Below are 46,168 nucleotides of genomic sequence, written 5' to 3' on the forward strand. Positions count from 1 at the left end.
GTAAGCGGTAAGCGGTAAGCGGTAAGCGGTAAGCGGTAAGCGGTAAATAATCTCAATCATTTGCTTAGGTAGCAAATGATTGAGATAAAACATTAACCTTTAGTATTTGGTACAATTTGAACTTCCACGCGGCGGTTTTGCGCGCGGCCGTTGGCGCTGTCATTGCTGGCAATTGGGCGAGTTTCGCCGTAACCACGTGTACTAATACGCCCAGCTAGAATTTGCTGATTCACTAAGTAACCTTTCACACTCTGCGCACGCTGTTGCGATAACGTCATGTTGTAGCTATCTTTACCTGTGCTATCGGTATGGCCTTCAATACTTAAATAAGTTTTTTCGTACTTATTCATCACTTTAGCAATAGCATCAAGGGTGTTATGAAAGCCTGATGAAATATACGATTGATCGGTGGCAAAAGTTATATTAGCTGGCATCACTAAACGTAAGTTATCGCCTTCACGCACAACTTCAACACCGGAGCCGGCTAACTCATCACGAAAAGCCGCTTCTTGTTTATCCATATAGTCACCAACCGCAGCGCCGGCTAGCGCGCCAATAGCGGCACCAATGAAGATACGTTTATCATCATGATCTCCGGTTGCCTTACCAAGTACTGCGCCTGTAGCTGCACCAATACCAGCTCCCATTCCTGTGTTGGTGGTCTCACAACCCGTTAATAATAATCCAACAATAGTCGCTGTTAGTAATGGTTTGGTTAAAGTCATGGTATTTCCTTGGTTATTAATTCTTTCATTAACAGCTAGTATGCAAACATTGTAATGAACGAAATATGAAGAAGATGTTAAAAGCTCAGCGCTTGCTCGTTAAGAGGAGGAAGTTCATAGGGAGCAATTAATGTATTTAGCTGACCAGTGGCAGCCATTGTTTTCATTAGCGCATCAACCCGCTGCGCTAATGGGGTTACTGAAAACTGTTTACTTAAAGCGAGATAACCATAGATTATGTCATTAAAACGATACCGCATTTTAACTAGTTTATTGGCTGGCTGATTCAGCACACTCATAGCATGATCCGCGGTATCTTCAACGGCAATAACTAAATCTGCACGCCCTTTCAATAATAGGTTAATAGCTGTGCTTTCTGTTAAAACAGCTATTTTAGTCAGTTCATCGTCTTCATCAAAACGTTTAAAATGTACGGCACCTCGCATAATCGCAATTTTTTTACCATATAAATCGTCATAGTTGTTGATTTGTAATTGGCTATCTTCGCGTGCATAAAATACAAATGACGAGGTTAAAACCATATAAGGTGGGGTTACAAATTGCATTACTTGCTGACGCATAGGTGTGAGGATCAAACCTCCCATCGCATTAACTTCGCCTTGCTCTAACATTCTTACACAGCGTGAAAATGGGCAACCAACCAGCTCTAACTTAAAAGGAAGTTGCTTTTTCATCTCCCGAAAAATATCAACAATCGCGCCTGATACTTCACCATTTTGATTAATTTGGCTATACGGTGGTGCATGATCCACGGCTAACGATATTTTTTGCACAGCCGCATTAGGTTCATTTGCAGCATAGGCATAGTTTATAAAGGCAAAAATTATAAAAATATAAACAATAAATCGCATAACTACTTAACTTTAACAAAGCCTTTTTTACATTGTAGACAGGTACAAAGATTAAAAACCATAAAATTGTCACGAAATTTTGTCATACTAAGCTGTTACGGCAATAAGAAACGAGAGAATTCATGTTACTAGCTATTTTTAAGCAGTTTTTTTTACTTGGTTGCATGAGCTTTGGCGGGCCAGCTGCACATTTAGGTTATTTTAAACGTCATTTTGTTGATAACTTGCAATGGCTCAATGCTCAACGTTATGCACAACTAATCAGTCTTAGTCAGGCTCTGCCTGGACCTGGGTCTAGCCAAGTGGGTTTTGCCATTGGTGTGGAGCGAGCAGGCGTATTAGGCGGTATTGCTGCTTTTGTTGGCTTTACCTTACCTTCCTTTTTGATCATGGCTTTATTAGCGATTAGCGCCCACCAATTTGATGCTATTTACTTTGCAATAGTTGCCGGTTTAAAACTATTTGCCGTAGTAATTGTGGCCGATGCTACGCTGAGTATGGCAAAAAGCTTTTGTACTAGCTGGGTACTCAAAGCGCTTGCTATGTTAAGTACCTTAGTGCTGATCTTATTACCGAGCCTGAGCAGTCAAATATTGGTTCTATTAGCAGCCGCTGCTATTGGCGCAATATGGCCATTGCTTAATCTATCTCAAAGTAATCAAACAGCAACTAAGCAGCGCACAGTTAACTGGCCTGCATTCATTCTATTTGCACTATTATTGCTAGTGAGCTTTGTCCCACTAGGTTCTCAATTTGCAGATTTTGCACCCTTTTATCAAGCTGGGGCTATGGTTTTTGGCGGCGGTCATGTGGTATTGCCGATACTTCAAGCTGGCTTACCAAGTTTAAACACTGAGCAATTTTTATCAGCTTACGCCAGCGCACAAGCGGTGCCTGGGCCAATGTTCACCATTGCTAGTTATTTAGGCGCAGAGCTTAATAGCGAGCAGCCGCTTGTTGGTGCGGTGATTGCAACCTTACTGATTTTTACTCCTGGTTTTTTATTAATGTTAGCATTTCAAAAAAGCTGGCTGCAATTATCCGAACGCCCCCGCTTTGCCAGCTGTATTGCCGCGCTTAATGCCGCTGTGGTGGGTTTTTTAGCGGCTGCATTGTATTCACCAATTTGGACATCCGCAGTTCACAACATTTGGCATATTGTGATTGTTGTTGCAGCTTTTGCATGGCTAAGGTTAGCAAAGCCACCTATTTGGTGGCTATTAATCGTATTTGTTAGCCTTGGCCTACTTCAGTATTATTTGCCACTTTAATGGTAGGTTTAATAGCGGTTGGGGTGATTGCTGCAGGACTAAATTGCCCCGAGACACTTTGATAAGCGCGTAGGTCAAAAATAGGTAATACCGCAAGTAGATGATCCATGATCTCTGCTTGCAGATGCTCGTACGATATCCAGCGCTTATCTTCACTGAAACAATAAAACTCTATCGGTAAGCCATGATTTAACGGTTGTAACTCCCGCACCATTAATGTCAATGACGTGTTTATTTTACTGTGCTGCTTTAAATATCCTTCAGCATAACGACGAAATAACCCTAAATTTGATACCGGATCAGGTAAGGTATTCATCTTAATATATTCTTTTAACGCGATAGTTTGAGAAATCGTTTTAGTCAGCTCGTCATCAGCTAAACGAATGCTATTCATATCTATATTGAGTGAGCGCTTGATCCGACGACCTCCAGATTCTTGCATACCACGCCAGTTTTTAAATGAGCCGGCCACCAGCATATAAGTGGGGATAGTGGTGATAGTGTTATCCCAGTTTCGTACTTTTACGGTATTTAACCCAAGGTCAATTACTTCGCCGTCAGCACCATAGTTATCTACTTGGATCCAATCACCATAGGTTACTAAACGATTTGCTGCAATTTGAATGCTGGCTACAAAACCTAATATAGTGTCTTTGAATACTAACAAGGTCACCGCAGCAATTGCCCCGAAGCCTGACAGAATATAGGTTGGCGATTTTTCCAGTACGATACTGACAATCAAAATCACACAAATCATAAAGGTAATAAGTTTTACTACTTGGATCAGCCCTTGAATCGGCACTTCGCGAGCAAACTCTAGTTGGTTATAAATGCCACCCGCAATACTTACTATGCTGCTGATGATAAAGCCAACATGAATAATTAATAAAGTTTGGCCAATCGTCTTCAGCACTTCAGCAGCAAATTCAGTAACTGGATAAACACTATCAAATGTTGCTAAGAATAATACACAGCACAACATTCCGGCAAAACGACGGTTAAGTTTTGTCAGCATAGGCGCCAACAGCCCAATTCGCTCAGGAGAAAGTTTAGTCACCACCTTTTGAATACCTGGTAGCATTAAACGGCGGGTAAATAAATACACCACTAACAGCGAGAACACACCAATTGCAGTGGCTGTAAGAGAACTGAATAATACTGTGTCAGGCATACCCTGAAACCAAGGCTGCACAAATTGCTGTAAATGAGTTGGAGTCGTCATGATAATTCTAATTCCTTGCTGCGGGAGGCTCAATAACAGTCATTTTAGCTATATTGATTGTTGCTTAACACTGTAACAAACCCAAAACCAATACAAGCTTAACAGTACTGATTTGGGCCGTTACCTATTAGCATTTGCGACTATGACTTAAGTTTTTGCTCAAACTCGCTAAGCTGTTGTTCTTTCTCTTGCCATAAGCGATTTAATTCTGATTGAAAACGTACTCTAAATTCAGAATCTCCCGTGTAATCACCTATCAACTCTTGGCTTACCGGCATCACTTCTACATAAATATTAATTTGTTTTACTCGTCCACTGGCAAAATCCATAAAGGTAGGAATGCCCTCAGGATACTGAATAGTGACATTTACCACTTTAGAGATTTGCTCACCCATAGCTTGCATCACAAACGCCACCCCACCCGCTTTAGGTTTGAGTAAATGAGGAAACGGGCTATTTTGACGCGAATGTTTTTGCGCTGTAAAGCGAGTACCTTCAACGAAGTTAACCACACTCACCGGCATTTCTTTGAACTTTTCACAGGCTTTACGGGTTGTTTCTAAATCTTTACCACGTAATTTAGGATTCTTTTTTAATTGGCTTTTGCTGGTACGAGTCATAAAAGGGAAGTCGAGCGCCCACCAACATAGCCCCAGAACAGGAACGTATATCAATTCTTTTTTCAAAAAGAAGTTTAAAAATGGAATTTTACGATTAAACACACGCTGTAAAACTAAAATGTCCACCCAGCTCTGATGATTGGCAATCACTAAGTACCAGTCTTTTAGTTTGAGCTCTTCAAGGCCGGTTACACTTAGTTTGGTTGGTGTTAATAACTTTTGATTTAACGTATTAAACGTAACCCAAATAGAGGCGCACTGCTTAGCTGTCCAACTCATTAACTTTTGTAACGGTTTGATAGGGATAAGTTTAATTAGGCCACAAATAAAAATGGGAACAAACCAAATTAGTGTATTTATGGTGTAAAAGAAAATACTAAAAACACAACGGATCCAAGACATTACTACTTAATTCCTTTCATTAAAACTGTTCGGCAATTTAGAATGCAATACAAGAGTATCGCAATTAATCTTCAAAATATGTATACCCTTCAAGGCCCGCATTTAGCTCAGCTAAATACTGCTGCTTAATAGAGTCACTAATGTCGAGTTGCTGTACTGTGGTAGCAAAGTTATCCGAGAAAATATCGCTATCATAATCAACAAACTTTAATACATCCTTAACGCTATCACCCTTGATCGCATTGGTTAGTTGATAACCTTGTTCGGTGAGCTCTACATGGACTGAATCAGTATCACCAAATAAGTTATGTAGATCACCTAAAATCTCCTGGTAAGCTCCCACCATAAACATGGCAATGTGGTATTGTTGCCCAGGTACATATTGTGGAATAGGTAAGCTTGTTTCGATCCCTGCTCCCTCAACATATTCACGAATTTGCCCATCTGAGTCACAGGTAATATCTTGAATGATAGCGCGTTGCGTTAACGGCTTATCAAGGTTTTCAATCGGCATTACCGGGAATAATTGCTGGATCCCCCAGACATCTGGCAATGACTGAAACAATGAAAAATTCACAAATAATTTGTCGGCTAATTTTTCGTTTAAATCATCCAGTACTTCACGGTGAGCACGCGCATTGCTTAATGACGCTCGCACGCGATGCAAAATAGTAAAATACAGCTGCTCTATTTTCGCCCACTCCAACATGCTTACTAAACCATGTACGTATTGGTCATGCGCTTCGCTAAATAAGTGCATTGCATCATGGTAAATTTCTAGCGCCATACGTGGGTTTAAGCGTTGTAAACACTGCCACATTTCATCTAACACTAACGCACTATTTGGCTCAGGTGCACTAGGGTTGCTGTGATTTGGTGCTTGCTCAACATCAATCACATCAGTGATCAGCACTGCGTGGTGAGCAGTTAACGCACGGCCTGATTCAGTAATAATAGCCGGATGCGCTAAGTCATGCTGTTCGCACACTTCAGCAAACGCATTCACCACATTACGAGCATATTCTTCGACTGTGTAGTTCATGGAACAGGCACTGCGCGAGCCAGAACCTTCGTAATCAACGCCTAAACCACCACCTACATCAACGGTATTTAATGGCACACCTAGCTGGCTTAATTCTGCAAAGTGGCGTGAACATTCACGTAAAGCACGATGAATATCGCGAATATTGGCAATTTGTGAGCCTATATGAAAATGTACCATTTGCATTAAATGCAACTTATTGTGTTTTTTGAGTACTTCGACGGCCGTTAATACTTGCCCAGCTGTTAAGCCAAATTTACCTTTTTCGCCACCGGTATTTTGCCACTTCCCTTTACCCACTGAGTTTAAACGGATGCGAATACCAATGGCAGGCTCGATGCCTAGATCTTCAATCTCGGCTAATAACGTTGTTAACTCAGATAGCTTTTCAACGACGATTTTAACTTTATGGCCCATAGCTTGGCCAATACATGCTAAACGTAAAAACTCACTGTCTTTGTATCCATTACAAACAATAGTGATCGGTTGTTTTGCCACACCTAAAATCGCCATTAACTCAGGTTTTGAACCGGCTTCTAAACCGACTAAGCCGCTCGGGTGCGCCAATAACTTACTTACTACTGAACGCTGCTGATTTACTTTGATCGGATATACGCAAGTATATTGACCTTGGTAGGCACGGGCATTGCGCGCGCTACTAAATGCGCTGGTCATAGTATCTACACGATTTTGCAAGATATCGGTAAAGCGTACTAATACTGGTAACGTTAAACCCTGCTTTTTAAATTGTTCCGTTAACTCGGTTAATGAAATAGCGGCTTTCGTTTGATCGCCATCTGGGAAAGCAACCAGCTCACCTTGGCTATTAATATCAAAGTAACCATCGCTCCAATGAGCAACGTTATATGTAGAGCGTGCTGTATCTAAACCCCAAGTCATGGCAAATTCTTCTATAGTTAACAAGTTTCGCGGAATCACGCATTTTAGTACGTCATAACTCTCTACGCTAACAAAAAATGACCTTTAAGCCAAAGCTAAGATAAAATATATTCGCTATACTGATAAAATTTCATTGAGCAAAACGCCAAGCACTGGCAGAATTGCCCCTTTTTCATACTCAACTCAAAAGTGTAACTAGCGACATGGCAAATTTAGATCAAAGTAAATGGTTTACAGAAATCAGTGAACGTGACGGCAGTGCGTTTTCTATGCGCATCAACAAAAAGCTAGAAGAACAGCAATCGCCTTTTCAAAAAGTCGAAATGTACGAGACAACAGACTTCGGTAATCTAATGATTATTGACGGTTGTACTATGGTAACTAGCCGTGAAAACTTTTTTTACCATGAAATGATCAGCCACCCTGCACTACTTGCACACCCAAACCCAAAAAATGTAGTTATTATTGGTGGTGGTGACTGCGGCACTTTACGTGAGGTACTCAAGCACCCGGGCGTTGAGTCTGTTACACAAATCGATATCGATGAAGTAGTGACGCAAATGTCACTTAAATACTTCCCTGAGTTATGTGAAGCAAACCAAGATCCTCGCGCTACAGTAATGTTTGACGACGGTATTAAATACATGCGTGAAGCTGCAGCAGAATCAATCGATATCGTGATTGTTGATGGCACTGATCCAGTCGGTCCAGGTGAAGGTTTGTTTAACCATGCCTTTTACACGAGCTGTTTAAATGCACTACGCCCTGGCGGCATTATGGTACAACAAAGTGAATCACCGCTTATGCATATGCCATTACTGGTTGAAATGCGCGATGCGATGACTGATGTAGGCTTTAACGACTTACAAACACTGCCATTCCCACAACCTATTTACCCAAGTGGCTTATGGTCAGTAACACTTGCTCGTAAAGATGAAGCATTCGCTGGTTTTAGAGAAGACGCAGCAGCAGAGCTTGCGCAAACTACAGAGTATTACAATAATGGTATTCACCATGGCGCATTAGCAACACCAAACTTTATGAAGCGCGCTTTCGAAAAAAAGTAAACGTTATACCAATCGTTTTAAGTTACTGACCATTTATAGCGACAGAAAAATACAGTGGTAACAAGGCAGAGATTTTGACATGTAGTTGTTCTCGGCAATTGCTCCTGCATTGCTCTACCTCTTGCATCCATGCAGTCGTACATGAAAAATTACTAACGCAGTTAGCGCTTTATTTAGCGCGCTAGAATGGTTAAATATTTAAGTCGATTGGTATTAGATACTAATAACGCAAAAAAGGGTTCTCTCGAACCCTTTTTTATTGCCTACAGCAAACAATTAAACTTTAAAGCGCTGCACTAGGCGGTTTAATTCATCGGTTAATTGATTCATTCTTACCGCGACTTCTTCGGTTGAACGTGCCAGCTCGCCACCTTGCATGGTTTGCTCGTTCAATGACGATAAATTATGACTTATTTCTTCCGCTACTGCGGTTTGCTCATCGGTAGCTTGGGCTGTTTGCATAGCCATATCATTCACTTTTACTGATGACTCTTGCATCGCATTAAGCACATCATTGGTTTGCGTAAACGAGGCTACGGCTTCATCTGCAAAGCGTTTGCCACCATTAATTGCCGTTAAAGACTGCTCGACACTATTGGCAAACTGCTCAACCATTTTTTGAATATCGTTGGTACTTTCTTGAGTGCGCGTTGCCAAGGTGCGTACTTCATCGGCAACCACCGCAAACCCCCGCCCTTGTTCGCCAGCTCGCGCCGCTTCGATAGCAGCATTAAGCGCAAGTAAATTAGTTTGCTCCGCAATCGCGCGGATCACCTCTAGCACTTTAGCTATATTATCAGAGCTTTGTTGCAGTTCGGTTGATTTGTTACTGGCATGTTCCATATTTTCAGATAGCGCGACTATTTTATCACTCGAATTAGCCACAGCCGTTAAACCTTGCTTAGCCAGGTGCTGTGAGTTATCGGCTTCTTTTGATGACTGCTGCGCCACATTAGCGACTTCGCGACTAGCAACACTCATTTGATGAACCGCACTGACAATTGATTCAGATGCTTGGCTGAGTTTTTGAGTGATCTGATTATTTTGATTTGCGAACTGACTTAAATCAGTACCTAAATGGTTAAGCTCATTAGCTTGGCCTAAAATATCACGGATCAATTGCTGCAAATTATCTAAAAAGCGATTAAATGCCGTTGCCAGCTCGGCAAATTCATCTTGGCTTTTTACCACAATACGCTCTGTTAAATTACCATCACCAGAGGCAATATCATTAATTCTCGCTGTCACGTAATGCATTTGCTTCGTTAACTGACGTGGGATCATATAACTGAACCAAGCTGAAATGGCTAACAGCACCACCACCATAGTCAGTAAAAACAGTTTCGTTGTGGTTATCTTCTCTAGCAGCTTTTGTTTTTCTTGTTTAGATGTCAATTCAGCTTGTTCACCTGCTTTATCTAAAATATCGCGCAGCGCTGCAAACTCAGTATTAGCCTGCTGATTTTTTTGCTTGTTTTGTGGGTCATTGATATACGCGTTTGATGCTGATAACCATTTTTCAAAGGCACTATCAAAGCCAGTAAACTGCGCCGTTACTTGCGGGTAGGCTGATAAAAAATGTAAATATTGATTAAAACGATCGGTCACTTGCTGTGCGTTTTCTTGATGATCTTGCAACTCTTCGGCATTACCTATCTTATTGGTTACTAGGTGTAGTTCAGCTACTTTGGCTTGGTAAAGATCACGGTCACCATTAACCACTACTGAAATAGCATTTAAAAATCGCTCAGATTGTGCTTCTAACGCATCTTTTTGTAAGTTAATTAAGTGGGTATAGCCTGCTATCAGTACTATTATCGCAATCCCAAGTAACATAATTGGCAGCGAGCTCTTGATTCGAATACTCTGTAAGTTCATTTTTCACCTTTGCATAAAATACAACATCAGCCACAACTTAATATAGTTCAAACTATCTGAATTACCATTAAAAGCGCCACTGAACATTTAAGCTAATTTGTTGCTGTGATAGGTTTTTGGGATTATTCATCGCCATGCGATTCTCTGCTTGGCTATGTAATGCTGAGCCCTCAATCCCTAGTTGCCACTGCGGCGTTAATTGATAACGCCAGGTCGCGGTTATACTCTCCCCTTCACTGGCATTAGGATCAAATTGCCAGTCGTCATGATCGGTTACCTCAAAATAATCATAACGCATTGAAATACGATGCTTGGCCATTTTATGACTTACTAATATAAAGTGACTATAGAAGCTATTATTTACACCGCGTTTAGCACCCATTGCAGTAGTGCCCGACATCATTTGCGCAATTAAGCGCGTATTCGCAGTAAATTTATATAGCCACGCGACGCTGCTAAAACGAGTATCCCATGCATATTGCCCTGTACTTCTATTTAGTGCTGCAGGGTCGCCATTATTATCGTAATAATAAAAACGAAATTGTGATTTTTTTAAATAATCCCAGTGAATTCCTGCATAATAACCAAAGCGCCCATCAACCTCCTCAAAGGGCAAGACCTGATTTGCCTGATACTGAAGTTCGGTGCTATTAAATGAAGCGATTGGCGCAAACGCAATACTTTCATTAAAGGTCGTTTGGCGGTCATGCACTGCAAAGCCACGCCAAGCTAATAATGTGCCTGCAGGATCATTACCTTTAAATGTAGCGCCAACCAATGCAAAGCTATTGGTACTGTTAAAGCTGCGCCCTGGCCGCTTGATAGTGGCCTCAACCCCAACGGTACGTACCTCTTCACCTATCCATGAGTTTATTGCTGAGTTAGTATAATTATATGGTGAAAGCCAGCCCATATCTGGATTTTCTAATGATAATAACGGGTAAAAACCACCTACCCGCAGATGCCATTTATAGTTACTCGCTGTTAGCGGCTTATATTGCAAATATGCTTGGCTAAAACCTAAAGTCGGCTGCGGATCTTGATAAGCATTAATAACCCCATGTGCTGACCAAGCGGTGGTTAAATCAGTTCTAAAATCAACGACTCCCTGAGAAAGCACAATGCCATCATTGTCACTATCGTATCGGTATAGCCCTACGCCACCTTGTTGCCAACTTACGTATTGATCACCCTGAACTGCACTTAGTTGCACTAAGCCCTTTACTTGTGCAAAAGCATTGCACGTTAATGTTAGCCCCACTACACCTAGGTAAAAGCAAGCTTTATTCATAGTCGTCAAATTCATCAACACCCACCGTAACACGAGAAATAATCGCCTGTTTTATTTGATAAACAACCGGCGCACTAGTTAGTGAAATGGCTTTGCTTTCAGTTTTGCTGATGTCACTAAATTCGGAGTGCCAAATATTGAGTGTAAAATCTCCGGCCTCAAGCGCCAGCTCAATTTGTCCTTTGTCATTGGTCATTGCGTAATACGGACTATCAACCACCACAATATACCCCAACATCCAATCATGAATATTACAGCCTAATTCAACTACGCCCGTTTGCTCAAAACTGATCGGATCCTGTGGTTGCTCTCGGTATAGCTTTAGCTCAAACGATTTAGCTTTGGAAAACGAATACACGTGGTGCATGATTGAATCTGCATTTGGAAACTCAACTTGAGCATTTTGCGGTACCACCAACACATGGGGAATAAACTGCCGGTCTTTTTGAGTCATTATAAAGGGTGTAGTTGGCGCGGGGAATTCAACACTTTTATCCGCAGGCGTTAACCAGACGACGGCATTAGCGAGCGGTTTTTGCTGTTGATCATTAATAGTGATAGTACCAGCGTAACTATTAAAAACCATTAAACACAATGAAAGAATGAAGGTCTGCTTTAACATTTTAATATCTTCTTATTTAACTTCATTCATTATAAACCAATTAGATTAATCTTTTGTTAATTATATTCTGTTAAAAATATCTCGTTAATTATTTTTCAATATTTAACCTAAGCTAACTAATGAGCTGAATACGTATGCAGTCATCTCGTAATCTAGGCCCTTGCGCTTTATGCTAAATGCTTCAATTAGGTTACACCTCAAGGAACAGCTATGCGATTACCTTTGCTACTTCTGCTTGGACTTTCAAGTGCTTGTTTTGCTAAAGACGCGACGATTCAATCCCCGAACGGAAATATAACAATAACCATTTCGGATCAGCAAGCTACACCAAGTTATAAAATCAGCTTTAACGGCAAAGATGTTATTGAAAATTCAGCTCTTGGCTTCGAATTTAAACAACAAGCCGCCTTTGCTGAAGGTTTTACAATCACCGACGTTAACAACTCCCAACATAACAGCCAATGGCAGCAACCTTGGGGTGAACGCCAAACTATTATAGATAAACATAATGAGCTCGCGGTTACGTTTAAAAAGCCAGCGCCACAAGGCGGCACTTACACGGTTCGTTTTCGAGCTTTTAATGATGGCGTCGGTTTTCGTTACGAAGTACCTAAACAAGCTGGATTTGAAAATATTGAAATCACTAAGGAGCTAACCGAATTTGCAATTAGTGGTGCGGATAAAGCCACCGCATGGTGGATCCCAGCTCGTGGTTGGAACCGTTATGAATATGTTTATAACACCACTCCACTGCAACAAGCTGCTCTTGCGCATACTCCATTTACCTTTAAAAACGCTGATGGCGTCCATGTGAGCATTCACGAAGCTGCATTAGTTGATTATGCAGGGATGGTGCTCAATCAACGTCGCCCAGGGACTTTACAAGCCGACTTAACGCCTTGGTCTGATGGTGTTGCGGTTAAAAAACATGGCGCATTTAATACTCCGTGGCGCACAATTCAAATTGGTGACAAAGCCGTTGATTTGATCAACTCAGATATTATTTTAAACCTCAACGAACCAAATAAACTCGGTGATGTATCGTGGGTTAAACCAGGTAAATATGTCGGTATTTGGTGGGGCATGCATATCAATGAGAACACTTGGGGCAGCGGTGAAAAGCACGGTGCGACCACCAAAGAAACCAAGCGCTACATGGATTTTGCAGCTAAATACGGTTTTGATGGGGTACTCGTCGAAGGCTGGAATATTGGCTGGGATGGCGACTGGTTCTTCAATGGTGATGTTTTTAGTTTTACCAAACCTTACCCTGACTTTGATATTGCAGAGCTAACTCGCTATGGCAAAGAAAAAGGCGTACAGCTGATTGGCCACCACGAAACGTCTGGCAACGTAACCAACTACCGCAACCAGATGGAAGACGCCTACGCACTGTACGAAAAATCTAACGTTAGCCAAGTAAAAACAGGTTACGTAGCAGATGGCGGCAACATCAAACGCATTGATGAAAACGGCATTGCTCGCCATGAGTGGCACGATGGCCAATTTATGGTTAATGAATACCTACACAGCGTGCAACTGGCTGCAAAACATAAAATCAGTATTAACACCCATGAACCGATAAAAGACACAGGTCTGCGCCGTACTTATCCGAACTGGATAGCCCGCGAAGGTGCTCGCGGCCAAGAGTTTAATGCATGGGGCACACCGCCAAATCCACCAGAGCATATTCCAATGCTCGCCTTTACCCGTATGTTAGCTGGGCCAATGGACTTTACACCCGGCATTTTTGATATGAGTTTTAATGGATTAGGTGGTGATACAAATCGTCCACAAACCACACTTGCGAAACAACTCGCGTTATATGTCGTAATGTATAGTCCAATCCAAATGGCCGCTGATCTTCCGCGTAACTATTTAGCCAAACCGGACGCATTTAAGTTTATTCAAGACGTACCAACAGATTGGCAACAAAGTATCGCACTAGCGGGTGAGGTTGGCGATTACGTGGTATTTGCTCGCAAAGAGCGTAAGCGTGATAACTACTCTGGTAACGACTGGTTTTTAGGAGCGGTAACCGATGAGCAAGCTCGCAGCATAGAGATTAAACTCGACTTCTTAGAGCAAGGTAAAAAGTTTGAGGCACAAATTTATCGTGATGGTAATAATGCGCAGTGGAAAAACAACCCATACGATTTAAAAATCGAAAAGCGCATAGTCACAGCTGGTGGCAAGTTAACACTTAAACTTGCCACCAGCGGCGGCACAGCAATTAGATTTAAAGCTTTATAATAGCGCGAAGTCGATAGTGAAAATAGGAGGCGCGAGTTTCTCTCGCGTCTTATTTTTAATAAACAACCGACAAATAAAGAGCTTCCAATTTATACTGTTAACGTATGAGTTAACCCTTAAAATAATTGTTCAATGCTACAGTTCATGACCTCATTAAACTGTTGGCATCATCATTACTGCAACCAAAAGCAACTATGCTTACTATTATTAATGGCTCTGTTGTATCACCCCCCTGCAAATACCTAAAACATCCTATAAATAGCACGTGAAATACCGTGTAATAGTTTTATTTCCCTCACTACTCTACTTTTATTGATAAGTACTATTTAGCTCAATTCGTAACAGTAGGAACATTATCATGGAACGTTTTAAGTCTGTCACAGCCGTTGTTTTAACATTAATCGGTTTAAGCTCAAGCACGACTCACGCTGCAGAAAAATCAACCACTCAATATACATCACAAACTAATTGTCGTGCTCAAAGCGATTGGTTTAACTCTCCAGTTAAACCACCTAAAGAAGGTAAAGATAGCCCGTTTGCATTTAAAAAAGGTAAAGACCAATCAACTAACTGTGACTTTCATCAATGGTCTTGGCAAAAGTTTCTGTATTTAACTCAAATAGATAAAAAGACCAATCAACTAGTTATGTTTGGCTATGACTACTTGCAAGTAAACAATGAAATGATGCCTTATCTTGAGCCTTGGAATGATTTACTTAACCCCACAGGCTTTAAATTAAGTTCTCAATTAATTTTAGAAGATACCACTCAGGCGGGTAGTAGCCATGGCGAATTATTTACAAAATATGGTAATCAGCCTGCTTACTATTCAATTCATATCAACCGTGAATTTATCAAGTCGGCAGCTAAAACCCCCATTACCAGCAGTGATCAGTTTGCTGTGGGCTCGGTTGAAATAAAAGCAGCTTGGTTGGCAATAGATCAACTACGCGCGCTATATTCTGAACAAGAGATAGACGCGCAGTTTTATACTCGTCAAGCACTGATCAAAGCGGATAATAAAACCATGCGTAGCAGTAAGGTCGCATTGATAGGTATGCATGTTGTTGGGGTAGTAGAAAATCACCCTGAATTTATTTGGGCCACCTTTGAACATCAAGCATCAACGCCTGATTATTACGGTTCAACGAGTGCGTTTAAAAAAGTCACTACAGCATACGATGTAAATAAAGTGGTAAGCGATAGCGATAACTTTATTTTTTATAGAAAAAACACCACCGCTGGCGACGCCAACCTAAGCTATCCGCAAGGTGAAACAACCACTAATACGTTTCGACTTTATCAATTTGGCGTACCCAATGGCGCCCCTTATACAACAGTCGCCACAGCCACACAGCAAAACCAAGATGCAGAAAATTTTAATAACATTCAACAACTCAATCACAGCGTACAACAAGCTTTAGCTGCACAAACATCCCCATGGCAACACTATTTCTACGCAGGTAGCGTTTGGTTAAGCACTCTAGATTATCAATTTAGTAGTGGTATTAGCGGCAATATTGTCCCGCCTAATGCTAACGATAAACTTCGTGGTTCGCTGGCTCTTGCCAATATAACGATGGAAACCTACACCCAAACCTATGGCGATCCTAATCAAACTGCTAATTATTCAATTAACAATTGCTTTGCGTGTCACGGCATAACTGCGGGTAAATCAACCATGGCTGTGAGCCATATATTTAATAATTTTGAAAAATTACGCAGCACTAATAAACAACTAAATGTGCAGTCAGCTCAATAATAGTGAACTTGCTTAAAAGGACTTTTAGAGCTAATACCTCTAGAGCCGCTTCAATACTATAAGGAATATAATAATGGCTAAGAAACCCAAAAATCGCAGTATTAAAACGCTAGCAACTGCTAACAATGTGCCATGTTGGTCAAATGACAAAGATGTTGAACTAGCCTGCCAGCGGTTAACTGAAATGTTTGTTGGCCTTGGTCAAGTGCCGCGTATAGACAAAGGTCAACAGCCAGCACAACGAGCTGTATTTAGAAAGCAACATGGCATCGCTTACGGCCACTTTATTATCAATCCAGATATAGACCCACAATTTAAAATTGGCATTTTTGCAGGCAAAGAATACGAATGTGCAGTGCGCTTTTCAAGTGATACGTTACCATCATCACCAGATTTACACAGCACATTAGGATTGGCAGTGAAGCTCTTTGGAGTAGATGGGCCAAAGCTGATTGGCGAAGGTGATACCGCAGATTTTATTTTTCAAAACATGGATCGATTTTTCACCAAAAATGCGCAACAGATGTGCCAATTCACCACTGCAGGCGTGATCGATAAAAACTATGATGCCTATATAAATAATCCAAAACACATACAAACAGCCAATATTTTACAGGCTATGCAAAAAGTTGAAGCAAGCTGTTTAAGCGCTAATTATTGGGCAATATTACCGTTCAAATTAGGCGAACAACAGATTGTAAAATATCGCTTAGTGCCTGAAGGCAGTGAACTTGGCGCACCAAGTGTCGATAATAATTACCTCGCTTTAGATTTGCAGCGACGTTTACGTCAAGGCAGTGCAACATTTCGCTTTGAAGTACAATTAAGAACAAACCCAAAAACAATGCCACTTGATGATGCACAAGCCGTGTGGAGCTGTGAAGAAAGCCCATACGTATGTATTGCGCGGCTGCATTTAGCACAACAAAATATTACCGCGATTGGTCAAGCTGAGCTTGGTAATAACTTAGCGTTTAATATTTGGCGTACTTTAGCCGCCCATGAGCCTCTAGGTAGCATTGCATTGGCTCGAAAGTCAGCCTATGCGGCCAGTGCTCATGCCCGACATACAGCCAACGGTCAGCAGCTACAAGAGCCTAAACAGTTAAGTGAATTTAAGCCACAGCAAGATCAAGATACTGACTCTGAGTGTATTGTTTATGCCGGTATTTATCCGCCTATTGGTGTAATGCGCGTGGGTAATAGTAAAAAAGGCTACTTTATTGGCCCGCAACAACCAGAGCCCATAGCTCATACTGATGAATACAGTTACCGAGATAAAACAGGTGCATTAAAGCGCCAAGCAGCTGAGTTTAGAATTTACGGTTTTAATGCCGCTGGTAAAGCGATAAAAGAACTAACCCTCGATAATGCAGACATTACTTGGCATGCTGAATTAGCAAATCAAAAAGCCTGCTGGTACGAATTTCAAATTGCTTTAGATATTCCAGAAGCCGCAGATGCGCCGCCATCGTTACTGCGTAATAACAATGTAGCCGATCGTAGCAAGCTGTTAATCAAAGGGGGTAAACACAGTATAAGCGGCAAAAACGTAAAATCTAAGCATGAGTTTATTGGCCAATTTATGGATCAGGATGTGTACTTAGGCGAAATGCGCAGTGATCAATACGGTCGCTTACTCATGCTCGGTGGTCATGGCGTGTCACGCAACGTAAACGGCGATATAGCCATTACCTTTGCAAATAATGAAGGCTGGTATGATGACACCTCAGATGGCCCAATTACAGCAGAGGTTGTATATCAGGGGGTATCGCTAAGAGTAGAACCCGCTTGGGTTATTTGCGCGCCACCGGATTATGCACCGATGCAAAAATCAGTACGCACCATGTGGGATTTAATGCGCGACGTTGCTGTAGATGCTGGTATGCTGGCAAGACCACAGCGACCTTCCTTTAGTAACGACATTCAACCCATATTTGCCCGAATGACGGATTTACAATGGGTTAATGACGGATTTGCTGGCGCATTTGGCTGGGGGGGTCAGTTTAATTACACCACCAATGAATGGCTAGAAAAGCTTAGCGATCCCTCTCCTGCCTATCAGGAATTACGCCGTACACTGTCTAATAACTTTCGTCGTTTTGATGTTCCCGGTGCGCAAGCTCCACAACTATGGCCTTGGCTGTATGGCGACGCGATTAGCATTCCTCCCACGGGCTCAGTGCGCCAGCATGCAACGCTATCAAATTTGCAGTTGAGCTTTTTAGACCAATGGGTGAAAGGTGATTTTATTAATGATTACACCCCTCAATCAGCTTGTCCGGCACATGCAAATGTAACCGCGTTAGATGATTATCCAATTGCTGAGCAGCCAGAACTACTTACTCGCGGCGCGATGGAGTTTTGCCTTGCTGATGCGTTTCACCCGGGCTGTGAAATGACTTGGCCAATGCGAACTGCAGGCATGTATATGTCGGCATTTCGACTCAAACACGCCCAAGCGGACTTACAAAGCGACCGTTACTATTATGGTCCTGTGATGAATAGCGACGTTTATACTCTCGCGCAAGGACCTTTATTTGGTGGTCAAGTAGCAGGCGGGATAACACGCTGGATGGCTATTCCTTGGCAAACTGATACCGCAAGTTGTAGAGATGGCTACAGCTCTGAGTACGATCCATTTTTACCGACATTTTGGCCTGCTCGAGTGCCAAATCAAATAATGAATCAGTTCCGCTATCAACAAGTGCTTGATACCTCATTACCTGACAGTACTCGTCAACAGGCTTTTGCTTATCGTACTGATTGGCTTGATGATTTACCTCTGCACGGTAATCCTGCCACATATACAAACCAAATCAATAGTATGATAGACAACTTTGCTGAACTTGCGATTGTACAACCGCATATCGGCGTAATAGGCGATGCACAATTTCCTAGCGCAATGCAGGTTGGTATATTGCCCAACAATCCACAAGATGAGGCACAAGTTAACTTAGCGAGTAAAGCGATACAGCATACAAAAGCGACTCTCTCGGCTGAACATGCTTCACATCGTAGTCAAACCAACTTAGGTGTTACCGAAAAAGCGAGCCGTTTTCATCGCAACAAAGGACGCTAAAGCAATGCTGCAAGAGACCGAATTACAAACGGATGTTGTGATCATTGGTGCAGGTGTGTCTGGTTGTATCGCCGCACTTGCTTTATGTGATTCATATCAAGTTACTTTGATTGATAAGTCTGAGATGCCCGAAGAGCGAATTGGTGAATGCTTAGCACCTGCCGCACGGCGTATTTTACAACAGTTAGATTTGTTAACTGAATTTGAAAACCAACTGATGGCCAACGTACTTACCCCACAGCATTTACACAATGCAGGATTGCAAATAAGTTGGGGCCAATCAACACCCTATGTTACTGATAATCTCAGTAACCCGGATGGTTTGGGTTGGCGCTTGGATCGTCAAGTATTTGAGAGCTTTTTACGCGAAAAAGCGCTGCAACGGGGTGTCCGCTGTATTTGGCCTGCCAAATTAGCACACAGCGAATACCAAGGGCAACGCTGGCAAATAACACTAACACAGTTACAACAAGAGCAAACAATCAACATTGCGAGTCAATTCGTAATTGATGCCACTGGCCGAGAGGCTCATTTTGCAAAAAAATACACCGCTCGCAAACAACATGACCGTCTAATATCTTGCTGGGCAACCGTGGCTAATACTATTGAAAATCAACTAGGCAGCATTTGTGCCACGCAAAACGGCTGGTGGTACAGTGCACCATTACCAAACCAACGTCGTGTTTTAGCATTTCAAACGGATCCGGATTTACTGACCAAAGGCTTACAACGTGATACAAAGTTATTTACTCAACATGCGCAATGTTATGCCAATCAAGCGAAGATTCTCGATGTATGCCAACAGCCAATAACACTGCACGGTATCGTCAGCGCGAACTCCACTCGCTTAGAGTGTTTTGCAGGCCAACAATGGGCCGCTTTAGGTGATGCAGCACTGAGCTTTGACCCAATCTCATCACAAGGAATTTTTAATGCGATGGCAAGTGCCATGCAACTTGCCGATCTGATGAAAAAACTCGAGATAGTCAATAAAATAGAACACGATAGCCAGCTACAATTTAAAAAACTATACCAGCAACAAATAGAACAGATTTGGCATCGTTATTTAGATCACAAACGCTATTTTTACGCTCAAGAGCAACGCTGGTCAAACAGTCCTTTTTGGCAGCGCAGACAGCAGCCGAGTAGTATAAAAGTATATACGGCTAACTCACTTTGACTGGTAAATAAACCTCAGCATTTAAACCGCCTTCAGGGCGATTAACCAGTTTTACTTTACCACCATGCATATCAACTATGCGCTTAATGATCGCAAGCCCTAACCCACTACCTTCACTGCCTCGCGCAGCATCGCCTTGTTTAAAAGGTTCAAATACCGTTTCAAGTTCACTTTCAGGAATACCTGGGCCATGATCTTTTACAATCACCATAGCGTATTTTTTATCACGACTTAGCGCAGTTTCAACATCAATATCACCATCCGAATAACGAATCGCATTTTCAATCATGTTGGTAATAACTCGCTTGATTGCCACCATACTTAAAGGAATGCTACTAATACTAGGATTTTCGCTAAAAGTGATAGTGCGTTGATGTTTTTGTTCTGAATGCACCACTTCTGACACTATCGCGTTGAGATCTTCAAGCGCTAACTCCTCACGTTTGTGATGACGCAAATACTCAATAAACTGATCAATAATGGCATTCATGTCTTCAATATCGTAGATGATCCCTTCACGCAGATAATCTTCTTCATCCGACATCATTTCGGTAGCAAGGCGAATGCGCGTCAGCGGCGTACGTAAATCATGAGACACCCCAGCCATAAGTAGACGGCGGTCGTTCTCAAGCGCTGCTATACCACGTGACATTTGATTAAATGCGCGGGTTACTTCGATGACTTCAGTTGAGCCGTGTTCCTCTAATTTTGTAGAAAAATCTCCAACCCCTACTTTTACCGCCGCTTGTTGTAGCGCTTTTAAAGGTCGATTCAAATGACGTGCGAACAGCCAACCACCGAGTACACTTAAAAAGCCGATACTAGATAAATAAAAGGTTAGAAATTCGAGATTATTTTCTTTAAAACCAGTTAGCGGTACTTTAACCCAGTAACCCGGTGCTTGCGGCGCTTCTACCCAATAAACAAGCGGATCTGTTTGGCTAATACGCACTCGGGCTGAACCATGCAGTTGCTCAGACATACTACGCGACAACATCGAATATTCACGAGTTTGCGCCAAACCTTCGCTCATCGCTTGGCGCTGGGTCATAACTTCGATACCGGTTATTTCAAAAAACTTTTCAGACACCTCATCACTTATTTCAACGCCATCTTCCCAGTCTATAAACACAGTTTTGATTTGTTTTGCGAGAATAAGGTTAACTTGCTCAATAGTAGGCTTAACTACGTAAAGGCTAACCGTGATGTAAGACACTACTTGGTTGATCAACAATAGTGCCGCCACTAAAAACACCGTTTGTCCAAATGCACTTTTGGGAAACATACTCATTATGGCTATTTTTCACCATCTGGAACAAATACGTAACCTAAGCCCCATACAGTTTGAATATAACGTGGATTAGCGGCATCGACTTCGATCATGCGACGCAAACGTGAGACTTGTACATCGATACTACGCTCTAATGCACTGTAATCTCGACCACGCGCTAAGTTCATTAACTTATCACGACTAAGCGGCTCTCGTGGATGTGTAACAAGCGCTTTCAATACCGCAAACTCACCACTGGTCAACGACATGGTTTTGTCGCCTTGGCTCATTTCACGGGTGGCTAAATTAAGCGAAAACTCACCAAACGAAATATGATTTTCTTCTGCCGAGGGTGCACCTGGCACTTCTTTTGAACGACGACGCAAAATAGCTTTAATACGCGCTAATAATTCACGCGGGTTAAATGGTTTCGGGATGTAATCATCAGCACCAAGCTCTAAACCGATAATACGATCAACCTCATCACCTTTGGCAGTTAACATGACAATTGGAATTTCATTTTCTTTTTGGCGTAACCGCTGACAGATAGATAAGCCATCTTCACCGGGTAACATTAAATCAAGTACCATCAAGTGAAAGTTTTCACGCTCTAACAGCCGATCCATTTGTTCTGAATTAGCAGCTGTACGCACAATAAATCCTTGTTCTACCAAGTAGCGCTCTAACAAGCTGCGTAAGCGCATATCATCATCAACGACTAATACTTTTGTGGTTTCATGTCCCATCACTTTCATTCTTATTTTTCTGTACTGTTATGATTAATATAAATGAAAAACATGATAATAAAAAACTAATTAGGTCACTAGATTGTTACTGAACATTTCAAGCCCACAAAAATGCTAGCGAGAACAAAAATCAGCTCGACAAGCCAACAAGATTTTTATACCTTGCCTAGGTGTTTCTCAAGGTAATAATCTAAACGTGAAAACTAATTTAATCACCCGCGAAGGGTATTTACAGCTGCAACAAGAACACGACCACTTATGGAATGTTAAACGCCCTGAAGTCACAAAAATAGTGAGCTGGGCTGCTAGCCTTGGTGACCGTTCAGAAAATGCTGATTACCAGTACAATAAACGTTTGTTAAGACAAATAGATCGTCGCGTGCGGTATTTACGCAAACGCATGCCAGATCTAAAAATAATTGATTACTCGCCGCAGCAAGCTGGTAAAGTGTTTTTTGGTGCATGGGTCGAAATAGAAAATGAACAAGGTGAAGTGCTGAAGTTTCGCATTGTTGGCCCTGATGAGATTTATGACCGCAAAGATTATATCTCGATTGATTCGCCGATGGCGCGCGCATTATTGAAAAAACAAGTGGATGATGAGTTTTATGTTACAACTCCGCAGGGCAAAAAAGAGTGGTACGTTAACAGTATCAGTTACCCAGGAGCTTCATAAATCCTCAGTAAAACGATAGATCCTCGCTTCTCATTATTCAGATAAGGTTAATTATTGATTGTCTAAAGTGAATTTGTAGACTATAAATAAAAGTACTCAAGTAAAGCATTTCGCGCTTGAGTTGAATATTAGAAGGTAGTAGTTATGTCAAACGTAATACATCGCATAGTAAGTAATGCCGTGTTATTTACACTCTTAATGAGTGTGAGTTTGACTGTAATTGCTCAAGGTCTTGACGACCACGACCATTTATCCCCAACCGCAAACTATGTTGCTTGTGACATTCCTGACCAAGCTAATCTTGACGTTGACTTAGACACACACGTTGACGGGATCTCTATCAGGGTGCTTCAACCACTCCCTGAAAACATTTTATCACTTTATGTGAGTACCACTTTCGTACAACCTTTTAGCTATGCGTATCAGCGTGGACCACCGGCTTATTTTATTTAATTTATCGCTTAAAAACTTGATTAAATTTAATAACATAATTGGTGATTACTATGGCTAACTTTAAAGAACTTCGTACTCAAGACATTTCTAAAGGCGTTTTATCTCACACTTACCGTGACACTCAGCCGTTAATTGATTTAACGTCTCCGGCTTTGAAAATGGTCAATAATTTTACTCAAAAAGACCCGCTACGTGCTCATTTTGAAACCAGCATTGTTGATGCATTAAAACAGATCACTAGCCAACATACAGACTTTATTTTAGTAGTAGATGACAAAGAAAAATTACTTGGTATAGCATCTAGTGCGGATCTACAAAGCTCAAAAATTATGATTTTAGCACAGCGCTTAAATGTACCTCGCGACGAAGTTAACTTACTTCATGTAATGACACCACTTAGCCACTTAACTGGCGTAAGTATGCAAAGCTTAAGCTATGCTTGTATTGGTGATGCACTACAAACAATGGAACAAAACGGTATTATGTTTTTACTGGTTACTACCGCGCATAATGAAATTTGTGGTTTAATTTCAGCTCGAGAAATTGCTAAAACATTACAAATTCCGTTACATATCACCCCTATCGCGCACAGTTTTAGTGAAGTAATGCAACATATTGAACACCCTCATTAAGCACTGATACATGTTTAATTGAACCACCTCTTTAAAAGGCCTTAAAGTATATAAATAGCATACTTTAAGGCCTTTTTATTAAGCCCTGCTGTGATATTATTCAAGCAATTAATTACGCCAAAACTATCGTTCTGGTCTTCAAATTGTTTAATAAGGTTTTTGCATGAGCAATATCTCTGCACGTTTAGCCACTGAGCTGAATGCTCAAGAGCAACAAGTTATAGCTGCTACAAAATTACTCGATGAAGGTTCAACAGTGCCTTTTATTGCCCGCTATCGTAAAGAAGTAACGGGTGGTTTAGACGATACCCAATTACGATTGTTAGAGCAGCGTTTATCGTATTTAAGAGAGCTGGAAGAACGTAGAGCCTTCATTCTTTCGACGATTAAAGCGCAAGATAAACTCACCACCAGCTTAGCTGCCGATATTAATAATGCGGACAGCAAGACTGAACTTGAAGATTTATATTTACCTTACAAAGCTAAGCGCCGCACTAAGGGACAAATTGCTATTGAAGCTGGTCTTGAGCCGTTAGCGAATGCTTTATTTAATGATGCTTCTTTAGATCCTGAGCAACAAGCCGCTGGCTACCTAAATGCAGAAGCCGGCTTTGCTGATGAAAAAGCAGTTCTGGATGGCGCTAAATTTATTTTAATGGAACGCTTTGCTGAAGATGCCAAGCTGCTCGCCAAATTTCGTAGTCACATCAGTCAGCACGGTCAAATCGAAGCAAGCTTAATCAAAGGCCAAGAACAAGCTGGCGCTAAATACCGCGATTATTTTGAGCATCAAGAAGCGCTTAAAAAAGTGCCTTCGCACCGCGCTTTAGCTATGTTGCGCGCGCGCAACGAGGGTATTCTACAGTTAACAATCAACCCTGAGCCAAGTTCAGAAAACCCGGCCCATATGTGTGCCGTGATGATTGCCGATCATTACCGCCTTGATATTAACAACCAAGTAGCCAGCCCTTGGTTACTCACTGTCGTGCAGTGGGCCTGGAAAATTAAGCTAGGCTTACATTTAGAAAACGAATTTTTAGCAGCCATGCGTGAAAAAGCCGAAACAGGCGCTATCGATGTGTTCGCTAAAAACTTAAAAGACTTACTTATGGCTGCCCCTGCTGGGCCTCGCATAACATTGGGCCTAGATCCTGGTCTGCGCACTGGCTGTAAAATTGCTGTTGTTGATAGCACTGGTAAGTTATTAGCCACACAAACTATCTTCCCACATGCACCACAAAATCATTGGGATAAATCAGTACGAACGCTAGAGCAGTTATGCCGCCAACATAAAGTCGAGCTAATCGCTATTGGTAACGGCACCGCTTCACGCGAATCAGACAAACTGGTTGCTGAATTAATCAAAGCAAATAGCGAGCTAAAACTCAATAAAATTATGGTCAGTGAAGCTGGCGCATCGGTGTATTCAGCATCAGAATTTGCTGCTAATGAGTTTCCTGATTTAGATGTGTCGTTACGTGGTGCGGTTTCAATTGCGCGTCGCTTACAAGATCCACTTGCTGAACTTGTGAAAGTGGAGCCTAAGTCAATTGGTGTAGGTCAATATCAGCACGATGTATCACAAAGCCAACTAGGGCAAACTCTGACTTCTGTTGTTGAAGATTGTGTGAACTCGGTAGGTGTAGATTTAAATATGGCCTCAGTGCCATTGCTTGCGCGTGTTTCAGGGTTAAATAAAACCTTAGCGCAAAATATTGTTAATTATCGCGATGCTAACGGTTCATTCACTAAACGCTCAGAGCTAAAGAAAGTAGAGCGTTTAGGGCCAAAAGCATTTGAACAAGCCGCCGGTTTCTTAAAAATTAGTAATGGCAGCGACCCACTTGATAAATCATCAGTTCACCCGGAAGCTTACCCTATCGTTAAACGCATTTGTGAACAAAATAGTCTCGATGTAAATAACCTAATTGGTAACTCAGAGCTGCTGAATAAGTTAGTTGCCAATGACTACATTGATGATAAATTTGGCTTACCAACGGTTACCGACATCATCAGTGAACTTGATAAACCTGGACGCGACCCTCGTCCTGATTTTAAAACAGCAGAGTTTAAAGCAGGTGTTGAAAAAATCAGTGACTTAAAGCCAGGGATGATTTTAGAAGGCGTGGTTTCAAACGTAGCTAACTTTGGTGCTTTTGTTGATGTGGGTGTGCACCAAGATGGTTTAGTACATATTTCAGCGATCACTAATAAGTTTATCTCTGATCCGCGTGAAGTAGTTAAAGCAGGTGATATTGTAAAAGTAAAAGTAGTGGAAGTTGACGCTGCCCGTAAACGTATTAGTTTTACCATGCGTTTAGACGATGACATTGATACCAGCAATAAACCTGCTCCATCAGTCAGTCAAAAGCCGCAAGCCAATAATCGTAACAATGCTCAGCAACCTCGCGCTGCAAAACCAACACGCGATACCGGTAATGCAATGATGGGTAATGCATTTGCAGACGCCTTCGCAAATGCAAAAGTGAAAAAATAACGCTTAAGCAAAAACGCCACAAACTCAGTTTGTGGCGTTTGCAATTCTGCTATTTAAATCCGATTTAAAAATAATAACGAAATGCTGCTGCTGCGATGTCAGCGTATTCATCGGTGTAACTGTAGGAAGCAGCAAACGTTATTTTTTCAGTGACTGCGTAATTTATACCCGCTTTTAACAGGAGGTTATTTTCACTTTCAGCATCATGTAAACGTACATAACCAGCACCTACGCCATGTAAACGTTCATAACCAACGCCTGCATTTACTTCAAATTGTTCGCTCAATAAATGTCGAATTTGTGCAGTTACTTCAAAGGAGTCAGCTGTTTCTGAACCTTCATAGTATGTTTTTGAAACATCAAAAACATTACCATCAGATTCAAGTCTATGTACAAATGTTTCCTCAGTCTTAACCTTACTTTTCCCATACTTCAGGGCATAGTCAACAGAAGTTTCTCTTGAAAAATGTTGAATGTATCCAAAGCCAACATTATAACGAGTTAAACTCATATCCGTTGTTTCATAGTAAGAATCTGTCATATTAGATGTATAAGTGCCATCTGGTAGAGGAGCAAATGATGTAAATGTAGTAGTGCTAGAATAGTCAACACGACTTTGAGAATACGAGCCTGTCACGAACCAACTTTCAAAAATTTGTTTGCTAAGATTAATAACGTACCCATCGTAGCCAGAATACATTGGGCTGTCAGGGTCCGTTTTATCATTGCTTTTAATGTCAGTTTTTGTATAGCCAACTTCAACATAATCGTAGCTTAAAAGTGATGCTTGGTTTGCTGCGGCGGTGATTGAGAAAAGTGATAAAGCCCCAGCTAATACTGCATATTTCATTTAATTGTCTTCCATACTAAAAATCGCCACAAAATCTATTTGCGGCGATTTTAATTTTTTATTTCAAGATTAAAAGTAAAAGCGTAACGTCACTGCAATGTCTGCGTACTCATCAACGTAACGGTATGAAGCACCTAAAATTGCTTTTTCAGTCAAGGTATAATTAAAACCCGCTTTTAAAACAACGTTATTGTCACTTTCTTCATCATGTAAACGCTCGTAGCCAAGTCCCGCGTTGACTTCAAATTTATCCGTGACTAAATGCCTAACTTGCACATTAGCAGAGAGGATATCAGCACTATCTGAGTCCGAGTAACCTGATTCTGACGATGAGAATACTTGGCCATTAAACCTTTCTTCGACGAGGTTTATGAAGTCAGTGCTGTACTTCAGTCTACCTAGATTGATACTGTAATCTAAATTGGTAACTGCAGATAAACGTTGAATATAACCCGCACTGAGCTCTAATCTAGTAAATTCAGCGTCTAGCTTTCCTTCAGTGTATAACTGTGACGTTCCGACATACTCACCGTTTTGAAAGATATCACGATAATCCTCAGAGACACTATTTGACAGATCATCTGATGTGCTTGCATATAAACCGGTTAGATACCAATTACTACTTACTTGCTTGCTAAGCTTAACTGCATAGCCATCAAAGCTAAGTTCATCCAAGCCATCTACGTCCATTTTTGCATAGCCAACTTCGACATAGTCATAACTTAAGCCAGCCGTTTCATTCGCCACCGCTGTTATTGAAAAAAGTGATAAAGCACCTGCGATTACTGCATATTTCATTTAATTGTCTTCCATACTAAAAATCGTAGGGAAAATAGCAGTTACAGTAATGTTTCACAATTAAGTGCATACATCTTTAGGTAAATAAATGTGAATAACCACACTTAAAAAATGATTTATTTGGATTTAAATTGAGGAAACACATATTACGAGGGAGCAACTATATGGTTGCAGAAAAGCCAGACTGTCCATAAGGCGAGGTGGCGGCTTGATAAAACTGCGCAATGCGACCTGCACGCTGCTCAACTTCAATATCGCGCTTAGCCGTTGCGGTTTCTGATTCAGCAGTAGCTGCAACTTTCTCATCCTTTGTTAATTCGTTATCTACTTTGAACGATACTGATTGCGTACTGCTTTCATCATCACTGTCTATATTACTAAGCTCTGCTTGCGCTGCAGCGAGCTTTTGAGTGGCATCAGCAGCAATCGAACGATCAGCACCAGAAGGCTCTGCCGGCGCTAAAGCTGCAGCACGTACCGTTTGCATTTTCTCTATTGTAGCTCGCGGGTCACCTGCTATTTCAGCAACGTCAATTTGTACTTCGCCACCAACAGCGTAATTGGTACCATCAGGTCCGCGTTGGTACTCATAACTTGGCGAACCTGCGTGTTGACCACCAACTGATGAGTGAGCTTGCTCATGAATACGTACTTCAATATCACGCGCTTTTAACTCTTTAATTTGCTCAGCGTCTTGTTGCTCTTGCTGAGCTACTTGCTCTTTTTGCTTTGCTTCTTTCTCTGTATCTTGTTGTTGCTGTTCATTTTGCTCTGGGTTTTGCTCTGCATCTCCCTGCTGACGCTCTTGAATTACTTTTTCGTCGGCAAGTTTACCCTTGGCATCATAAGTGCCGGTATCAGTTGTACCGGGTTGTTTAGTTTTTTCATTATCACCAAGCGCTTTGTTTTCAGCATTAGTCGGTTTTGTAGCTGCAGGTGGCGGGATAACTTCCCGAAGTTGGTTGTCACGCCGAGCGGTTTCCGTATAAACATTTGCGGTGTTTATATTAATATTTGGAAATGGCGTGACAATGTTCATGGCAAATTAAACACGAATATCAATCAAAGTCCCCAGCACTTCGTCTGCGGTTTGAATTGATTGCGTATTGGCTTTGGCATTAAACTCTTCGACCTTTAAATTGACCAAGGCTTCATCAATACGTGGTGGTTGTGACACAGGAGCGGTTACCGCTTCTTCCGGACGAGCAGCTTGCAGCTGGCGCTGTTGGGCAAGCTGGGCGTCGTCTTGTTGCTCAATGCTGGCGCGATTTATTTCTGCGCTGGCTTTCTCTATACCCTGACTGGCACGATTAAAACCTTCAACACCGTTATTAAACACAGATCCGATTGGCATATAACACCTCCACCAATGATATATTGGTTAATTATCGCTCATAAAACAGTCAAAATAAAGCTTTACTGCAGAGTTTTTCAAACCACCGTAAAGTTACTTTTCAAAGCATTGATTTGACGGCAGATAAAAACTCTTTTTTATGGGATATAAAAGGTGCGTGTGACGCCTTATCGATCACTTCATACTCAAAATCGTGTTTTAAAACTTTCATTTTGGTTACTGCGCGATACGGTACCAATGCATCTAAACGGCCAAATACAGCACGGATCGGCACTGGACAACAGGCAAAAGCATCGCGTAAATCATCTTGCTGTAAAATATCCAAACCAGCAGTTAATGCACACTCTTGTGGAGCCGGAAATTCATTGAGTAACTGTTTAAGTTGTTTAATATCATCTCGGGCATTTTCACTGCCCATCGCCTGTATTGCCAAAAAGCGATCGATGGTTTTCTCACGATGAGTGACTAACTGCTCTTTAAATGCAGCTAATACATTTGCTTTAATTCCTGGCCAATCATCGCCTTCAGCAAACAATGGAGTTGCAGCAACTAATATCACTTTCGCGACTTTTTCAGGCCAGTGCTTTGCAATATAAAGAGCAAATAAACCACCTAAAGACCAGCCCATTAAGGTAGTGTTTGGCTGTAATTGATTGCTTAATTGTAATGCAGCGGCATGCAAAGTATACGGCTTTGGCGATGCTTGATTATTACCGTAACCGGGTAAATCAACACTGCGTACTGTATCGTTATGCATAAATTGAAGCTCCGGCAAGATCAACTGCCATACGCCTTGATTCATCCCCCAACCATGTAATAACACCAGCTCATTTTGCATTTTTTATAACCTTGCTCCAAACTTAGCGCTCATAATAGCGTTTGAGGGAATGAATGCAATGACTGCTTTTCATCAATGTTTTCAACAGCTGGGCGATTGGTTTTTTCCTTCTTTTTGTGTGCAATGCCAAAGTATTATCCGTACCAAACATAGTTTATGCGAACATTGTTTAGCTGATTTGCCGCTATTAGATATAACCACACATGCTAATTTACTGTATCGCCCAGATGTGGTTGAGTTATTTCCTGATTGCCAATTCGATTACCTGTTCGCTTGCGCGTGGTATCGTCCCCCTTTCGATGGTTGGCTCACGCAACTTAAATTTAGTAACCAAATTCATTATAAAAACGCATTGTCGTTAATTATTAGCCAGCAACTGACTGTTAGTAAAAAAAATAGCGAAATATGGCCAGATTTATTTATTATTTTACCTCTACATCAGCAGCGTTTTTTAAAGCGAGGCTTTAACCAAGTATCACAATGCTGGTTGCCATGTTTAGTAAATGAAAATATTGATTCTCAGAGTTTACAGCGTACAAAGAAAACCCAAGCACAGTCATCACTTAGCAAAGCTAAACGAGTAAAAAACTTACATGGCGCATTTATATGTAATACCGATATGAGCGGAAAAACAATTGCTATCATTGATGATGTGATGACCACAGGAGCAACTCTTAATGCTGCTACCGTCGCCCTTAAAAAGGCTGGTGCTAAGCAAGTTTGGGCATTTGTAACCTGCTTAACACCATTAGGTCATTAATACTTAAGCTAATTAATTAATCGGCATTCGCTCTAAATGTGTGACCAAAAAACAATGCATTGCTCAATAAACGACTGGTGCCGTACCAATAGCCCCTAAATACCGGATCATCTGTCATACCAATCACACTGCCACGACCATACGAATGTGCCACTAAACCAGCCGCTCCCGCTACTTGCTCAACATTCACATCATCGGTAAAGCCAGCTAGTAATGGCTTTTGCGTATACTGCAACACATTTACAAATGGTGCAGCTGACATTTCAAGTAACCAAGTACTATTTTTAAATACTGGTAAGGTGTCACGCTGTAATGAAAAAGTAAGTGGGTGCGTTAAATCGGCTTTAGTATTAAATATCGCTCCAGCAATACGTTGACGCCCAGCTAGATGATCTTTATCACCATAGTTTAAGCCATCCGTTTTGAAGGCGCTGGCAACATCTCGGCGTGATAAATAACTGGTTTTTAATAGTTGTTGATCGACTAAAAACTTAGCCCCACCTTTGTGGCCCCAAATAACTCCACCTTTACGTACCCAAGTTTTAATTGCTATTTTGTCAGCATCTGAAAGCTTATTGTAATTTCCATGAGCCAAAACAATGTGGCTGTAATCACTAAGTTCAAGATCACCAAAACGTTCAATTTCCACAATGGTAGATGCCACACCAACAAAGCGATCTAAGTAATACCACACTTCACCTACTTCATATTGACTAGTCCCTTGGCCACCAACGAGTAATACTTTCGGCGCTTTAACTACCGCTAACGTCCGCGAGCCTAAATCGACACCCTTTGCCGTTAAGCCAGAAGTAATAGGCGTAATCGCAATACCAAACTCATTTTGTGCACTATTTAATAACGACACCCATTGCGGATTTTTTTGAATCCCAGCAGGAATAATAATACTACCCGCAGCAAATTCCTGTGTACTTGCAAGCGATTTAGCTGATAACGGGCTGAGCGCCACACGAGCTTGCACACCTTGCTGTAATAATTTATTAAGCATTTTCGGAGCTAAATAATTATCCCATTTAAAGCCAAACGCATACTGTGCATCTAACTCAGCAAATTGTGGTTTTTCAGGCTGTTGCCATGCATTTTTACTAACGTCTAAGCCCCAGCCACTTTTGATTGCTGCAAACTCCAAGTTAAAAGCGTGGGCTAACGTCCAACCGGATACATCATAAAAAGTGTTATCAACAAAACGCTTTTGCTCACTAAAAATGGCTTTAACTAAGCGATATTGCGGCTGGGCTAATGGCACAAAATAACTTTTCGCAGAAAAATTCTTACCATCCGCTTTTACTGCTTTATTAAGTGGATAAGCTTTGATCTGATGCTGTTTCAGTAAATCTAAAAAAAGTGCGCTACGTGTTGTATCTGCACCGCCTTGTACTACATAACCTTTATAATCTTCATCATTAGCAAGCTCTATAGCATTATTGTAAAAACTAGCTTGGTAATCGAGTAATGCTTGGCGATTATCTATCGCAGCCTGAAATGTAGATAGGCTCGTAAGCAGCTGGTTTTTAATCGTAAATGCAAAACTCAGCGGTCCATTTATGGTTTCTTGCAGATGACCACGAGAACTTGCTTGCTCAAATAAAATACCCACACCACCATTTACATCTGGATAAGTTGAACCTTTGCCATAGTAAAAATCATCAAAGCTTTCTTCGGTAAAATATAACGCGTTGTGTTCATCCAATGTTTTGGCATGATAGTTACCTATTGCCTTCGTGAGACTGACATTTTCATCAGGGGTGATCGGATGCTTACGTGATGGAATACCTGGCTGAAAGAAAAACGTGCTATTGGGACCCATTTCATGGAAATCAGTAAGAATATTGGGTTTCCAGTAATGAAACTTAGCAATACGAGCACGTGATTCAGGGTGTTGTAGCAGCAACCAATCACGATTTAAATCAAACCAGTAATGGTTAGTACGGCTACTTGGCCAGCTTTCAATATGCTCCCGAGTTTGTGGATCAGACGATAAGTTCATACCGCGATTACTATTCGCCCAATTCGCAAAGCGTGCTAAACCATCGGGGTTTAATGAAGGATCGAGTAAAATAACCGTGTTATTTAATAGCGTATCAATTTCTTTACCTTGCGCCGCAGCTAAATAATATGCCACCAGCAAGGCTGAATTACTACCAGAAGATTCATTGCCATGAACGCTATAACCCATCCAAACGACCGCTGGCTGATCGGTTTCTTTGGCTTTTTCTGGATCGGCTAAACGCGCCAAGTGCGCCTTACGTGTTTGCTCCACATTCGCCAACTTATCAGCTGCGGTGATAGTTAGCATAACGAGCGGGCGCTGCTCATGGGTACGACCAATGACTTCAAAATTAATACGGTCACTTTTTTGTGCCAATATTTCCATATAACGAACGAGTTGATCATGACGTACGTGCCACTGCCCGACTTCATAGCCTAAAACCTGCTCTGGAGTGGGAATCGTTGGATCAAATTTCACATCATCATTGAAATAATATGAAAGCGGTTGTGCTAAACAAGAAAAGCTTAGCAATAGTGTAAAGATTGTTATTATCAAACGCATAGAAAACACTCAGTAAATGATCAATGTTTGCACGCTACCATTGCTTAAAATAGATGCCAAATTTTTACGCTCAACACTGGCGACAACGCGATGAGCGGAGTATGATAACCAGTATCCGAGTAATTTAGTCAAGTATAGTTGTTTTATGATTTCTATTTCCGAAACCGCACAATCGCATTTTGCAAAATTATTAGCTGACCAAGCTGAAAAAACAAATATTCGCGTATTTGTTGTTAACCCTGGCACATCACAAGCGGAATGTGGTGTATCTTACTGCCCTGAAGATGCAGTAGAAGCCACCGATATTCGTCTTCCTTTTAACGGCTTTGATGCTGTAGTTGACACAGAAAGCGCGCCATTTTTAGAAGAAGCTGAAATCGATTTCGTTACCGATAAAATGGGCACCCAGTTAACACTTAAAGCCCCCAATGCTAAAGCCCGTAAAATCGGTGATGATGCAGGACTTAACGAACGTATTCAACACATGTTAGAAACAGAGGTTAACCCTCAGCTTGCTAACCATGGCGGCCAAGTAAGCCTTGTAGAAGTAACTGCTGAAGGTATTGCTGTTCTTCAATTTGGCGGTGGCTGTAATGGTTGTTCTATGATCGATGTCACACTAAAAGAAGGCATTGAAAAAGAAATGATTGCTAAGTTCGATGAAATCACCGGTGTTGCTGATATTACTGATCACAAAGCTGGCGATCATTCTTACTATTAATAGTAGGCAGTCATGCTAAAGCCGCTGATATATCGCTTAGGTTCAGAGCCTAAGCTCAGTTTAAAGCGCTTTTTACGCGGCTTAGCACTGTTTGTGCTAGCCGTGATATTAATCACCCTCGGCTATTATAGCCACTACAGCTTACAAATCATCGGCTTAGTAATTTTAGCCATCGCACTATTCTTCGCCGCTTGGGGCTACTTAGGTATCTTTGCTAATCGCTTTTCGCAGGTATTAGACAGAAAAGATTCCCGTCCAGAAGAAGATCCTGATCTTTGGAAATAGCCAAAGCTCTAGGTTCTATCAAAATACTGCCATGAAAAAGCACTCATCAACAATACCTATTTAATTTGTCGTACTTTATTTCAGTTGTTGCGGGAGCCTGAGTTTATGAAGAACGAACCGACGACCTTCGGGTTATGAGTAGCCCAATTTTCGCACTCACTGAATTTTAGACATAAAAAAACACTCATTTTAAGAGTGTCGATTCATTATTACTTGATTTCAGTGGTTGCGGGAGCCGGATTTAAATAGATGGCCTTTGCTGGCTAATGTAGAGCTGAGACCGACGAGCTATTTATTTCACTGAGTTTCAGGCATAAAAAAACACGCTTTAGGCGTGTCTGTTTAATATTTTAAATTGTAATTTCAGTTGGTTGCGGGAGCCGGATTTGAACCGACGACCTTCGGGTTATGAGCCCGACGAGCTACCAGGCTGCTCCATCCCGCGCCTGAAATATTAAGTGTTATTTTACTTCTTACTTAATTAAAGAAGTCAGCCAACTCACTAAAGAATTGGTTGCGGGAGCCGGATTTGAACCGACGACCTTCGGGTTATGAGCCCGACGAGCTACCAGGCTGCTCCATCCCGCGCCTGTATATTTTAAGTCTATCGACTAGTGATTTTTAACTCTCACCAAGAGTTTACAGTAACCGCTTCTTTAAAAGAATTGGTTGCGGGAGCTGTGAAAGGTGAAGAGTGAACCGACGACCTTTTAAAACTTCCAATGCACCAAATCATTTAATAAAATTGGTTGCGGGAGCCGGATTTGAACCGACGACCTTCGGGTTATGAGCCCGACGAGCTACCAGGCTGCTCCATCCCGCGCCTGTAATTTCTTTTTCAACGGTTTCGCGTTATTTGCGAGCCTGTTTCGAAGAGAGCGCTATAGTATAGGAATCATATTATAATGCAACAGTTAAACTGCTTAAAGCTGTTCAACCGAACAAAAAGCAAACAAACAGAGTAATTAAAGCGCTCTTTGGTGTGGACTGATCATTTTTTGCCACTCCCAATCAGGGTGACCCATCACTATAAAGTCAGGGTTCTCTGTACTCTCACGCTGATTGTAGGTTAATGGATTAAATTCAGCATCAGTAATACAGCCACCTGCTTCTTCAACAATTATTTGCGATGCTCCCGTATCCCACTCACCTGTTGGCCCTATCCGTAAAAAACAGTCAGCTTTACCCTCAGCAACAATACATGCTTTTAAAGAGCATGAACCTACAGCAACTGTTGTAAACTGCGCGTTCAAGTATTGACTAACAGCTTCAATTTTTTGACGACGACTAACAGCCAAAGTTAAGTTATCTGGAGTGGCAACATTGATCTGCTGCTCTACGCCATCAACACGCTTAAATGCACCATTTTGATAACTGGCAAAATAAGTTGTCTCTTTCGCTGGCCAATAAATCACCCCAAGCACTGGGCGATTGTTTTCAATCAAAGCGATATTTACCGCAAAGTCGCCGCTTTCTAAAATAAACTCACCGGTACCGTCCATTGGATCGAGTAACCAATAGCGCTGCCAATCTTGCCTATCTGCTAAAGCAGGGATTGGTGTTTCTTCTGACATAATAGGAATATCTGGCGCTAGTGCTTTTAATCCAGCAACTAACACATCGTTAGCGGCTAAATCGGCTTTAGTGACAGGTGTGTGATCTGACTTTTCTTGCTGGCCAATATCATCTTTCTTGTAAATAGCCATAATCGCAGCACCAGCGCTTTGCGCAAGCTCAATACATGGCTCAAGTAATTCAATCATTCGCAGCTCCTGATTCTAAATGCTTAGTTAATAATAGCAAAGCTGCAACGCTTCGTGCTTCGGTGAAGTCTGATTGTTGTAATAATGACTGCCAATCGGTTAATGGCCACTTAACAACCACTAATGGTTCTGGCTCGTCCCCAACTAAAGTTTGCGGATAAAGTTGTTGCGCAAACAATATGTGCATAGTCGCATTAAAGTAACTGGGTGCCATTGAAACCACTTTAAGTGGCTGAAGTTGCTCAGCACCAAAGCCAACTTCTTCTTTTAATTCTCGGTTTGCTGCTTGTTCTGGTGTTTCACCAGGATCAATTAAGCCTTTTGGGAAGCCTAGTTGATAATCATTAGTGCCAGCACAATATTCTCGTACTAACAGTAATTCATTATCAGCTGTTAATGGCACTATCATTACAGCCCCTCGGCCACCGCCGCGGATCCGTTCGTATTGACGCTGTTCGTCATTTGAAAATTTTAATTCAAGTGATTCCACCGTAAATAATCGGCTTTTAGCAACAACTTCGGTGCGAAGAATTTGTGGTGGTGTTGGGTGCTTTTTCTGTGTCATTGGCATTAATTTGCTATCATGGCAGTTAGTTCAATAATAAACCCTATAAGATGAAATTCCTATGTTAAATTGGTCAAAAATCGATACTGTGCTGCTAGATATGGATGGCACTTTGCTCGATCTCCATTTTGATAATCACTTTTGGCTGACAGTGATCCCTGAGCAACTCGCTATCGCAAAGAATATTAGTTTGGCACAAGCCCAAGCGGATATATTAAAACGCTATCAAGCCGTTAGCGGTCAAATCCAATGGTATTGCTTAGATTACTGGGAACAACAACTTAATTTACCTATTATGGAGCTAAAATATCAGCATCAGCACCTCATTAAAATGCGTGAGGATGTACCAGCATTTTTAACATCGTTGCGAAAAGCGGGTAAAGAGTTGATTTTACTTACCAACGCACACCCGGAAAGTGTCATGCTCAAGTTTGAAAAAACCAATATTGATAACTATTTAGATGGTGTGGTGTCGACTCATCAATATGGTGTGAGTAAAGAGCAGCAAAGCTTATGGCAGCAAGTACAACTCGATTTAGGTTTTGATAAGCAGCGTACGCTGTTCGTTGACGACAGTTTAGCGGTACTAAACGCCGCAAAAGAATATGGTATTGGCCATTTATTGGCGGTTGCAAACCCAGATAGTAAACAACCGCACAATGAAATCAGTGACTATTTGAGCGTCACTGATTTTCGTGACATGCTGCCTTAATTTTTAGGGTAGCGAGCCTCTAAGCCTTGATATACAAGCTTTGCAAAATCAGCATGTTCCGTATTCAGGCTTTTAACGACCTCAACTAAATGCTCGTTATCTTCTTTGCCATGCCATTCTTTAATGTAGCTACCATCTTTATAACCATGATCTTGGCGGAAAAAATTAAGCGTATTTTTACCTACATAGCCTCGATATAAATCATCAATATCCATACCTATTTGCGCCATACATCCAGCGAAGGCTGCGGCATTAAAGGTTTTCTCAGCGACGGCTGACGCGGCGAGAATTTCTAACGTTTGTTTGAAATCATCAGCTTGTTGCGGTGCACTTAACTGTTGTTCCAACTGCTTAGCAAGCTCTAAATAACTGGTCTCACCATCAATTCGTAACGATAAACCGAAGTGAAAAATATCAACCAATTCTAAAATAACTTGCTCGGTATCTGGAGTTTGCTTTTTCCACCATTTCCAACCGTAATGATCAAGCATTTCAGCGCATTCAACCCAAATAGCGCGATACCATTCAAAGCCTTGGCTAAACCATTGATCATGAACTTTGGTGTTCATGGCATTTTGCATTTCTAGCATCACCACTAGTTTGTTTAAATTGGCAGACATATCTCTTCCAGTTACTATTTTAATTGCCGTAATAATACAGATAAATACTCTTCGATGAAATCGATTCTACGTACTGATTGTGGTTAATACGCAGAGGTCGCTAACACAAATATTGCCAATATAGCTAAGGGCATTTCATTACGCGGCACCCGAGGATATTTTGCTAACTGAAAATTGACGGCTACCTACCTGTAGTAAATTCTTGCCATGAATTAATCAGATCAACAAAATCTTCAAAACCACAGCCACTACTTAAACCATTTTCCTCGAGCATAAGCTCATCATCTTGATAAGCAAATAAATCTTCAGAGTCTTGGTGCAAGGCATGGGCTTCAAAAATGGCTTCATCTTTATTTAAGATCAAATCAATTTCTTGGCCCTGTAGCGTTAACGGCTCAAAACTACTTGATACTGAGGCTATTAAAGCTTGTACCATAGCAATTTTGTCTTTGCCGATCTCTTCATTTAACCAACGGCCAATAACCGCATGTTCACTGCTAATTTTAATCCGCAGGCCACTTATTGGATCGCGTATAAATTGGTATTCCATAACTTTACCTAAATACAACTAATGATCGGGATTATACCCTAGTCAGTGCTGAATAAATAAAGCCAGTGACAAAAATAGCGCTAAAAAGCGCTATTCTTTGAAGTGATACAGCTACCGATAAGATCTAAACCGCGCGGCATCAATGATTGCCCAAATATAGACGATCGGCAGTAATATAAAACCAATCGCAACATAAATAAGCGCGCCACTAATAACCCACGCTAGGAAGAAACCAATTGCCGCCATGATCCGGCCTTGAACTAACTGCCCTAAACCTGGGAAAAATATATTACAAATCGCTGCGATAACATTACCGCCTGAACCTTGCTCTGCCATGTTAACCTCAATTATTAATTTAATTTTATTCTTATCTACTTACATTCTTCATGCCAATTATTTAGTTATTAAAAATCAATATGTTAAAATCAACGGTAATACGAAGAACTAGCTAAAATCGTGATTTTTACTAAATATAAGTCAAATTGGCGATATCACTTCACACCATTGATCTAGCTTAGCTAAAAAATGACTATAAATGAATCATTAAGTTTTTAAAGCCTTTAGACTATGTATTAAATTAACTGGTTATAAAAACAGTATTTTATTTAGCCTAACAAAAACACCTGTTATACTGCTTTTAATATTGATTGAAAAGGCGTGATGATGGACGTTTCAGAATTACTCGACGGTTTAAATGATAAACAACGGGATGCAGTTGCAGCCCCACTCCAAAATATGCTGGTGCTTGCTGGCGCAGGCTCTGGGAAAACTCGAGTACTCGTTCATCGTATCGCATGGTTAATGCAGGTTGAGCAAGCCTCCGCTTATAGTATTTTTGCAGTAACCTTTACCAATAAAGCAGCTAAAGAAATGCGCACGCGCGTTGAACAGGCCCTTCAGGCACCAGTAGGTGGTATGTGGATTGGTACTTTCCATGGCTTATCACACCGTATTTTGCGCGCCCACCATCGCGAAGCAAACTTACCAGAAGCGTTTCAAATTTTAGACTCTGATGATCAACTTAGAATGATCAAACGCTTATTAAAAGCCATGAATATTGATGACAAAAAATGGCCTGCAAAACAGTTTGGCTGGTATATCAGCGCCAAGAAAGATGAAGGTCTGCGCCCCAAAGATATCCAAGCTTACGACATCAACGAACAAATGATGCTTAAAGTTTACACCGCTTATCAAGAAGCATGTGATCGAGCAGGATTAGTTGATTTTGCCGAAATCTTATTACGTAGTTTTGAAGTACTAAAAAATAATCCAACCTTACTACGTCACTACCAGCAACGTTTTGCCCATATGCTAGTAGACGAGTTTCAAGATACCAACACCATTCAATATGCATGGCTTAAATTATTAGCCGGCGATACCAACAGCATCATGATCGTAGGTGATGATGACCAAAGTATTTACGGTTGGCGTGGTGCTAAAATTGAAAACATTAAGCGCTTTTTGACCGATTTTAAAGCCGAAACTATTCGCCTTGAACAAAACTATCGCTCTACTGCCACGATTCTAAAAGCGTCTAATGCACTTATTCAAAATAACTCAGACCGAATGGGTAAAAGCCTCTGGACTGATGGCAATGATGGTGAACCTATTTCTGTTTATGCCGCTTTTAACGAATTAGACGAAGCGCGCTTTGTAAGCAGCAAATTACGCAGCTGGTTAAACGCTGGTAATGCCCTACAAGATGCGGCGATTTTATATCGTAGTAACGCGCAATCGCGGGTACTTGAAGAAGCGATGTTACAAGAAGGCTTGAAGTACCGAATTTACGGCGGTATGCGCTTCTTTGAACGTCAGGAAATTAAAGATGCACTGGCATATTTACGGCTCGTAGGTAATCGTCAGGATGATGCTGCATTTGAGCGAGTGATTAACACTCCTGCTCGTGGCATTGGCGATAAGACCTTAAGCCATATTCGCGATTGTGCGCGTAGCGAATCATTACCATTATGGTACGCCGCCAAAGCCATCGTAGAACAACAACATTTATCAGGACGTGCGGCGACGGTTGTTACTAAGTTTGTTGAACTGGTAGAACATATTGAAGATAAAATTGGTGATCTCACTTTAGAAGAGCAAGCGAAATACGCTATTCAAACATCTGGTTTAATGGCGATGTATCAAGCAGAAAAAGGCGAAAAGGGCCGCGCTCGGGTAGAAAACTTAGAAGAGCTGATCAGCGCCTGTGGCCAATACGAACTCCCGGAAGATGAAGAGTTTAGCTCACCACTGCAAGGATTCTTGGCTTATACCTCACTGGAATCAGGTGATGGCCAAGCTGAAGAACATGAAGATGCAGTGCAAATGATGACGTTGCACTCAGCGAAAGGCTTAGAGTTTCCACTCGTATTTATGGTTGGTGTTGAAGAAGGCATGTTCCCATCTCAACAAAGTAATGAAGAATCAGGTCGGTTAGAAGAAGAGCGTCGTCTTTGTTATGTCGGGATGACTCGTGCGATGGAAAAACTCTATATTAGCCATGCCGAGAGCCGCCGTCTTTATGGTCAAGAAAAGTACCACAGTCCATCACGCTTTTTACGTGAAATGCCTGAAGATTGTATTGAAGAAATTCGTATTAAAACTCAAGTATCGCGACCACCCGCAGCAGGACGATTTAGCTCATCAGTTAGTCATGCCGTATTTGAAGAAAGTGGCTTTAGCTTAGGACAACACGTATTACATGCAAAATTTGGTATGGGAACGGTTATTAATTACGAAGGCAGTGGCGCTCAATCTCGCGTACAAGTGAATTTTGATGACTTTGGTAGTAAGTGGTTAGTAACTGTTTATGCACGACTACAAGCCATTTAACTCGTTAATAAGTAATATCCTACCGCAAATTGCCTATGCTAAACATAGGCAATTGCTACTCATTACTGGCGAACAAAACTGGTGTTATCAACAGGCTAATGAGTTACTCAAGCAACTTTGCCATCCGCTTGTTAAGGTATTATCAACTAGTGGCGAACTCACTGACAGTAGCTGGCCTGAACATACTCATCAAATTCTTGGCCAAGAATTTCAGCATGTTATTTATGACGGTTTTAGTGGCTTAGTGCCAGACAAATTTGCCGCTCTTAGTGGCACTGTTCAGGCTGGCGGTTTATTTATTGTATTGTTGCCAGAACTTGATGATTTACACTATTGGTGTGACCCAGCACTGACCGCCTTTCAATCATTTGCTCAACAACAACAGCAGAGTTATTTTAACCAACGCTTGGCACGCTTACTCCAGAGTAATTTGTATCTGCACCTGAGCCAACAATCAGGCTGGCAAACGTTACCAGAAACAAGCCAGCTAGCAGGTAAAATAAACCTAACTGAACAGCAATTTTGCATCGAGCAAATCATTAGAACTGCCAACGGTAGAGCCAATCGCCCTTTATTGATCAGCGCAGATCGTGGCCGTGGAAAATCGGCGGCTTTAGGGCTTGCTGCTGCAACACTTAACGATAAAAAAATACTCATTTGTGCACAGCAGTTTAACGCCCTACACAGCTGTTTTAAACACTTTGCCGCAGCACGAGGATTAAGCTATCAAACTCGGGATAAACAACTCGCCAACTTGCATTATATCGCACCCGATCAATTACTAAATGAACTACCTGACTGTGATGTATTGTTGGTTGATGAAGCTGCTGCGATCCCAGTACCATTATTAATTAAAATGCTCACGCATTATCCCCGCATTATATTTGCCAGCACTATGGTAGGTTATGAAGGGAATGGCCGCGGGTATACTTTAAAATTCAAACGTTACCTAGAGCAACATTATAAAAATATGCATAGTGTTACTCTAGAGCAACCAATTCGCTTCGCAGCGAATGATCCGCTAGAACAGCATATTTGTAATTTGTTAGCACTTGACGCCGATTATCAAGATATTACGCTAGACACCAGCGCTCTGCTCTATTCTGAACTGACTCCCCAACACCTTGCTGAAAATGAAGCACTACTGCGTCAAGTCATTGGGCTATTAGCATTAGCGCATTATCAAACTAGCGTGAATGACTTGCGCCACTTACTCGACGCGACAGAGCAACGCATCTTTGTATGTCAGCAACAAGGCGTTATTATTGCAGTATGCCTAATTGCGATTGAAGGCGGTTTAACCGCAGACTTGAGTCAACAGGTTGTTAGTGGTCAACGTCGCCCACAGGGGCATTTGATGGCGCAAACATTAGCACAGTTAAGTGCTAATGCTGACGTACTAACAAGGTTGTGTGCTCGTGTTGTGCGCATTGCTGTAGCTCCATCACAGCATAGTAAATGTATTGGCTCACAACTTATTGCTCATTGTGAACGGCAACTAGCATCGAGCTGTGACTGGTTTGGAGCCAGCTTTGGCGCTAATGCGAGCCTACTCAAGTTTTGGCAAATGGCGGGGTTTAGTTTAGTTAAACTAGGCTTTATGCAAGATAAAGCGACTGCAGAACATGCAGCTCTTGTGGCTAAAAGTTTAACTGATCGCAGCTCGCTAATTAAAAATCTGAAAACTGATTTTCAATCAGACTTTGCATTGCAACTACTTGATCATTTCAATCAGTTAGATCAACAATTAGTCGAACAAGTACTGCGTGACTGTGCTCAACATAACGCTGATAACATCCAAGATACACGTCTAGCTGCATTACTAACAACAGATTACCAAATTTTTACCATCAAACCTTTATTATGGCGGACACTTTGGTGCACACCAAGCAGCTTATCTAATTGCGATGAAAATACCAAATGTCTTTTTATTAGACTAATATTACAAAACTGGTCATCACAAAAGGCACAAATAGTTTTACAGATCCGTGGTAAAAAATCACTCGATAAACTATTCAAACAGGCTGTTACTAATTGGTATGAACAATACTTACTTAAAAAATTACCTTAGCGTTCTTTTCTTCTTTTTATTTTCACATAGCAATTTCGCCTATGCCGAGAACAAGCCAGCGATAAAATTAGGCATGTCTACCGCGTTAACAGGACCTGCCAAACAAATTGGTGAACAACTTTACCTAGGTAGTAATATCTATTTTAACAAGCTAAATAAAAACGGAGGTATCAATGGAGCACACGTAGAATTAATAGTCGCCGACGATGGCTATGAACCAAAACGCGCAGTAAGTAATACTCGTCACTTTATTTATCGAGACAAAGTAGATGCGCTATTCGGTGCAATGGGAACTCCAACAAGCTTTGCTGTTTTACCAATCCTTGAACAACTGCAAATTCCATATTTAATGCCTTACAGCGGCGCTAAATTTTTGCATTATCAGCCAACAATTAATGTATTCAACATAAGAGCTAGCTACGATGATGAAGCTGACGAGCAAATAAAATACCTAGTCGAAGAAAACAATCACACACGTATTGGATTTTTAATTCAAGCAGATGAATTTGGTCTTGTAGTAGAATCTGGATTGCGAGAATCGCTCGCCAAACACAATCTAAAGCCAGTTAAAGTCGCGCGCTATCAACGAAACAGTAATGAGATAATGAGCGCCTTAGAAATACTAAAAGCCAGTGGTGCTACAGCCATTTGCTTAGTAGGCACATACAAACCATTATCTGAATTTATAAATAGTGCCCATGAACAACAGTTTATGCCTGACTACACCAGCATATCTTTTGCCTCAAGCAATGACTTATTTGCTCGCCTAAAATACTCCAGTAAACTTATGGCGACCGAAGTAGTCCCTAACCCTAATAAATGTGACGCCTATTGGTGCACTGAATTCTTAAAAGATATGGCTGCAGCGCAAATTAACACACCTAATCGTCTGCACTTTGAAGGCTATCTCAATGCAATGGTGTTTAGCGCCGCAGCACAACGCTGCCCGCAACCACTGCAACATAATTGTTTAATGCAGCGCCTAAATATTATTTTTAGTGAAGATAAACAAATAAACGCGTTATTCGTCAATAAAACTGATAAGAATAAGCATACTGTCTATCGCTCTGTGTTTTAACAAAATAGCTGCGCTTTCTAAATAATGTTCTATTATTAAGCTATATATTTAGGAGGTGAGGACACTATGGACTTAATTAATTTTAGAGTAGGCCAGAAAACAATTTCATTAAAAATTCTCGACATACTTTTAACTGAACGCTTTGAAGATAATTTAACCTCATTACCTAACGACAATAAAAGTTTTATTGGTGTTAAAGACTATATGGAAACCCCCACTCCAATATTTGATCTAGGTATTATCCTCAACAAACAATCAACTCAAGATACCAACTTATCATTAGTGAATTTATTTAGTGAGTGGGAACAAAAACAACACGAATGGTTTTTCGCACTTGAAAATAGCATTAACCAAAATCAACCTTTTAACCACAACACTGACATTCAGCAATCTAACTTTGCAAAATGGTACAGCAGCTTTAAAACCGAAAATGAAGATCTTAAAGCAATTATAGAACGATTTAAGATCCCTCATGCACGCTTGTATAGTCGTGCTAATAAGCAAATTGAACTAGTAAAAAAAGGCAATCCAAAGCAAGCTCTTATTGACCTAAATATTGAGCGAAACAGCAATTTTATGCAATTAATTAGACTGTTCGAATCAGCCAAAGAACAAATTATTTTAGATTATAAGCCAATCATCATTTTTACCACAAAAGATGGTAGAAACCCACATATAGGACTACTTGTTGATAAAGTCGAGGATAATATCAGTTATAAAAAAGAAGATATCAAGCCTTTAGATAAGCTAACAGATGTAGGTTTTGACATTGACCCGCAGACCAAAAATATGATGCGAGGATTAATAAAACTTGAGCATAAACATAGCGTACTCATAGACCCAAGTGCAATCTTTAGACCTGATCACTTAATGCATCAACATGCTGAAGAAACAGCAGAATATGGGTTGTTTTAGAAGTGCATTTTCTAGATAGCAGTTCCTTTTAAAGGGCGCTAGTTTCTCAAGATTAAAAATGGCGCACGCATGTCAAAGGTTAACACTGACGGCTCGAAGCCAATAGCTTTCCTGCAGACGTAAAAAAGCCGCTTCATTTCTGAAGCGGCTTTCTCAATTTGGAGCCATGGTGCGCTACGCCTTAGGATGTCGTGGTGCCCACAGCGGTAAAAAGTCACATAGCAAATGTATAGAGTAGGCTTTAGGCTCTTATTCTTTTCCTTTAACCTATTACCTTTCACCTCGAACCTTCTTTATTCCAGACGTAAAAAAGCCCGACTATTTCTAGTCGGGCTTTCTCAATTTGGAGCCTGGCAATGTCCTACTTTCACATAGCAAATGCTACACTATCATCGGCGCTGTTTCGTTTCACTACTGAGTTCGGCAT

39 protein-coding genes and 3 tRNA genes are annotated in these 46,168 nt (G+C 41.2%); 18 read left to right on the forward strand and 24 right to left on the reverse strand.

Annotated features, from left to right (window positions below; genetic code table 11):
- Nucleotides 1-92: 92 nt before the first annotated feature.
- Together H5187_RS16185 and H5187_RS16190 are read right to left on the reverse strand one after the other, a co-directional pair.
- The gene (locus H5187_RS16185; protein ID WP_149983073.1) at nucleotides 93-725 is read right to left on the reverse strand and encodes an OmpA family protein; all 633 of its coding nucleotides are present in this window, start codon (nucleotides 723-725) and stop codon (nucleotides 93-95) included.
- Nucleotides 726-802: 77 nt separating this feature from the next.
- Nucleotides 803-1,597, reverse strand: coding sequence for an ABC transporter substrate-binding protein (locus H5187_RS16190; protein WP_182785093.1), 795 nt, complete (start codon nucleotides 1,595-1,597; stop codon nucleotides 803-805).
- Between the two features lie 122 nt (nucleotides 1,598-1,719).
- Between H5187_RS16190 and chrA the strand changes: the two genes are divergently transcribed.
- Nucleotides 1,720-2,868, forward strand: coding sequence for a chromate efflux transporter (gene chrA, locus H5187_RS16195; RefSeq protein ID WP_182785094.1), 1,149 nt, complete (start codon nucleotides 1,720-1,722; stop codon nucleotides 2,866-2,868).
- Here the strand turns inward: chrA and H5187_RS16200 are convergent.
- From H5187_RS16200 to speA, 3 genes are all read right to left on the reverse strand, one after another.
- Nucleotides 2,831-4,090: a mechanosensitive ion channel family protein gene (locus H5187_RS16200; RefSeq protein WP_145241985.1), complete on the reverse strand. Its 1,260-nt coding sequence runs from the start codon at nucleotides 4,088-4,090 to the stop codon at nucleotides 2,831-2,833. The two genes, chrA and H5187_RS16200, sit on opposite strands and share 38 nt — an antisense overlap.
- A 140-nt stretch (nucleotides 4,091-4,230) precedes the next feature.
- A complete protein-coding gene (locus tag H5187_RS16205; RefSeq protein ID WP_145241986.1) occupies nucleotides 4,231-5,112 on the reverse strand; it encodes an acyltransferase in 882 nt (293 codons plus the stop codon).
- A 64-nt stretch (nucleotides 5,113-5,176) separates the two neighbouring features.
- Nucleotides 5,177-7,054, reverse strand: a complete 1,878-nt coding sequence (speA, locus tag H5187_RS16210; protein WP_145241988.1) for a biosynthetic arginine decarboxylase — start codon at nucleotides 7,052-7,054, stop codon at nucleotides 5,177-5,179.
- A gap of 203 nt (nucleotides 7,055-7,257) precedes the next feature.
- Between speA and speE the strand changes: the two genes are divergently transcribed.
- Entirely contained in the window at nucleotides 7,258-8,121 is an 864-nt protein-coding gene (gene speE, locus H5187_RS16215) for a polyamine aminopropyltransferase (protein ID WP_145241990.1), read from the forward strand.
- Nucleotides 8,122-8,397: 276 nt separating this feature from the next.
- Here speE and H5187_RS16220 read toward each other — a convergent pair whose 3' ends face one another.
- The 3 genes from H5187_RS16220 to H5187_RS16230 all read right to left on the reverse strand — a co-directional run bounded on the left by H5187_RS16220 (nucleotide 8,398) and on the right by H5187_RS16230 (nucleotide 11,912).
- Nucleotides 8,398-9,999, reverse strand: coding sequence for a methyl-accepting chemotaxis protein (locus H5187_RS16220; protein ID WP_182798039.1), 1,602 nt, complete (start codon nucleotides 9,997-9,999; stop codon nucleotides 8,398-8,400).
- 67 nt (nucleotides 10,000-10,066) lie between these two features.
- Nucleotides 10,067-11,290: a hypothetical protein gene (locus H5187_RS16225; protein WP_182798046.1), complete on the reverse strand. Its 1,224-nt coding sequence runs from the start codon at nucleotides 11,288-11,290 to the stop codon at nucleotides 10,067-10,069.
- A complete protein-coding gene (locus tag H5187_RS16230) occupies nucleotides 11,283-11,912 on the reverse strand; it encodes a methylamine utilization protein (protein ID WP_182798040.1) in 630 nt (209 codons plus the stop codon). The genes H5187_RS16225 and H5187_RS16230 overlap by 8 nt, the downstream gene beginning before the upstream one ends.
- Nucleotides 11,913-12,122: 210 nt before the next feature.
- Here H5187_RS16230 and H5187_RS16235 point away from each other — a divergent pair, with 210 nt between their 5' ends.
- From H5187_RS16235 to H5187_RS16250, 4 genes are all read left to right on the forward strand, one after another.
- On the forward strand, nucleotides 12,123-14,165 hold the full coding sequence (locus H5187_RS16235) for a glycoside hydrolase family 97 protein (protein WP_182798041.1): 2,043 nt from the start codon (nucleotides 12,123-12,125) through the stop codon (nucleotides 14,163-14,165).
- 358 nt (nucleotides 14,166-14,523) lie between these two features.
- Nucleotides 14,524-15,927 (forward strand): hypothetical protein, encoded by a 1,404-nt coding sequence (locus H5187_RS16240; protein WP_182798042.1) that lies wholly within the window; start codon nucleotides 14,524-14,526, stop codon nucleotides 15,925-15,927.
- Nucleotides 15,928-16,000: 73 nt separating this feature from the next.
- Nucleotides 16,001-19,009, forward strand: a complete 3,009-nt coding sequence (locus H5187_RS16245; RefSeq protein WP_182798043.1) for a LodA/GoxA family CTQ-dependent oxidase — start codon at nucleotides 16,001-16,003, stop codon at nucleotides 19,007-19,009.
- Nucleotides 19,010-19,013: 4 nt separating this feature from the next.
- Nucleotides 19,014-20,189: a tryptophan 7-halogenase gene (locus H5187_RS16250; RefSeq protein ID WP_182798044.1), complete on the forward strand. Its 1,176-nt coding sequence runs from the start codon at nucleotides 19,014-19,016 to the stop codon at nucleotides 20,187-20,189.
- Here the strand turns inward: H5187_RS16250 and envZ are convergent.
- Both envZ and ompR read right to left on the reverse strand, forming a co-directional pair.
- Nucleotides 20,176-21,480, reverse strand: a complete 1,305-nt coding sequence (gene envZ / locus H5187_RS16255; RefSeq protein WP_182762148.1) for a two-component system sensor histidine kinase EnvZ — start codon at nucleotides 21,478-21,480, stop codon at nucleotides 20,176-20,178. The genes H5187_RS16250 and envZ overlap by 14 nt on opposite strands.
- A gap of 5 nt (nucleotides 21,481-21,485) precedes the next feature.
- Nucleotides 21,486-22,205, reverse strand: a complete 720-nt coding sequence (ompR, locus tag H5187_RS16260; RefSeq protein WP_145242004.1) for a two-component system response regulator OmpR — start codon at nucleotides 22,203-22,205, stop codon at nucleotides 21,486-21,488.
- A 196-nt stretch (nucleotides 22,206-22,401) separates the two neighbouring features.
- Between ompR and greB the strand changes: the two genes are divergently transcribed.
- The 4 genes from greB (at nucleotide 22,402) to H5187_RS16280 (ending at nucleotide 26,463) form a co-directional block, all read left to right on the forward strand.
- Complete coding sequence (gene greB, locus H5187_RS16265; RefSeq protein ID WP_149983060.1) at nucleotides 22,402-22,881, forward strand: transcription elongation factor GreB; 480 nt, start codon at nucleotides 22,402-22,404, stop codon at nucleotides 22,879-22,881.
- A 144-nt stretch (nucleotides 22,882-23,025) separates the two neighbouring features.
- On the forward strand, nucleotides 23,026-23,334 hold the full coding sequence (locus H5187_RS16270) for a hypothetical protein (RefSeq protein WP_182794649.1): 309 nt from the start codon (nucleotides 23,026-23,028) through the stop codon (nucleotides 23,332-23,334).
- 50 nt (nucleotides 23,335-23,384) lie between these two features.
- Nucleotides 23,385-23,966, forward strand: coding sequence for a CBS domain-containing protein (locus H5187_RS16275; RefSeq protein ID WP_149983059.1), 582 nt, complete (start codon nucleotides 23,385-23,387; stop codon nucleotides 23,964-23,966).
- A gap of 163 nt (nucleotides 23,967-24,129) precedes the next feature.
- Nucleotides 24,130-26,463: a Tex family protein gene (locus H5187_RS16280; RefSeq protein WP_145242535.1), complete on the forward strand. Its 2,334-nt coding sequence runs from the start codon at nucleotides 24,130-24,132 to the stop codon at nucleotides 26,461-26,463.
- 64 nt (nucleotides 26,464-26,527) lie between these two features.
- On the opposite strand, the gene H5187_RS16285 is transcribed toward H5187_RS16280, so the two are convergent.
- From H5187_RS16285 to bioH, 5 genes are all read right to left on the reverse strand, one after another.
- On the reverse strand, nucleotides 26,528-27,313 hold the full coding sequence (locus H5187_RS16285) for an outer membrane beta-barrel protein (protein WP_182740428.1): 786 nt from the start codon (nucleotides 27,311-27,313) through the stop codon (nucleotides 26,528-26,530).
- 69 nt (nucleotides 27,314-27,382) lie between these two features.
- A complete protein-coding gene (locus tag H5187_RS16290; RefSeq protein ID WP_182719094.1) occupies nucleotides 27,383-28,111 on the reverse strand; it encodes a hypothetical protein in 729 nt (242 codons plus the stop codon).
- A gap of 160 nt (nucleotides 28,112-28,271) precedes the next feature.
- Nucleotides 28,272-29,150 (reverse strand): putative metalloprotease CJM1_0395 family protein, encoded by an 879-nt coding sequence (locus H5187_RS16295; protein ID WP_182740427.1) that lies wholly within the window; start codon nucleotides 29,148-29,150, stop codon nucleotides 28,272-28,274.
- Between the two features lie 6 nt (nucleotides 29,151-29,156).
- Nucleotides 29,157-29,465, reverse strand: coding sequence for a hypothetical protein (locus H5187_RS16300; RefSeq protein WP_145242541.1), 309 nt, complete (start codon nucleotides 29,463-29,465; stop codon nucleotides 29,157-29,159).
- A 100-nt stretch (nucleotides 29,466-29,565) separates the two neighbouring features.
- Nucleotides 29,566-30,303 carry a pimeloyl-ACP methyl ester esterase BioH gene (gene bioH, locus H5187_RS16305; RefSeq protein ID WP_182719091.1) on the reverse strand — a complete coding sequence of 246 codons (738 nt, stop codon included), beginning with the start codon at nucleotides 30,301-30,303 and terminating at the stop codon, nucleotides 29,566-29,568.
- Nucleotides 30,304-30,361: 58 nt separating this feature from the next.
- On the opposite strand from bioH, the gene H5187_RS16310 reads away from it, so the two are divergent.
- Complete coding sequence (locus tag H5187_RS16310; RefSeq protein ID WP_182719106.1) at nucleotides 30,362-31,063, forward strand: ComF family protein; 702 nt, start codon at nucleotides 30,362-30,364, stop codon at nucleotides 31,061-31,063.
- Between the two features lie 16 nt (nucleotides 31,064-31,079).
- On the opposite strand, the gene H5187_RS16315 is transcribed toward H5187_RS16310, so the two are convergent.
- Nucleotides 31,080-33,632, reverse strand: a complete 2,553-nt coding sequence (locus H5187_RS16315) for a M14 metallopeptidase family protein (RefSeq protein WP_182719090.1) — start codon at nucleotides 33,630-33,632, stop codon at nucleotides 31,080-31,082.
- 145 nt (nucleotides 33,633-33,777) lie between these two features.
- Between H5187_RS16315 and nfuA the strand changes: the two genes are divergently transcribed.
- Both nfuA and H5187_RS16325 read left to right on the forward strand, forming a co-directional pair.
- Nucleotides 33,778-34,353, forward strand: a complete 576-nt coding sequence (gene nfuA, locus H5187_RS16320; RefSeq protein WP_145242549.1) for a Fe-S biogenesis protein NfuA — start codon at nucleotides 33,778-33,780, stop codon at nucleotides 34,351-34,353.
- Nucleotides 34,354-34,365: 12 nt separating this feature from the next.
- Complete coding sequence (locus H5187_RS16325; RefSeq protein WP_145242551.1) at nucleotides 34,366-34,638, forward strand: hypothetical protein; 273 nt, start codon at nucleotides 34,366-34,368, stop codon at nucleotides 34,636-34,638.
- Between the two features lie 368 nt (nucleotides 34,639-35,006).
- Here H5187_RS16325 and H5187_RS16330 read toward each other — a convergent pair.
- From H5187_RS16330 to nudE, 5 genes are all read right to left on the reverse strand, one after another.
- Nucleotides 35,007-35,083, reverse strand: a tRNA-Met gene (locus H5187_RS16330).
- Between the two features lie 66 nt (nucleotides 35,084-35,149).
- Nucleotides 35,150-35,226: transfer RNA gene (locus tag H5187_RS16335), tRNA-Met, on the reverse strand.
- Between the two features lie 158 nt (nucleotides 35,227-35,384).
- Nucleotides 35,385-35,461 (reverse strand) — tRNA-Met (locus H5187_RS16340).
- 142 nt (nucleotides 35,462-35,603) lie between these two features.
- A complete protein-coding gene (gene cysQ, locus H5187_RS16345) occupies nucleotides 35,604-36,401 on the reverse strand; it encodes a 3'(2'),5'-bisphosphate nucleotidase CysQ (RefSeq protein ID WP_145242561.1) in 798 nt (265 codons plus the stop codon).
- Complete coding sequence (gene nudE, locus H5187_RS16350) at nucleotides 36,394-36,966, reverse strand: ADP compounds hydrolase NudE (RefSeq protein ID WP_179959231.1); 573 nt, start codon at nucleotides 36,964-36,966, stop codon at nucleotides 36,394-36,396. Before nudE ends, cysQ begins: the two co-directional genes overlap by 8 nt.
- A 61-nt stretch (nucleotides 36,967-37,027) precedes the next feature.
- On the opposite strand from nudE, the gene yrfG reads away from it, so the two are divergent.
- A complete protein-coding gene (gene yrfG / locus H5187_RS16355; protein WP_145242565.1) occupies nucleotides 37,028-37,678 on the forward strand; it encodes a GMP/IMP nucleotidase in 651 nt (216 codons plus the stop codon).
- Here the strand turns inward: yrfG and H5187_RS16360 are convergent.
- From H5187_RS16360 to H5187_RS16370, 3 genes are all read right to left on the reverse strand, one after another.
- Nucleotides 37,675-38,298, reverse strand: coding sequence for a dUTP diphosphatase (locus H5187_RS16360; protein ID WP_149983053.1), 624 nt, complete (start codon nucleotides 38,296-38,298; stop codon nucleotides 37,675-37,677). The two genes, yrfG and H5187_RS16360, sit on opposite strands and share 4 nt — an antisense overlap.
- Nucleotides 38,299-38,479: 181 nt before the next feature.
- A complete protein-coding gene (locus tag H5187_RS16365) occupies nucleotides 38,480-38,848 on the reverse strand; it encodes a YacL family protein (protein WP_145242569.1) in 369 nt (122 codons plus the stop codon).
- Between the two features lie 111 nt (nucleotides 38,849-38,959).
- On the reverse strand, nucleotides 38,960-39,184 hold the full coding sequence (locus H5187_RS16370) for a hypothetical protein (RefSeq protein WP_145242571.1): 225 nt from the start codon (nucleotides 39,182-39,184) through the stop codon (nucleotides 38,960-38,962).
- 327 nt (nucleotides 39,185-39,511) lie between these two features.
- On the opposite strand from H5187_RS16370, the gene uvrD reads away from it, so the two are divergent.
- The 4 genes from uvrD to H5187_RS16390 all read left to right on the forward strand — a co-directional run bounded on the left by uvrD (nucleotide 39,512) and on the right by H5187_RS16390 (nucleotide 45,741).
- Nucleotides 39,512-41,677 carry a DNA helicase II gene (gene uvrD / locus H5187_RS16375; protein ID WP_145242582.1) on the forward strand — a complete coding sequence of 722 codons (2,166 nt, stop codon included), beginning with the start codon at nucleotides 39,512-39,514 and terminating at the stop codon, nucleotides 41,675-41,677.
- A complete protein-coding gene (locus H5187_RS16380) occupies nucleotides 41,655-43,748 on the forward strand; it encodes a GNAT family N-acetyltransferase (RefSeq protein WP_182798045.1) in 2,094 nt (697 codons plus the stop codon). The genes uvrD and H5187_RS16380 overlap by 23 nt, the downstream gene beginning before the upstream one ends.
- 73 nt (nucleotides 43,749-43,821) lie before the next feature.
- Nucleotides 43,822-44,826, forward strand: a complete 1,005-nt coding sequence (locus tag H5187_RS16385) for an ABC transporter substrate-binding protein (RefSeq protein ID WP_259400349.1) — start codon at nucleotides 43,822-43,824, stop codon at nucleotides 44,824-44,826.
- A 66-nt stretch (nucleotides 44,827-44,892) separates the two neighbouring features.
- Nucleotides 44,893-45,741 (forward strand): chemotaxis protein, encoded by an 849-nt coding sequence (locus H5187_RS16390; RefSeq protein WP_182794658.1) that lies wholly within the window; start codon nucleotides 44,893-44,895, stop codon nucleotides 45,739-45,741.
- Nucleotides 45,742-46,168 lie beyond the last annotated feature (427 nt).

Source organism: Pseudoalteromonas sp. SG44-1 (genome assembly GCF_014164315.1).
Taxonomy (GTDB): domain Bacteria; phylum Pseudomonadota; class Gammaproteobacteria; order Enterobacterales; family Alteromonadaceae; genus Pseudoalteromonas; species Pseudoalteromonas rhizosphaerae.

Coding starts and splice junctions, on each gene's coding strand:
- H5187_RS16185 (WP_149983073.1), bottom strand. CDS start 725: ATGACTTTAACCAAACCATTACTAACAGCGACTATTGTTGGATTATTA.
- H5187_RS16190 (WP_182785093.1), bottom strand. CDS start 1,597: ATGCGATTTATTGTTTATATTTTTATAATTTTTGCCTTTATAAACTAT.
- chrA (WP_182785094.1), top strand. CDS start 1,720: ATGTTACTAGCTATTTTTAAGCAGTTTTTTTTACTTGGTTGCATGAGC.
- H5187_RS16200 (WP_145241985.1), bottom strand. CDS start 4,090: ATGACGACTCCAACTCATTTACAGCAATTTGTGCAGCCTTGGTTTCAG.
- H5187_RS16205 (WP_145241986.1), bottom strand. CDS start 5,112: ATGTCTTGGATCCGTTGTGTTTTTAGTATTTTCTTTTACACCATAAAT.
- speA (WP_145241988.1), bottom strand. CDS start 7,054: ATGACTTGGGGTTTAGATACAGCACGCTCTACATATAACGTTGCTCAT.
- speE (WP_145241990.1), top strand. CDS start 7,258: ATGGCAAATTTAGATCAAAGTAAATGGTTTACAGAAATCAGTGAACGT.
- H5187_RS16220 (WP_182798039.1), bottom strand. CDS start 9,999: ATGAACTTACAGAGTATTCGAATCAAGAGCTCGCTGCCAATTATGTTA.
- H5187_RS16225 (WP_182798046.1), bottom strand. CDS start 11,290: ATGAATAAAGCTTGCTTTTACCTAGGTGTAGTGGGGCTAACATTAACG.
- H5187_RS16230 (WP_182798040.1), bottom strand. CDS start 11,912: ATGTTAAAGCAGACCTTCATTCTTTCATTGTGTTTAATGGTTTTTAAT.
- H5187_RS16235 (WP_182798041.1), top strand. CDS start 12,123: ATGCGATTACCTTTGCTACTTCTGCTTGGACTTTCAAGTGCTTGTTTT.
- H5187_RS16240 (WP_182798042.1), top strand. CDS start 14,524: ATGGAACGTTTTAAGTCTGTCACAGCCGTTGTTTTAACATTAATCGGT.
- H5187_RS16245 (WP_182798043.1), top strand. CDS start 16,001: ATGGCTAAGAAACCCAAAAATCGCAGTATTAAAACGCTAGCAACTGCT.
- H5187_RS16250 (WP_182798044.1), top strand. CDS start 19,014: ATGCTGCAAGAGACCGAATTACAAACGGATGTTGTGATCATTGGTGCA.
- envZ (WP_182762148.1), bottom strand. CDS start 21,480: ATGAGTATGTTTCCCAAAAGTGCATTTGGACAAACGGTGTTTTTAGTG.
- ompR (WP_145242004.1), bottom strand. CDS start 22,205: ATGGGACATGAAACCACAAAAGTATTAGTCGTTGATGATGATATGCGC.
- H5187_RS16270 (WP_182794649.1), top strand. CDS start 23,026: ATGTCAAACGTAATACATCGCATAGTAAGTAATGCCGTGTTATTTACA.
- H5187_RS16275 (WP_149983059.1), top strand. CDS start 23,385: ATGGCTAACTTTAAAGAACTTCGTACTCAAGACATTTCTAAAGGCGTT.
- H5187_RS16280 (WP_145242535.1), top strand. CDS start 24,130: ATGAGCAATATCTCTGCACGTTTAGCCACTGAGCTGAATGCTCAAGAG.
- H5187_RS16285 (WP_182740428.1), bottom strand. CDS start 27,313: ATGAAATATGCAGTATTAGCTGGGGCTTTATCACTTTTCTCAATCACC.
- H5187_RS16290 (WP_182719094.1), bottom strand. CDS start 28,111: ATGAAATATGCAGTAATCGCAGGTGCTTTATCACTTTTTTCAATAACA.
- H5187_RS16295 (WP_182740427.1), bottom strand. CDS start 29,150: ATGAACATTGTCACGCCATTTCCAAATATTAATATAAACACCGCAAAT.
- H5187_RS16300 (WP_145242541.1), bottom strand. CDS start 29,465: ATGCCAATCGGATCTGTGTTTAATAACGGTGTTGAAGGTTTTAATCGT.
- bioH (WP_182719091.1), bottom strand. CDS start 30,303: ATGCAAAATGAGCTGGTGTTATTACATGGTTGGGGGATGAATCAAGGC.
- H5187_RS16310 (WP_182719106.1), top strand. CDS start 30,362: ATGACTGCTTTTCATCAATGTTTTCAACAGCTGGGCGATTGGTTTTTT.
- H5187_RS16315 (WP_182719090.1), bottom strand. CDS start 33,632: ATGCGTTTGATAATAACAATCTTTACACTATTGCTAAGCTTTTCTTGT.
- nfuA (WP_145242549.1), top strand. CDS start 33,778: ATGATTTCTATTTCCGAAACCGCACAATCGCATTTTGCAAAATTATTA.
- H5187_RS16325 (WP_145242551.1), top strand. CDS start 34,366: ATGCTAAAGCCGCTGATATATCGCTTAGGTTCAGAGCCTAAGCTCAGT.
- cysQ (WP_145242561.1), bottom strand. CDS start 36,401: ATGATTGAATTACTTGAGCCATGTATTGAGCTTGCGCAAAGCGCTGGT.
- nudE (WP_179959231.1), bottom strand. CDS start 36,966: ATGACACAGAAAAAGCACCCAACACCACCACAAATTCTTCGCACCGAA.
- yrfG (WP_145242565.1), top strand. CDS start 37,028: ATGTTAAATTGGTCAAAAATCGATACTGTGCTGCTAGATATGGATGGC.
- H5187_RS16360 (WP_149983053.1), bottom strand. CDS start 38,298: ATGTCTGCCAATTTAAACAAACTAGTGGTGATGCTAGAAATGCAAAAT.
- H5187_RS16365 (WP_145242569.1), bottom strand. CDS start 38,848: ATGGAATACCAATTTATACGCGATCCAATAAGTGGCCTGCGGATTAAA.
- H5187_RS16370 (WP_145242571.1), bottom strand. CDS start 39,184: ATGGCAGAGCAAGGTTCAGGCGGTAATGTTATCGCAGCGATTTGTAAT.
- uvrD (WP_145242582.1), top strand. CDS start 39,512: ATGGACGTTTCAGAATTACTCGACGGTTTAAATGATAAACAACGGGAT.
- H5187_RS16380 (WP_182798045.1), top strand. CDS start 41,655: ATGCACGACTACAAGCCATTTAACTCGTTAATAAGTAATATCCTACCG.
- H5187_RS16385 (WP_259400349.1), top strand. CDS start 43,822: ATGTCTACCGCGTTAACAGGACCTGCCAAACAAATTGGTGAACAACTT.
- H5187_RS16390 (WP_182794658.1), top strand. CDS start 44,893: ATGGACTTAATTAATTTTAGAGTAGGCCAGAAAACAATTTCATTAAAA.